We start from the raw sequence: 54,591 nt of genomic DNA, 5'->3' as shown, positions 1-54,591 counted from the left end.
GGCCGTCGAGGAGCCGGACGTGCGGGTCTGGTGGGCCGATCCGGGCGAGATGCGCACCGACATGTTGCGTGCCGCCGGCGAGGACGCCGATGCCGCGCCGCCGCCTGAGGAGGCGGCCGGTCGGCTGCTCCGCCTGGTCGCTGAGCGGCTTCCCAGCGGTCGTTACCGGGCCGCCGATCTGGCGGGAGACGGTCGATGACCACGATTCTGGAGTCCTCCGCGCCGGCTTCCGAGCCCAAGGTCACCGTGCTGGACGGGCGGTACCGCGCGCCCACGCTCGGCATCGTGCTCGTCGTCACGCTGCTCGCCTTCGAGTCGATGTCCGTCGGCACCGTGATGCCGGTGGTGGCCCGCGATCTGGACGGGCTCGGCCTCTACTCGTGGGGGTTCAGCGCCACCCTGATCGCCAGCCTGCTCGCCACGGTCCTGGCGGGCGGCTGGGTGGACCGTTCCGGGCCCGCCCGACCGCTCATGACGGGACTGGTCACGTTCGTCGCGGGCCTCGTGGTCGCGGGCGCGGCCCCCACCATGTGGGCGTTCGTCGCCGGGCGCGCCGTGCAGGGGCTCGGCACCGGCGTCTCGCTGGTCGCCCTCTACGTCGTGATCGCCCGCGTCTACCCCGACGCGCTGCGGCCCCGCGTGTTCGCCGCACTGTCGGCCGCGTGGGTGCTGCCGTCGCTGATCGGCCCGGCGGTCGGCGGGTTCGTCGCCCAGCACGCGGGCTGGCGCTGGGTGTTCCTCGGGCTGATCCCGCTGGTGGTGCCGCCCGCGCTGATGCTGGTTCCGGCGTTGCGCGGCATCGAGCGAAGTGAGGGTCCGCAGGCTCCCGCCGACCGGAGTCGTTACGTCGCGGCGGTCGCCGTCTCGGCGGGTGCCGCTGCCCTGCTGTACGCCCTGGGGCGGCCTGATTGGCTCATGATCCCGGTCGTCCTCGCCGCGCTCGCGGGCCTCGCCTACGGCCTGGTGAAGCTGCTGCCCGCCGGAACGCTCCGGATGCGGCGCGGCCTGCCCAGCGTCGTGCTGGTGCGCGGGCTGATGTCGGGCGCGTTCTTCGGCACCGACGTGTTCATCCCGCTGGCCCTGACCTCCGTGCACGGCTTCACCCCCGTCCAGGCCGGGGTCGTGCTGACGGTCGCGGCGCTCGGCTGGTCGGCGGCCTCGCAGATCCAGGGCCGCTCCACCCGCTCGCGCGGCACGTTCGTGCTGCTGGGCGCGATTCTGGTCACCGTTGGTATCGCTGGTGTCACCCTCGCGCTACAGCTGTCGGGCTGGGCCGCCGCGCCCGCCTGGATCCTGGGCGGCGCGGGCATGGGCTTCGCGGTCGGCAGCCTGTCGTTGCTGCTGCTGAACCAGTCGCCCGAGGCCGAGCAGGGCGTCAACACGTCGGCCCTCCAGATCAGCGACACCCTCGGCTCGTCCTTGGTGGTCGGCCTGGCGGGCGCGCTGGTCACCGGTTTCGGCACCGACCGGCTCGAACTGGGCCTGGCCGTCGCCGGGACGTTGTTCGCCGCGATCGCCGCCATCGCGATCGTCGCCGCCCTGCGCGTGGAGGCCAAGAAATGACCGAGACCGCCCTCGACTTCGTCCTGCCCCCGGACCTGGAGGCCCACGAGCCGCCCGAGGCCCACGGCACGCCCCGCGACGGCGTCCGCCTGCTGGTGGCCCGCCGCGCCACCGGCGAGGTCGCCCACCGGATGTTCGGCGACCTGCCCGAGCTCCTGCGCCCCGGCGACCTGCTGGTGGTCAACACCTCCGCCACGCTGCCCGCCGCCGTGCACCTGGACAGGATCGCCGTGCACTTCTCGACACCGGTGCCGGGCGGCGACGAGCGGTCCTGGCTGGTGGAGCTGCGCCGCCGCGCCGGGAAGGCCACCCTCCCCTACGCGGGCGGCTGCCCCGGCGAGTGGATCCCGATGCCCGGCGGCGCGACCCTCGCCCTGGAGGAGCGCCGCACCGAACGGCTCTGGCAGGCCCGCCTCTCCACCGACGTGGTGCCCTACCTGCGCCGCCACGGCGTGCCGATCCGGTACGGGTACGTGCCCCGCGAGCAGCCGGTGGACGCCTACCAGACGGCGTTCGCGCTGGACCGTTCGGCGGGCGGCGCGGAGATGCCGAGCGCGGCGCGCCCGTTCACGCCCGAGCTGGTCACCCGGCTGGTGGCGCGCGGCGTGCTGATCGCCCCGCTGGTCCTGCACACCGGCGTCGCCTCCCCCGAGGCCCACGAGCCGCCCTATCCCGAACGCTACGAGGTGCCCGCCCCCACCGCCGGGCTGGTCGAGCACGTGCGCGCCCGCGGCGGTCGCGTCGTCGCGGTCGGCACCACCGTCGTGCGCGCTCTGGAGACCGCCGCCGCGGGCGGCCGGGTGCGCGCGGCGTACGGCTGGACCGAGCACGTCGTCACCCCCGAACGCGGCGTCGCCGCCGTGGACGGCCTGCTCACCGGCCTGCACGAGCCCCGCTCCTCCCACCTGCTGATGCTCACCGCCGTCGCGGGCCGCGACCTGCTCGCCGCCTCCTACCGCGCCGCCCTCGCCGAGCGCTACCGCTGGCACGAGTTCGGCGACCTCACCCTGTTCCTGCCCTGACACGTCCGGATGCTGGACGTCGCACACAACGCCGCCGACGGACCGGTACCGTGGTGAGCAGCATGGACGGCTCACCACAGCGCACGCTGCTCATCACGCTCACCGGCCGCGACCGCCCCGGCGTCACCTCGCGCCTGTTCACCACGCTGGCCGAGTTCCCCGTCACCGTCGCCGACGTCGAGCAGGTCGTCATCCGCGGCCGGCTCGTGCTGGGCGTCCTGGTCGCCTACTCCGACGGCGCCGACATCGGGCAGGTCTGGGCCGCCGCCGAACGCGTCGCGGGCGACCTCGACATGGAGGTGGAGCTGTCCACCGGCCGCGACAAGCGGCTGCCGCGCCGCCGCGGCCGGCTCCACGTCACGGTGCTCGGCGCGCCCCTCAAGCCCGCCGCGATGGCCGGGATCTCCGGCCGCATCGCCGCCGGCGGCGCCAACATCGACCGCATCGAGCGCCTGGCGCACTACCCGGTCACCTGCATCGAGCTGGACGTCTCCGGCGCCGACCCCGACGCGCTGCGCGCCGACCTCGCCAAGGAGGCCGCCGAGCAGCAGGTCGACGTCGCCGTCCAGCACGCCGGGCTGCACCGCCGCGCCAAGCGGCTGATCGTCATGGACGTCGACTCCACCCTCATCCAGGGCGAGGTCATCGAGCTGCTGGCCGAGCACGCGGGCTGCCTCGACGAGGTCGCCAAGGTCACCGAGGCCGCCATGCGCGGCGAACTCGACTTCGAGGGTTCACTGCGCGAGCGCGTCGCGCTGCTGGCCGGGCTCGACGCGGGCGCCATCGACGACGTGCGGCGCGAGGTGCAGCTCGCCTCCGGCGCGCGCACCATGGTCCGCACGCTCAAGCGGCTCGACTACAAGTTCGCCATCGTCAGCGGCGGCTTCACCCAGGTCACCGACGCGCTGGTCGACGACCTCGGCATCGACTACTCGGCCGCCAACACGCTGGAGATCGAGAACGGCAAGCTGACCGGCCGCGTGGTCGGCCCCGTCATCGACCGCGCGGGCAAGGCCGCCGCGCTGGAGCGCTTCGCCCGCGAGGCCGGGGTCCCGGTCAGCCAGACCGTCGCGATCGGCGACGGCGCCAACGACCTGGACATGCTCCAGGCCGCCGGGCTCGGCGTCGCCTACAACGCCAAGCCCGTCGTGCGGCAGGCCGCCGACACCGCCGTCAACGTGCCCTACCTCGACACGATCCTGTTCCTGTTGGGCATCTCCCGCGAGGAGATCGAGGCGGCCGACGCCGCCGACCCGCGCTGACCCGCGTGACCGTTCCCACCTGATCCGGCCGCCCTTGAGGTGATCCGTCCGCCCCGTTTCCGGGTACGACCGAGGCGGGACACGCGGGGGGAGACGGCCGGTGCTGCAGCGTGCGCGGGAGGCGTACGCCCGGATCGACGGGCGCGCCGCGCCCTTCTACGGCCTGGCCTCCGCGCTCGCCCTCGCCGTGCCGCTGGTCGCCGGGGCGCTCACCGGCCGCGCCGCGCAGGGCGCGATGATCGCGCTCGGCGCGTACCTGGTGGCGCTGCGCGCGCCCGAGGGCCCCTACGGCGCGCGGGCCCGCAACCTCGCCGGGGCCGTGCTGGTGGTGACGGTGGGCGCGACCGTCGGCGGGCACCTCGCCGGGCACGCCTGGCTGACGGTGCTGGTGGTCCCGCCGATCGTGGCGCTGGGCAGCATGATCTCGTGGATCGGGCCGACGGCCGCGCTGGCGGTGCTGATGACCGCCGTCCGGCCCGCGACCGACGACGTCGTCTACAACGGGTTCCTGGAGCTGCTCGGCGGCCTGTGGGTGAGCGTGCTGCTGCTCGCGCCGTGGCCCGCGCGGCGGATGCGGCCGTTGCAGGCGGCGCTCGCCGAGGCGGCCGAGGCCGTCGCCGAGGCGCTGGACGCGGTCGCCGAGAGCACCACGGCATCTGACGACGACGCCGTCCGGGCCCTGGAGGTCGACGATCCCGACCTGGCGACGGTGGCGCGCCAGCCGTACTGGTCGGAGCGCCGCCGCGCCGCCGCCCGCGCCCTGGGGGCGGCGCGCGGCACCGTCGGCTTCTACCGGCCGCCCGGCGGCGACGAGCCGTCGCGGCCCGAACGGTTCGTGGACGCGCTGGCCCGGATCATGCACGAGACCGTCGCGCTCCAGTCGCTGATCGAGGCCGCCCGCAGGCATCCGCCGCGCCGGGAGTGGGAGATGGAGGCGCACGTCGCGGTCTCCGCGCTGGCCGCGCGGTTGCGGCTGCTGGCGGGCGCGGTCGCCACGGCGGGCGAGACCCCGCTCGGCGACCTGGAGTCGGCGGCGGTGCGGCGGCTGGCCCGGCAGAGCGAGAAGATCCGCCGCGCCGGGCTGGCCGGGGACGAGGACCTGGTCGCCGCCGCGCTGATCGGCCAGATCCGCCGCTCCCTCGACCGGGTGACGGCGGGCGTGGACGGCGCGCGCCGCATCGTCGCGGGCGGGCTGCGCATCGGCGTCGGCCCGCCCCGCCCGCTGCCCGGCGTGCACCCGCTGTCGGCGTGGGCGCGGATGGGCCGGGCCGTGCGGACCCGCTCGCCGGGCTTCCGGCAGGTCGGCCGGGTCGGCCTGGCCGTGGCGGTGGCGATGTCGCTCTCGGCCGCGCTGAAGCTGGCGCACGGCCACTGGATGACGATCACCGTGATGCAGAGCCTGCGCGGCACCTACGGCGAGACCATGACGCGGCTCGCGCAGCGCGTCGGCGGCACCGCGGCGGGCTCGGCGATCGCGGCGGTGCTGCTCGCGCTGGCGCCCGGCCAGGTCACCGCGGCGCTGATCCTGTTCGCGTTCGCGCTGGCCGGGTTCGCGCTGCGGCCGGTCAACTTCGCCTACTGGGCGCTGTTCGGCACGCCGCTCGCGATGATGTTGCTGGACTTCTCCGCGCCCTCGGACTGGACCGCCGCCGGGGAGCGCATCCTGCTGACGCTGGCGGGCTGCGTGCTGGTGTTCCTGGCCGTCCGGCTGCTGTGGCCGACCGGGCACGCCGAGCGCCTCCCGCTCCAGCTCGGCCGCCTGCTGTCGGCGCACGCCGACCTGACCCGCGCCACCTCCCGGCTGGTGGAGGGCGAGCTGGACCGGCTCCCCTTCGACACCACCAGCGCCGCCGAGGACGCCACCGACAGCGTCGCCGCCACCCGCAAGCGGCTGGGCGAGGAGCGGGTGCCCGACGCCGCGCGGATCGCCGAGCTGCGCGCGATCGTGCGCGGCGCGCACCGCGTCCGCGACCACCTGATCGCGATCGGCCGCCTGTCCCGCGAGGAGGAGGTGGACGCGGGGCCCATCCCCGAGATCCTGGACCGCCTGGCCGACCGGCTGGAGGAGGCCGCCGCCGAGCTGGAGGACACCGACCCGCCGCAGGGCGAGGCGGCCCCGTCCCCTGCCGAGCGGCTGGAGGAGGAGTTCGCCGACCTCGACCGGCACCTGGCGGGCCTGGCCCGGCGTCGCCGCGCCGAGGTGAAGGCGGGCGTGGGGACCGACGAGTTCACGCCGCTGCGGCACGCCCTGTTGCAGGTGGCGGGCACCCGCCACGCGGTGCGGGCCCTGCGCCGCGACACCGACGAGCTGATCGGGGCGTCCGTCAAGGCGGCCCGCCCCGAGACCGGGGTCTGAGCGGGTCAGTCCTTGGGCGTGCGGAAGGTGGTCAGCGCGCCGCCGCCGGGCCAGGTCTCGGCCCAGGGGGCGGTCAGCTCGATCACCGCGAGGGCGCAGGTCGGGAAGGACTCCGGGGCGTCGCCGGTCAGGTCGTGCACCACCTGGTGCGTCGACGGGTTGTGCCCGACGACCAGGAGCGTTCCCACGTCGTCGCCGGTCTGGCGCACCAGGTCCAGCACGATCTCGGGCTCGTTGTCGTACAGCCTCGCCTCGTGGCTCACCTCGGTCTTGAGGTCCAGCAGGTCGAGGGTCTGCCGGGTCCGGACGGCGGTGGAGCACAGCGCCAGGACCGGCACCAGGCCCTCGGCGCGCAACCAGTCGCCCGTCGCGGCCGCGTCGCGCCGCCCCCGGTCGGCCAGCGGGCGGTCGAAGTCGACGACGCCGAGACCGGCGACGGCCTTGGCGTGGCGCAGCACGATGAGGGTCGGCATGCCGTCACCCTAGCCCGCGCGGACCACGCCGGACGGCTCAGGGCGCGACCAGGGCCGCCAGCCCCCACAGCACCGCCATGATGCCGAGCATCCCGATCAGGACGATGGCGAAGCCCTTGGGCCCCGAGACCGTCTTCTTCTCGCCGCTCACCTTCACGCCTCCTGCCTGGCCGGGCGGCCGACGGCGGTCGCCCGGGACGATGCCGAACTGCCCCAGCACGAAGACGAGCAGGCGCCTGGCCCACGATTCCGTCCTGTCGCTCACGCACGTGCCTCCTGCCGTGCCGGGCGGGACATCGCGTCCCGCTACAGCGTACGACCGCCGTCCCGCGCTCCGGACACACCCCGCCCCCGCGCGCGGGCCCTGCGCACGGGGGCGGGATGGATCCCTCGGGTCACTTCTTCTCGGGCGGTGCCTCTCCGCCGACGGCGGGCTTGCCGTTCTCGGCCTTCTCGGTCGTGACGGGCGCGGCCGTTCCCGCGGCGGGGACGGCCTCGACGCGCTCGGCGGCGGGCGCGGCGGGCGTCGCGCCCGCGTCCCGCTCCGTCCCGGTCGCGCCGACGGCGGCGGGCTCGGGCGTCCCGGCGACCCGCCCGGGGCCCTCCGTGCCGCCCGCCTCGCCCGCGCCGATCGGGTCGGCGCGCCGCTTGGAGACGACGATGGCCGCGACCACCACCGCCACCGCGCCCACCGTGACGCCCACGCGCAGCGGCACGTTGCCCGCGTAGGTGACCACGGCGTCGGCGATCAGCAGCGCGACTAGGTTCATCACCTTGATCAGCGGGTTGATCGCCGGGCCCGCGGTGTCCTTGAACGGGTCGCCGACCGTGTCGCCGATCACCGTGGCCTCGTGCGCCGGGCTGCCCTTGCCGCCCAGATGGCCCTCCTCGACCATCTTCTTGGCGTTGTCCCACGCGCCGCCGGAGTTGGCGAGGAACACCGCCATCAGCACCCCGGCCGCGATCGCGCCGCCCAGGAACGCGCCCAGCGGCGCGTACCCGAGCGCGAAGCCGACCGCGATCGGCGTCAGGATGGCCAGCAGACCCGGCGTGGCCAGCTCGCGCTGCGCGTCCCGGGTGCAGATGTCGATCACCCGGCCGTAGTCGGGCTTCTCGGTGTAGTCCATGATCCCGGGGTGGTCGCGGAACTGCTGGCGGACCTCCACCACGACCCGCCCGGCCGCCCGGCCCACCGCCATGATCGCCAGGCCGGAGAACAGGAACACCACCGAGGCGCCCGCGATCAGGCCGATCAGCACGTTCGGGTTGTCGATCGACAGGCTGAAGTCCGCGAACGAGCCCAGCGCGTCCTTGGCGTCCTGCGAGGCGTTCTGGAGCGCGCTGACCACCGTCGTCCGGAACGAGCCGAACAGCGCGGTCGCCGCCAGCACCGCCGTCGCGATCGCGATGCCCTTGGTGATCGCCTTGGTGGTGTTGCCGACCGCGTCCAGCCGCTCCAGCACCGCCGCGGCCTCGCCCTGCACGTCGCCGGACATCTCGGCGATGCCCTGCGCGTTGTCGGAGACCGGCCCGAAGGTGTCCATCGACACGATCACGCCGACCGTGGTGAGCAGCCCGGTCCCGGCCATCGCGACCGCGAACAGCGCCACCGTCGTGTTGCCGAAGCCCAGCAGGAACGCCCCGTAGACCGCGCCGCCGATCACCAGGGCGGTGTAGACGGCCGACTCCAGGCCGAGCGAGATGCCCGCCAGGATCACCGTCGCGGGCCCGGTGCGGGCGCTGGCGGTGACCTCCTTGACCGGCTTGCGGCTGGTCTCGGTGAAGTAGCCGGTGAGCAGCTGGATCGCGCTGGCCAGCACGATGCCGATCAGCACCGCGCCCAGCGCCACCCAGCGCGGGTCGGCGTCCAGACCGCGCACGCCCTGGTCGGAGACGCCCGACAGGTCGGCGAACGAGGAGGGCAGGTACACGAACGCCGCGACCGCGACCAGCACCGCCGAGATGATCGCCGAGATGAAGAAGCCCCGGTTGATCGCCGACATGCCCGAGCGGTCCCTGGCGCGCGGCGCCACCGCGAAGATCCCGATCACCGCGGTGATCACGCCGATCATCGGCACGATCAGCGGGAACACCAGGCCCTCGGTGCCGAACGCGGCGCTGCCCAGGATCAGTGCGGCCACCAGCATGACCGCGTAGGACTCGAACAGGTCGGCCGCCATGCCCGCGCAGTCGCCGACGTTGTCGCCCACGTTGTCGGCGATCGTGGCGGCGTTGCGCGGGTCGTCCTCGGGGATGCCCTGCTCGACCTTGCCGACCAGGTCGGCGCCCACGTCGGCGGCCTTGGTGAAGATGCCGCCGCCGACCCGCATGAACATCGCCAGCAGCGCCGCGCCGAACCCGAAGCCCTCCAGCACCTTGGGCGCGTCGCCCTTGTAGGCCAGCACCACCACGGCCGCCCCGAACAGCCCGAGGCCGACCGTGAACATCCCGGCCACGCCGCCGGTGCGGAAGGCGATCCGCATCGCCTTGCGCTCGCCGCCCTCCTCCCGGGCGGCCGCCGCGACGCGGACGTTGCCGCGCACCGCCAGCCACATGCCGACGAACCCGGTCACCGCGGAGAACAGCGCCCCGATGACGAAGAACACCGAACGGCCGATCCGTTCCCCGGTCGAGTCGGCGGGCAGCAGCAGGAGGACGAGCGGGATCAGGACCACGAAGACCGCGACCGTGCGGAACTGGCGTCTCAGGTAGGCGAGCGCGCCCTCCTGCACGGCGCGCGCGATCTCCTGCATCTTGTCGGTGCCCTGGCCGGCGGCCAGCACCTCGCGTACCAGACCTGCGGCGACGGCCAGTGCCAGCAGCGCGACCACTGCGACGACGACGACCAGGGTGAGGTCGCCGCCGCCGAGATCCACTTCTGCGCCGGCCGGGCTTGACAGGGAAAGCCCAGACATCCGTCCTCCTCGACAGGGGCGTGGGATCGAACCGTCCAGAGAAAGGACGATCTTTACCGCGTACCCCGCGCGCGAGGATTTGGAACTTTCTCCGCGATGGCGCGGGTTCCGGGAGTCCGCGCAGGCCGCCTGGCGAGGAGAAGGGCGGGCGGCATTTCATCGAGTTGACGCGAAAGCGCAACCGGACCGGCGTTGATTTTTGCCCAATTCTTCGCCACGGAAGCGATCAGGCCAGGTCAGAGCACAGGTAGGGAAGTATCGCCAGGATCAGCATTGACGGCGACGAATTTCTTTCACACCAGCCACACAGGCCCCATCCGGCCACCCCGAAAACCCTAATAGACGCCACCCGAATAACGGCGTCCCACCAATGCTCAGAAGACGATCTCATAATCACCGTCCCCGCCCGCACCCGGGCCCCCTTGAGCCCGACAGGACCGGCGTTTTCCACCGCCAGACCGCATCCGAGCCCACCGCCCCCCGCTTCCCGGACACGGCGAAGGCCCCGTCCCTTGCGGGGACGGGGCCTTCGGCGCGTTCGGGACGGGGGGGTGCGCTAGGACGTCGCAGCGGGTGCGGACGGCCAGCTCATGCGGATCTGGACGCCCTTGGGGGTCGTGGTGATCTCCACGTCCTCGGCCAGGCCCTCGATCACGGCCAGCCCGAGGTCCATCGACCCGTCGTCGAGCGCGGTCTCCAGGTCCTCCGCCGTCTCCAGGCCCCGTGCCGCGCCGGCCTCGGGGAGGCCGGCCGGGGCCGCGGAGCCGCCGGGTCCGGCGGTGTCGTCGCCGGGGACCGAGTCGCTGACGATGACCTCGAACCGGTGGTCGGTGTCGATCAACTCCAGCCGCACCGGCTCGTCCGGGCAGTGCCGACGGTGCGCCGCCACCGCGCGGGAGCAGGCCTCGCCCACGGCGAGCCGCACCTCGTCCAGCAGGTCCTGGTCGATGCCACTGCGCCGGGCCACGGCGGTGACGATCAGGCGGGCCGTGCGGACATGGACGGGCAGCGCACTGAATGAGAGCTCAACGGTCGCCATGTGTGCGTGGGCCTACTTGGCGCCCTTGCGCTTCTCCTCGGCATCGGCGATCGAGTCGTGGATGCCGAAGACCTTGGTCAGCCCGGTGATCCGGAAGATCTTGAGGATGCGCTCCTGGGTGCACACCAGCTCCAGCGAGCCGTCGTGCGCGCGCACGCGCTTCAGGCCGCCGACCAGCACGCCCAGGCCCGTCGAGTCGAGGAACTCGACCTTCTCCATGTCCACCAGCAGGTGGAACTTGCCCTTGTTGACCAGGTCGATGAGCTTCTCGCGAAGCTTCGGCGCCGTGTAGACGTCGATCTCGCCCTCCACCGTGATGACGGTGAGACCGTCGTCGGTGGTGTAGTCGTTCACCTTCAGGTCCACAGGTCCTCCAGCGCCCTACAGCACATTCACAATCCCGCCGCCCGATCCTCCGGCTGGATGGCTCGCGGCGACGGAACTCCGTCGAAATTCAACCACGCTCCGGCGGTGTGTAGGCACGTTATCGCCCACGAGAGCGAAACTTCGCGCCATCCCGGGTGACCGGTCTGACCTGCTGATCCACTGGTCAGGGCAGGGGGAACCAGGCCACCGGCGCCGGGGCGTTCCCCTAGTTCTGCCCATGCTGGCAGACTGAAAACCTGATGGGCGCCCAAAGATCTTTCCCTCCGCTGGACCGGCTGCTGGCCGATCCGTCCCGCCGCGGGCGGATCACCCACGTGCACGGGGTTCCCGCACGTCAGGGCCGTCGCGCGCCGTGGCCGGACTGGGCTCCCGAACCGCTGGTGCAGCGGCTCGCGGCAGCCGGGATCGAGGCGCCCTGGGAGCACCAGGCGGCCGCCGCCGAGCACGCCCGCGCCGGCCGGTCTGTGATCATCGCCACCGGCACCGCGTCCGGCAAGTCGCTGGCCTACCTGCTGCCCGCCGTCGCGACGATCTACGACGAGGACCCGCGCGAGCAGGGCACCGTGTTGTACCTGTCGCCGACCAAGGCGCTGGCCGCCGACCAGCTCCGCGCGCTGCGCGCCCTGCGCCTGACCCGGGTGCGCGCGGCCGCCTACGACGGCGACACCCCGCGCGACGAGCGCACCTGGGCGCGGCAGCACGCCAACTACGTCCTGACCAACCCCGACATGCTGCACCGATCGCTGCTGCCCGGCCACGCTCGGTGGGGGGCGTTCCTGCGCCGCCTCAAGTACGTGGTCATCGACGAGGCGCACGGCTACCGGGGCGTGTTCGGCTCGCACGTGGCGCAGATCCTGCGCCGGCTGCGCCGGATCTGCGCCCGCTACCGCGCCGCGCCGACGTTCGTCCTGGCGTCGGCGACGACCTCCGAGCCCGCCGCGGCCGCGTCCCGGCTGACCGGGGTGGACGTGGTCGCGGTCGCCGACGACGCCTCCCCGCGCGGGCCCGCGACCTTCGCCCTGTGGGAGCCGCCGCTGACCGACCTGCGCGGCGAGCACGGCGCGCCCGTCCGCCGCACCGCCACGGCCGAGGCGTCGGACCTGCTGGCCGACCTCGTGGTCGAGGACGTCCAGACCCTCGCGTTCGTGCGGTCCCGGCGGGGCGCGGAGTCGGTCGCGCTCGGCGCGAAGCGCGCGCTGGCCGAGGTCGCCCCCGAGCTCGCCGACCGGGTCGCCGCCTACCGGGCGGGCTACCTGCCCGGGGAGCGCCGCGCCCTCGAACAGGCCCTGCGCTCCCGCGAGCTGGTCGGCCTGGCCAGCACCAACGCCCTGGAGCTGGGCGTGGACGTGTCCGGCCTCGACGCGGTGGTGATCTGCGGCTGGCCGGGCACCCGCGCGTCGTTGTGGCAGCAGGCGGGGCGCGCGGGCCGGTCCGGGCAGGACGCGCTGGCGGTGCTGGTCGCCCGCGACGACCCGCTGGACACCTTCCTGGTCCACCACCCCGAGGCGATCTTCGGCAACCCCGTCGAGGCCACCGTCCTGGACCCCGACAACCCCTACGTGCTGGAGCCCCACCTGTGCGCCGCGGCGTCGGAGCTGCCGCTGACCGAGGCCGACGAGGAGCTGTTCGGCCCGGCCACGGCGGCGCTGCTGCCCGACATGGTGCGCCGCGGCCTGCTGCGGCACCGCCCGACCGGCTGGTACTGGACGCGCCGCGACCGCGCCTGCGACCTGGCCGACATCCGCGGCGCGGGCGGGGCGCCCGTCCAGGTCGTCGAGCTGGGCACCGGCCGCCTGCTGGGCACGGTGGACGAGGCGTCCTCGCACACCCACGTGCACGAGGGCGCGGTGTACCTGCACCAGGGCGAGTCGTTCGTCGTCCAGACCCTCGACCTGGACGACTCGGTCGCGCTGGTCGAAGCCGCCGAGCCCGACTACTCGACCACCGCGCGCGACGTGACCGACATCCACATCGTGGAGACGCTGCGCTCGGCCGCCTGGGGCGAGGCGACCCTGAACTTCGGCACGGTCGAGGTCACCAACCAGGTGGTCGCCTACCAGATGCGCCGCCTCCAGACCGGCGAGATGCTGGGCGAGAAGCCGCTGGAGCTGCCGCCCCGCTCGTTGCGCACGCGGGCCGTCTGGTGGACGTTGTCGGCCGACCGGCTGGAGGAGCTGGGCGACATGGACCTGGGCGGCGCGGCCCACGCGGCCGAGCACGCCTCGATCGGCCTGCTGCCGCTGTTCGCGACGTGCGACCGGTGGGACATCGGCGGCGTCTCGACGGCGCTGCACCCGGACACGGGCCTGCTGACCGTCTTCGTGTACGACGGCCACGAGGGCGGCGCGGGCTTCGCCGAACGCGGCTACGCGGACGCGGCCGCCTGGCTGGGCGCGACCCGGGACGCGATCGCGGCCTGCGAGTGCGAGGCGGGCTGCCCGTCGTGCATCCAGTCCCCCAAGTGCGGCAACGGCAACGAGCCCTTGGACAAGCAGGGCGCGCTGGTCCTGCTGGGAGAACTGCTGAGCCAGGCCCCTCGCTGAACGCGGACGCGCTACCGGCGGCTCAGCGGGAGTGCGGCGCGGCGGCCGGGGCCTGCCCGCCCCGGCGGGCCTGCGCGAGGGCACGCTGGAGCTGCTGCTTCTCCAGCTCCAGCGTGTGGATGGACTCCTCGTGCTCGTCGCGGAGGTCCCGCAGCTCGCGGCGCATGTCCAGGGAGCGGCGCAGGCCGAAGGCGGCGATGGTGACGCCCAGCATGAAGACGATGGCGACGACCACTCCGGCGAAGAAGACCTGCCACTGCGAGGTGACGCCGGGAACGGTCTCACCGAACGCGCTGAGCTGGGCGGCGGCGGTGTTGTCCACGACGACGGCCACCGTGACCGCGACGGCGGCGGCCGCGAACAACAACCCCAAGAAGATCATGCGGAGCGCTCCCTATCTCCGGACGAACCGGGAGATCTCGGCTGGCAAGGCAGCCTAGACGTCCGTCCGGCCGCCCGCCATCCCTTCAGCCGATCAAGATCTTGCACGCCCCCGAAGCCGGACGGCCGCCAGGTGACCCCACCCGGCGGCCGCTCGCACACGTCCTACTTGGCCTTCGCGCGCCGCCCGCGCCGCCCCGGACCGTCGGCGGGCGCGTCGGCCTTGGCGATCCGGACGTTCACCCCGCCCGACCGCTTGCCGAGAGCAGCCGGCCGACGCCGCCCAGACGGAGCGGCACCCTTGTCAGCCCGCTTGCCCGCCTCGCCCTTGACGCCCTTGTCCAGCTCGACCTTGGCGTCATCAGCCACAACCGGCTTCTGCCCGCCCTTGACGTCGTCCGCTGGGCGCGGCTGGACCTTGCCGCCCTTGGCGTCATCAGCCACAACCGGCTTCCGCCCACTCTTGCCAGCGGCAGAGACAGCCTTGCCGCGCTTGGCGGCCGTCCCCTTACCGCCCACGACCGCCTTGTCCGCGGTTCCCTTGCCGCCCGCAGCCGCCTTGCCGGAGCCCTTGGCCGCCGGCGTCAGGGTGGCGGTCTTGGCCATGGCCTCGGCGGCGGCGATGTGCTCGCGGGCCGAGCTGACCCGCTTGCGTCCGGCTCCGGCGCGGGCCATGCGCGCGGCCATGCCCTTGTCGCTGACCCCGGCCTGGGCGACCCGCAGGCGGCGCGTCCAGGTGCCGAGGTGGGCGGCGACCACCAGCAGGATCAGCGCGATGCCGACGCTCTTGCCCCACTGGAGGCTGCTGCTCGCGGCCATGTTGGCCGCCTTGGGCGCCGGCTGCCCGGCGACCTGCGGCGTCGGGTAGAGGAAGCCCGGGGTGGAGCCGGGCGGCTGCACCGACGGCAGCGTGACCGGCGACTGGTCGTTGAACGGCGTGATCGGCGTCGTGTTGCCCGCCGGCGGCGTGGTGCCCGACGGGTAGCTGGGCGGGGTGAGGCCGGTGCCGCCGCCACCGCTGCCGCCATTGTTGGCACCGCCTCCGGCGACCGAGGTGCGGGCCGTCCCGGCGCTCGACGAGACCGAGCCGCCGGTGCCGCTGGACCGCTGGGCGCGCACGCTGACCGACACCGACCCGCCGGAGGTGGCGGTGAGGGTGGCCGAGCAGCTGGTGCCCGAGCAGAACGTGCCGACGCCGCCGCTCCGGTCGCTGACGCCGGAGCCGCCCACCGAGTAGCCGGTGAGGTCGTCCTCCAGCCCGAGGTTCCAGCGGACGGTGACCTTGGTGCCGGACGCGCTGGCCGACACGCCGCTGGGCCGCGCCGGGGGGATGCGCACGGTGAAGGTGTTGGAGTCGTAGACCTTCCCGGTGGGCCAGCCCTTGAGGTACACGGTGTACCGGCCGTTGCGCGTCACCGGGATGCTGCCCGACAGGGAACCGCTGAAGTTGCGCTCGTTGAGGAAGGTGTCGCCCGCCGCAGGCCCGCTGTAGCGGAGCTGCATCTTGACGGCGTCCTTGAACTGCGCCCGCACCGCGACCGCGGAGCCACTGGTGATGACCGCGCCGTTCCCCGGGGCGCTGACGCTGCCCGAGGTGGCATGGGCGGGCGTCGCGGTCAGAACCGGGAAACCGATCGCAAGGGGTGCGGCGAGAACGACAGCACCGATCCTGCGAATCCTGGTCACGGCCTCAATCCCTTCATCGGATGATCTGCCGACAACGTTCTGCTCATTCCGAACGCCGCGCCCAGCGGGAGGAGTCTCCGGCCATTCGGGGGGCGAGGGGCCGACGTGTCGAGTGATAACTGTGGGCTTACCGCAGCGTAACGTACCAAGTGGTAGCGCAAGTCACAGGAAGGTGACAAAGAGGGCATCGTCGCCCCCGAGCCCACTTCCGGCCACCTATTGACACTCGGTGCAACGAACCGCGGGGCGCCAGGTTACGCCCTCGGGCCCGACGGGACCAGCCCTGGCCCGAGAAACGACGGGCACCATCCCGACCGCACCCGGCCCGCGCACCACCATGGTCACCTCGACCTCGACGACCCGACCGCGCACCCGGCACCCCGACAGCCGCCCCCGGGAAGCAGCGACAACACGCCCCGCCCGCCGACAGGCGGCCCCCTCCCCCTCGGCCAGCCGAGCGGCCCCCGCCAAAGCAGCCAGATCGGCCGCGACCTCAGCCCGCTGCCGAGTCACCCGAATCCCGCCAACGGCCACGGCAGCGATCCCGACAAGCCAAACAAGCGCCACAAAGGCAACAACCCAAACCGTCCCAGCCCCCCGCTCCCGCCGCCCACCCTCAAAAACACCTTTCCACCGCGACAAAACAACATCACGCACCAAGCCACACACCCCAAACCCAAAGCTGGCCCCAGCCCCAAAGAACACCGCCGCCACCTCTCCCTTCCTGCCCGACGCCCCTCTTCTGCGGCACCCACCTAAATCCCCCAACACCCCCCGCACCCGAGCCACCACAAAGCAGCCCACCCCAAACACCAGCCCCTGCACAAAAGAGCCCGCCCTCTCCCTCAAACGGCCCCAGACACAACCCCCACAAAACAAGCCAAAAGCCGCCCCGCGCCCCAGCCCCACGGGGCGAGCGCCCCCAGCCCCACGGGGCGAGCGCGCCCTTTGGGCGGCGCTCACCCCTACGGGACCGCGCATCACCTCCTCTCAGAGCTCATGGGCTGCGGCTGCGGCTGCTGCGGCTGCTGCGGCTGCTGCGGCTGCTGCGGCGGCGATGGGGCGGGATCGGCGCCTGGTTCGGTGGCTGCGATGGCTTGGGCGTGGACGGTCAGCGGGGGCAGGCCGGCGGCCGCCGGTGCCCGGATGCGGGTGGTGATCTCGACTCGGGACGTCTCGGCGTCGCGATGAACGGTGATCGTAGCCCCGTTGGGAACGGCCTCCGCGACGGCGGCGCGGACAGCGGAAAGGGACTCCCCGCGAGCGGCCGCGCGAGCGCCGCTACGGGCCGCGTCCGTACAGGCGAGATGAACCGAGGCGACGGACACTCCCCACAGGCAGATGGCCGTGACCAGCACCAGCGCGGGAAGGGTCAGGGCGATCTCCGCGGTCACCATGCCGCGGTCCCGCCCCGCCGAAGCGCCGGTCAACCGCCGAACGCGAGGGCCTTCTTGACGATCCCTAAAAGCATCGCCCTTATTTCTGGGCTTTTCGCGATGTAGAACAGAGTCGCGGCGAAAGTCGCCGCCGCGACGGTGCCGATGGCGTATTCGACCGTGGACATTCCGGCGTCCCGGGCAGTGCGCCAGCGTCGCGACAACGTCTTCTTGATCCTCTTCGCCTGCTTCATCGTGCGCTCCTCATCGTTTCCGAGAGACGGACGTCCCTCGGGTCGGGAAATGGTTCGAGAGCAATCGTGTGTGGTTGAGCCAGGAAAGCCCATGCTTTTCAGTCCGCTGGAAGGGCGAGCGCTTCCGACAGCGGGGGCTGAAAAGCTCCTCACCAACTCAAGGGTGACCCTGGCGAGTAGCCGACACCAGACCGAATCCAATTCTGTGGATAACTAGATTCTGGGTCGCTGACCTGGCCATATGCGAGCGGGACGACGCTGACAGCGCGCCACACCTTCGATGTGAAGGCATGGTGGCGCGCGTGCCGTCATAGGTGCCGCTGCGCTCCCAAGCAGGGCCAACGTGGCGCGTGTGCCGTCGTGGGCGTCGCTGCACCCCCAAGCAGAGCCAACGTGGCGCCGTTCCAGGTCTAGGCGTCATTCGCCGGTCCTGTGAGTGGCTCCTTTCAGGGCAGGGTGATCGTTGCGGCGAAGCCCGCGATCGCCGGGACGATTCCGATCAGCACGAACGCCGGCAGGAAGCACAGGCCGAGGGGAGCCATGGCCTTGATGCCCGCCGCGTGGGCGCGGGCGGTGGCGGCCAGGCCCGCGGTACGGCGTTGATCCTGGGCCAGGCGGGACAGGGTCGGCGCCGGGGCCGCGCCGGTCTGTGCGGCTCGGACGGCGGTCCGCGCCAACGGAGCCAGGGGCGGGTCGTCGGCCAAGGCCAGCCAGGCAGTTGCCGGATCGACGCCCAGGCGGATCTGGACGGCGACGCCGCGCAGCTCTTCCCCCAGCGGGCCGCCGACCGCTTCCGCGACGGCGTCGACCGCTTCGCTCCACGGCGTTCCGCCTCGCATGCAGGCGGCGAGTAGGTCCACCGCCACAGGAAGATCCGCGATCAGGCGAGCGTGCCGGCGTCGGAGGTCGGCATGGCCCAGCCGGTTGAAGGAATGGTGCACGAACGCTGCCAGGCCGAGCCCTGCCACGGCTCCGGTGAGGCCGCCCAGCAGCATGAAGCACACCAGCCCTACCGCAAGGGCTGCCGCCTTGCGCAGGAGTGGTTCGTGGCGGCCGGGAGCGTTCTGGCACGTGCACTCGTCTCCAGTGCGGGTGCGTTCACTGAGGCGATCTCGCTGGCCGCGATGACCCTGCGCTTTGGAGCGGTTGTGCTCTCTTGCGTGGAGTTGGTCCCCTGGAGAGCCGCGTGCCTCAGGACGGGCTTGCTCGCTGGGACGGCCGGGCGCTGTGCGGCGGCCGTATGGTTCGGGACGGTCTCGTTCCTTGAAATACCTTCCTTCTCTGGGCCTCTTGGGGCGTCCGTCTTTGCTGGTATGGCCGTGCTTCTTGCAGGGCGGGCGGCGGTGTTCGTCTGGTGGAGGGAGGCTGCGGGCCAGTCTTCGTTCGGTCGGCTTCGGGCCTGCGGGGAGCAGGAAGCCGCAGAGCGCCATGCAGAGAACGGCCGCCCATGCCGCGATCATCTCGGGGCCTCCGCTGCCTGAGCCAGACGACGGGTCCACCACAGGCCGACCAGGTCGAGGGTGATGCCACCGGCCAGGCAGCCCGCTCCTGGAAGCGTGCCGAGGAGGAAGGCCACCGGATTCGCGCCCAGGGCCGCCCCCATGCCGAGGCCGAGGAGTGGCAGGAGGGCCAGCATCCGCGCGGTGACTCGGGGCGCGGCAAGCTGGGCGGCGATCTCCTGATGTTGTGTCTCCTCGGCACGGAGCGCGGAGGCCAGGCCGTCCAGGACGGAGGCCAGGGTGCCGCCCTGTTCCGCGCCGACTCGCCAGCAGGCAGCCAGGAGACGTAATCCTTCCGCGCCCGGATGTTCGGCTGCCAAGGCCTCCAGGCGTGCGCCGCCCAGAAGACGGGCGGAAATGTGCGGGTCGAGGATGGCGGCCGACATCTTGAACGCCTCGTCCGGGCTGCGGCCCGCCGCCAGCTCGGCTGCCATGCCGTCGCACAGCTCGATGACGGCCATCCGCCACTGCTGTGGCCGCCGTCCGCGTTCGCGGAACGCGGTGAACCCGGCAGCCAGCAGGCGATACAGCCGGTCGGTGAGCGAGACGGCAGGTGACCGGTCGGCCTGGAACCGGGCCAGGCGTCCTGTGGTCGGGGGCGGGGCCATGAAGGTCCATGTCGCGCCCGCCGCACAGAGCGCCGCCAGCATCGTTGCCCCGCTCATGGCGGTGGGCGGAGACGGTCGGTAGAGGGCCGGTCGGGGCTGTCGGGGTCGGGGTCGGGGTGGTTGTTCCTGTACTGGTCGGTGGTCAGTGCGGTCGTGGCGAACTCGGCGAAGGCTTCTGAAGTGCGTTCTTTCTGGGTGCGTTCTTCCGGGGTGCGTTCTTCCTGGTCAGGTTCGTCTTGGTCGTGCCTGAAACGGGCTTGATCGAGGTGGCCGGAGTGGCCGTGTCCTGACGCGTGTTGCTTCGCCTTCGGGTGAGGCTGGTCACCGTGCTTCGCGTTCGTTGGCGTGGGAGACGCCGGGGCCACACCGTTCGTATCGGGGGTAGGTGTGGTGGTTCGTTTTCGGCTTGGGCGGGGTGGGGTCCAGCGGTGGTTCAGGCGCGTTGCCAGTGCTTCGGCTCCGGGGGCTGCCACCACGTCGCCTGCCTCGGTGAACGCGACTGCCGGAAGTACGCCCACCAACCCGTCGGGCGCACGTTCCAGCAGGCTCACCTCCGACACCCGGCGGCGTCCGCCGGCCGGGTCGCGCACCAGGTGAACGATCACGTCCAGGGCCGCCGCCAGCTGGCTGTGCACCGCTTCCCTCGTCAGGCCCGCCGCACACGCCAGGGCCTCCAGGCGTGCCGGTACGTCTGCGGCCCTGTTGGCGTGCAACGTGCCGCAACCTCCTTCATGCCCGGTGTTCAGCGCGCTCAGGAGAGTTCCCATAAGTACGTTTGCACCTACACTCACATCAGGACCCACCGGTAAGGACCTCCACATGAATGAGCGCCACCAGCGGCGACCGGCCCGCGACTACAAGCACGGCACCGCCGCCATCGAAAAGCAGGGTGCGGTGATCCGCGACTGGTTGGCCGCGAAGGGATACGACGCCTCGCCGGAGCCGACGCTCCACCCGGCGGGCCGCGTCAAGCGCATCCTGTCCCGGCTTCGTCGGCGCGGGTAGTGGCCGCGCTTCCCAAGGCGGCCGGGATCTACTGCCGCCTCTCCTACGCCCCTGACGGCTCCCTGGAGAAGGTCGAACGACAGGAGGCCGACTGCCGCGAGGTGGCCGCGCGGCTCGGCTGGCCGGTGTCGGAAGAGCACATCTTCCCCGACAACAACCGGTCGGCGTGGCAGCGGAACCGCAAGCGCCCGCAGTGGGATCGGATGCTCGCCGCGATCGAGGCCGGGGAGATCGACGCCATCGTGGTCTACCACGGTGACCGGCTCATCCGGCAGCCGTACGACCTGGAGAAGCTCCTCAACATCACCGACTCCAAAGGCGTCCGCATCGCATCGCCGTCGGGCACTCGCAACTTGGACAACTCCGACGACCGGTTCGTGTTGCGGATCGAGGCCGCACAGGCGTGCCGGGCTAGCGACGACACCAGTCGCCGCGTGCTGCGGGGTCTGGAATCGCGAGCCAAGAAAGGAAAGGCGAAACCGGGCGGGAAACGCGCTTTCGGATTCGAGGCGGATGCAGAAACTCGCCGCGAATCGGAATGCGAGGTGATCGCTGAGAGTGTCGATCGGTTGATGTCTGGGCAATCCCGTGGGGGGATTCTCCGCTGGATGAACAGCGTGTCGTGCACGACCGAAGGTAATGAGTGGACTCTGCGAGGGCTCACCAACGTGTGGAAGGCCTCGCGCATCGCTGGCCTGGTCTATCAAAGTGGCGTCTACTACAGGGCGGTGTGGGAGCCGATCATCTCTCCGGAGACGTGGGAGGCTCTCAAACTTCTGCTTGCTCAGAGCGCGGAGGATTATCCCGCTCCGGGCAGAGAACGCAAGTACTTGCTGACGGGCGTGGCTACATGTGAGACGAAGCACCGGCTTTTCCCTAAGCCCGCCGGTGGCCGGAATCGAAAGACAACGCGCCTTTACTATTGCCGGGTTAAAGGATGCCCGACATCGGTGGGGCGGAATATCGCACTCCTGGATGCGTATGTGGAGGGGCGCGTCCTGGCGCTGCTGAATGACCCGGATTTCATCGAGGAGATCATGACGGCGGCCCCATCGGTGGCCAAGGAGATCGCCGAGCTGGAGGTGCGTAAGGCGGCCGTGGTCACGCAGATCGAGGACCTGGTTGATCATCCCGACCTGGACGCGGGGCTGTTGATGAAGTCGCTGGCCGGGTTCAATCGCAAGGTCAAGCAGTTGCAGGACAGTGCAGCGATGTCGGAGCGACGGCGGCTGCTGCGGCGGGTGGCGGGCATCTCGCGCGACGAGTGGGACGAGCTGCCGATCGACGTGCGGACGTCGGTGGTGAGAGCCACGTACAAGGTGACGGTCCTGCCGACTACGAAGCGGGGCCCGGGGTTCGACACATCGGCGGTGCGGATGGAGCGGGTGCCGGTGGCGGATGAGGCGGCGAAGCCCAAGAAGGCGAAGAGGACGAAGACGAAGTAGGGCGGGCCCGGCCGTTGCGGGCCGGCCGGGTCCGTCAGCTCCTAGTTGAGCCGGTTGGCGCCGCTGGGTTCGGTGCCGCGCGGCCCCTCGGTGGCACGTTCCACCCTGACCTGCATGGCGAGGGTCGCGTCTCGCTGCTGCGCAGCCAGCAGCATCAGGTCGTCGTCGTGCTGCTGCTGCATCCCCGTGACCCTGGCCAATCCCTGCTCCAGTCGCGTCAGGCGCTTGTTCAGCACCTTGACGGCGATGACCGTGGTGGCGGCGACGGCGCCGAGCACGATCAACGTCAGCCCGACCGCGAGCGGATCAGCGCCCGAGGTCAGCTCGACGGCCACGATGAACGCCCCTACGGCGATCGGCGCGGCGATGGCGGCGTGCCGCACGAGGGTGGACAGGTGCGGGGGTTTGCGGGTCTGCACTGGGCTGCTCCTAGGTGGTCCCAGGGGCGATCAGCGCTGGTCACGGACTCTCGCGGAGGGTCCGCGTCGCGGGTACCGGCGGTGGTCATCCCAACTTCTGTGACGCCGTCGGCGTCGTGGAATGTCCAATCATGCGCCGTAACGTGATCAAAACGCATCATTCGGTAGGGATAGGAAAGTCTCACCCAGACCCGAGTGAACTAATGAACACTCCTGTACGTCTAACGCGTCTCAGTCGCTGCGGCTCTGGCGGAGCGCTTGCAGCATCCCCAGGAGCACCCGCTCCTCGCGCGCGTCGGCGTCGGCGAGGAACTCCTTGACCTTGGCAAGGATCTCGTCGTGCTGCTGCACGATGTCAGCCACGGTCGGCTGGCCGGCGCGTTCGCGTGCCAGCCCCTCGCGCGCTGCCGCTTCGGCGGTGAGCGGCTCCCCGCCAGACAGGATGGCCTGGACGCTGCCGGTTTTCCACTGGAGCGCCCGCTCCAGTCCAGCCAGGATGTGCGGCTTGTAGCTGGCCTGGGACGCGCCTTCGATGTTGCGCAGGGTGGCGGTAGAGGGCCCGCCAGCTTGGCGGACCTCCTCCTGCTTGAGCCCCAGCTCGTTGCGGCGCTCAAGAACGAAGCGCGCCAGCCGGGGCCAATCGTTGCCGGGATCAGAGCCCATGACGGCAATGATGCACGATGGCTCGCTATGGGTCGAGCGAGGTAAGGGCGACCTATCAACCTTGGATAGCGCTCCCTGTCGGTCCATGTCGCCACCTTTTCAACCCATCACCGCTATGTAGCGCTGTTCCCATTGACACCCATCGCTACCTAGCGCAAGATGGCGTCATGCGAATCCCTCCCATGGTGCCGCTGCGGGCCATACGTGAGGCCCACGGCCTTACCTCCCGCGACGTCGCCGCACGCATGGCCGAACTGGGGCACCAGGTGCACCCGGACTCGGTACTCAACTTTGAGAACGGCTACCCCGCGTCCCGGGCCATGGCCAACGCCTACGCCCACGCGGTCGGGCTCACGGCCGTGGACGTGCGCCGAGCCGCCGAGCTGCGCGAGCTGATGGACGCAGCCGATGCGTCCACGCTGACGCCCGCCCGGGAGTCGGCGTGATCCGCCGCGCGCTGGTCGCACTCGCGGTCCGCGTCGTCGTCCTGGCCAACCCACCCAAGGGGCCGCTCAAAAAGTGCGGCTGCGGCACGGTCAACGAGCCGTTCCGGGCCCGCTGCATCGGTTGCGGGGCGTCGCTCTGATGCCCGCCGCCAAGCAGCCCTCGGGCCGCATCTGCCGGACGGCGGACGAGGCGTTCCGGGCGGGCTGGGAGGACGCGCAGACCGACCGGCCGCTGTCGCCGGACGAGATCCGGCGGCTGGCGCGGCTGCTGCGCCTGCACCTGGACGTCACGCCCGCCGAGGCGATTAAGAGCGCCTGAACGAAATCGGGCCCGCCGGCCGCTCTGACCCGGCCGGACGGACCCACGGCCTACTCCCTCACCTCTACGCAAGGAGCAGAACCGATGTCCATCATCGCACCCCGTCGCGAGGCCCTGGTGCCCGCGACCGCCTTCCCCGCGCTGGCCGCGCGGCTGGGCATCACCGCCTCCCGCCGCACGCTGATCCTGGTCGGCGCACTGGTCGCGGTCGTGATCGGCCGCGCGGTGTTCTACCGGCTCGCGGACGTGGTCGCGGCCGCGCCGGGCCCGGTGTACCCGCTGATCGCCGACGTCCGCGCCGACCTGGCCGACGCGGGGCACACGATCACGATCGAGCGGATGGGCTGGGACCTATCTCATGACTGGCGGCCGTACTGGCAGCCGGAGGAGCTGCTCGGGGGCCTGGCGGTCGTGGAGCGGACCGACGGGCGTCTCGGGACGGTCCTGGCGGTCGAGGTGGACGTGTCGTGCGGCATGGAGGAGATGGCGCTGTCGTACGCGCAGGGCTATGGCGCCCGCTACGTGCCCGCCGGGGGTGCCCGGTGACGGCGCTCAACCCCACGGCGGCGGCCGACGTGCCCACCCCGCCGCGCCCGGCCTGCCCGTCCTGGTGCGTCCAGGACCACGCCACCGACCGGATGCCCCTGGACTGGATCACCGACCACTACGGCGAGATGCGCCGCGTGCTGACCACGAGCGCGGAGTTCGGCCCGTACGTGAAGGCGTACGCGATCTGGCACCAGTTCACCGACCCGCGCGAGGAGCGCCGCTGCGGCAGCGGCCCGCGGGTCGTGGTCGTCGGCTACGAGCACGGTGCGTCGGTGCAGGTGTCGCCGAAGGAGGCGGAGGGTCTGGCGCGGGTGCTGGAGCAGCTCGGCCACACGGCCGTCGCGGAGATCGTGCGGGCGGCGGCCGCCGACATCGGTGGTGCGGCATGACGGCGCTGCTGCTGGACCGGCCGACCCGCCCCGCGCGGCTGCGGCCGGTCACCCCGCACCTGATGGCGCGGCAGTGGACTCGGCTGGTCGCGTGGGCGGTCCAGACGGCCGACCCGCGCGCGGACGCCGCTGCGCTGGCGCTGGCACCGGGTGCTAGTGACGCGTGGGAGCAGGCGGTCCAGGCGGCCGAGGTGCTGGCCGAGCTGGAGTCCGGGGCCTACGACATGGACGCGCGGCCCTGGTGGGACCGCGACGCGGACCGTGTCGAGGCGCAGACCCGCGACGACCAGGCCGACGCGATGGAGCTGCTGTTCGCGGCGTCGATGCGGTCGCTGATGCGGAGGACCCGGTGAGCGCGCCCCGCCCGTACGTGCTGATCTCGCCCGCGTCGGCCGACCGCGCCGACTGGCTCGCCGCCCGGCGCGGCGGGATCGGCTCCTCCGACGTCGCCGCCATCCTCGGCGTCGGCAGCCACGGGAACGCGCAGGCCGTCTACTACGACAAGACCCACGCGCTCCCGGTGGACGACGACGCGGGCGAGGCCGCGCTCTGGGGCACGCTGCACGAGGAGACGATCGCCCGGGAGTGGGCCCGCCGCAACCGCGCCGTCGTCCGGAGAATCGGGTTGATCGCGCGGCGTGACGCCGACCACCACCGGTGCACCCTGGACCGGCTGGTCCGCGAGTGCCCGCAGCAGCGCGAGCGCGGCGAGATCTGCGCGCTGGAGGTCAAGTCCAGGTCGGCGTGGCTGGCCGGCCGCTGGCGCCGGGCGGTGCCGGACGACGTGCTCGCGCAAACGCTGTGGCAGCTCCACGTCACCGGCATGGATCACGTCCACGTCGCGTGCCTGGTCGGCGGAAACGACTACAGGCAGTACATCGTGCGCCGGGGCGAGCACGCGGACCTGATCGCCGACATCGTGACCGCCGTCGATCGGTTCTGGACCGAGCACGTGCTCGCGCAGCGGGTGCCCGCGCTGACCGGCGACGAGAACGCCGACGCCGTGATGGACCTGTACGACCAGCTCCACCCCGACCGGTCGGGGATCGCCCGGCTGGACGGGGAGAAGGCGCTCGACGCCCAGCTCCTCATCACCGACTACGAGACCCACCGCATCCGCGAGGGCCGCGCGAAGAAGGCCAAGGCCGCCGCGCGCGTCGCGCTGGTCGAGTTGCTCGGCTCGGCGGAGGCCGCCGCGCTCTATGACCAGCCGGTCGCGGCCTACTCCCTGGACACCGTCAACCGCGACGGCGACCCGCTGGTGCGCGAGTCCGTCGATCTGGAGCGCCTCGCCGAGCAGTTCCCCGACGCCTACGCGGCGTGCGTCAAGACCACCCCCTACAAGCGCTTCACCGTCGCTCGCGAGCGCCGGTTGAAGGAGGACAACGTCGATGTCTCTGCGTGAGAACGCCGCCCGCATGGCCAACGGTGGGCCCGCGGCCGCGCCCGCTCCGGCGCCCGTCCCTGCGGCGGCCCCGCCCGTCCCGGCCGGTCCGCTGCCGGAGGTGAACATCTCCGAGCCCGGCCCCGACGGGCCCGACCAGGTCCCCGTGCACGTCGCGTGGTCGCGCGTCATGGGCGAGGTCCGGTCGATCCACAAGGGCGGCGAGGGCGGCCAGGTCAAGGCAGGTGGCGCGGGCACCTACGACTTCCGCGGGGTGGACCGCACCCTGAACGCCTTTGGTCCGGCGTGCCGGTTGCATGGCGTGCTGGTGCTGCCGGTGAGGGTCGAGACCAGTTACCGCGACACCCGCACGTCGGGGAACAAGCCCGCTCGCGAGTGCACCGTCACCGTGACCTACCAGATCATCGGTCCGGCCGGTGACTTCATCGAGGTCCAGTCGGCGGGCGAGTCGCTGGACTCCGGCGACAAGGGCACCGCGAAGGCGTTGGCGGTCGCGCTGCGGACGCTGCTGCTGCACGGCGGCCTGGTGCCGACCTCCGACCCCGACCCCGACATGTCGCAGCACGAGCGCGGCGAGGCGCCGGTCCGGCCGGCGACCGACTACCGGGACGAGGCGATCAGCCCGGCCACCTCGTTGCAGCGGCTCTACCAGATGCACCGGGAGGTCACCCAGCACCGCATCGCCGGTCAGACGGTGATGAACGAGCACGGCGACGACGAGCCGATCGGGGACCTGATCCGCCGGATCGGAACCGAGCGGCGCGAGGGTGCCCAGTGACGCCCTGGCACACCGGTCCACTGTGCGCGCTGGACTTCGAGACGACCGGCGTGGACGTGGAGGAGTCCCGGATCGTGACCGCGTGCATCGCGCGGATCGACGGCACCGGGCAGGCCCCGACCGTCGGCCGCACGTGGCTGGTCAACCCCGGCGTGGAGATCCCCGCGAGCGCCGCCGGCATCCACGGCGTCACCACCGCGCGGGCCCGCGCCGAGGGCGTCGAGCCGGTCGGCGCGCTGGCGGAGATCGTGGACATGCTCGCCCGCGCGCTGGAGACGGGCGCCCCGATCGTCGGGTTCAACATCCGCCGCTACGACCTGCCCCTGTTGATGTGGGAGTGCCGACGGCACGGCCTGCCGACGCTGGAGCAGGCGCTCGGACGCCCGATCGGGCCGGTCATCGACGCCCGGGTCCTGGACAAACAGGTGTCCCGCCGCTCCGGCAAGCGCAAGCTCGTGAACTGCTGCGAGTTCTGGAACGTCGGCCTGGACGCCGCGTCCGCTCACGACGCGTCCGCGGACGCGTGGGGCGCGGCCGGGGTCGCGGTGCGGATCGCCCAGAAGAACGCCGCGATCGGGCGGATGAGCGCGGACGAGCTGCACGACGCGCAGGCCGGATGGGCGCGGGCGCAGGACGCCGATTTCGCGCGGTGGCTGCGCGGGAAGGCGATGAGGGCCCGGACCTCGGACGAGCAGCTCGACAGCATCCGCGACGCCGAGCACCTGGAGGCGACGGCGGGCGAGTGGCCGCTGATCGTCTCGCCGCGGCAGGAGTCGCTGTCGTGATCCGGGCGCTGGCCGGGCGGCTGCGGTGCGCCGTCCGGCCGTCGTCCGACCCGCACGAGTGCCTGGTGTGCCGGGCCCGGACGCGGCGGCCCACGGCCTCGCAGCGGGCGATGGTCGCCGCGGGCATGGCGCCGTCGTGCCCGTGGTGCGGCGGCCCGGTGTGGGCGCTGGCCGCCCGGCAGGAGCAGGCGCTCCGCACCGCGCTCGTCACCGTCGCCGCCGAGGTCGCACCGCAGCCCGGCGGGCTGGAGCGCATCCGAGACCAGATCAGTAGAACCGCCGCCCCGGGTGGAGCCGGGGCGGCGGCCCGATTCGCCGACGGCTGTAAGGAGCCGAACGACATGTCCCATGATCTCGCATTCGAGACCACCACGGGCGGGCGGCAGATGATTGCCGCGCTCGCCCTCGCCCACCTGCTGGAGCAGCGCCTCCCCGACGCCGAGTGGACCATCGCCACCGAGCCCGCCGGGCTACTGGACGGCGTGATCGACGCCGACGTTCCCGACGACCAGACCCGCGCCGACCTGGCCCGGTTCGCCGAGTTCCTCGGTGCCGAGGTCGAGACCGAGCCGTTCGGCTGCCTGGTCGTCTGGCACCGGGTCACCGGCACCTACCGGGGCGCGCAGGTGCGGATCTCCGCCCGGACCGCGAACGGGGGCAAGGGTCGATGAGCACCACGACCGAGCCGCCGATCCAGCCCGCCCAGCGGGCCGCGGAGCTGCTGGAGCAGCAGGTCCAGGACCTGCGTGCACTGTCGGCCGCCCACGGCCGCGCCGCGCACGAGGCCCGCCCCGCCCGCGACGATGCCGCGCTGGAGTTGGAAGCCGCCCGCGCGCAGTTGGCTGCCGCGCAGGCCGCCTACGACGCAGCGGCCGCCGTCGTCGCCGACCACGACCGCGAGGCCGCCGCGGCTGCCGACATCGCCGACCAGGTGGAGACGCTGGCCGCCCAGCAGCGCGAGCGGGACACCCCGCACCCGGCCGTTGCGCTGGCGGGCACGGTGCCCGACGCCGACCCGCTCGCCGGGCCGCCCGGCCTGGTGCGCGACGCGCGCGCCGAGGTCGCCGCGCGGGTGACCGGCGGGCACCCGACCGTCCCGACCGTCCCGGACGCCCCGGACGGCGACCCGGCGGGCAGGCACCGTCTCCTCGACCGTCGCCGCCGGACGGCTCCGGACGGGCCGCCGCCGGGCGTGCTGGTCGCCGACCACGGGCCGGACGTTACGCAGCCGCACGACGGGCCCGCGCCGGACGGCAACCCGACCACCACCCGCCCCGATCTGGAGGACGACCGTGGCTGACCCGATCACCGACGCCGAGATGGACAACCTCCCCGACGACATCATCCAGGCCGCCGTGGACGCCATCTCCCTGCGCGCCGCCGCGATCAACGGAACCACCCCGAAGCGTGCCTCCCTGACGGGACCGATCAGCGCGTTCGCCCGCCCGATCGCCACCGGCATCTGGCGGGCCGTCGGCCCCCGGATCGCCGAACTGGAGGCCGCGCTCGCCAAGGAGACCGCCCGCGCCGACCACCACGCGACCGCCCACGACCGGCTCCTCAACGTCGCCGACGCGCAGCACATCGCCCTCGCCGACGCGGCGCGTGTGGACGCCGAGCAGGTCGTCGCCGAGGCCTTGTCGCTCCGCCAGCGCGGCGGCTACTCCCCGGCCGAGGAGCACGCGGCGTGGTCCGACTGGGACCGGCGCGCCGAGACGTGGCTCCGCAGGAACGAGCCCCCGGAGGAGCACTGATGTCCTGGATCTACGCCGTCCCGCCCGCCGCGCTGCTGCTGGCCGCCCTCGCCGTCCACTGGGCCGAGGACGGAGCCCGCGTCGAGCACCTCGCCACGCGGCTGGACGACGCGCTCGACGTCCACGACGGCCCCTCAACGCCGCCCGGCCACCAGACCAGTGACGAGAGGTACCAGGCATGAGCCGCCGCCCGATCCGCCGCTGCACCCGCTGCACCCGCGACCGGCCCCACAGGGCCCTCGGCCTGTGCGACTCCTGCTACACCCGCCGTCCCGGTGCGCGCCGCTACGACGCGCCCATCGGCGCCGCCCCCGGCGCACCCGGCGTCCTCAGGAGCGCCGAGGTCATTGCCGGGCGCGTGGAGGACTACCGGGAGCTGACGCGCGAGATGCGTTTGTCGAAGAAGGCCGCCGCCGCACGGCTCGGCATCTCCTACAAGACCGCGCTGCGGTACGAGCAGCGCCTCCGCGCGGAGGCGGCAGCGTGACCGCGCCCGCCCTCGTCATCACCGTCCACGGCGTCCCCGGCCCGCAGGGCTCCAAGCGCCCCATCGGGAACGGCCGCATGATCGAGTCGTCCAAGAAAGTCGCGCCCTGGCGCAAGCACGTGGCCGCCGCCGCGCTGGCCGCCGCCGGACCCGACTGGACGCCCCTGGACGGCCCGCTCCGCGCCGAGTTCGTGTTCTCCCTGCCCCGCGGCAAAACCGTTCGCCGGCCGTTCCACACCACCTACCCCGACCTGTCCAAGCTCATCCGGTCCACCGAGGACGCCCTCACCACCGCGCGGATCTGGGCCGACGACGCCCGGCTCGTCGCCTACCACCAACCCCGCAAGATCTACGCCGCCGACCCCGACCCCGACGCGCTCACCGAACCCGGCGCGGTGATCCGCATCTGGACGGTGACGCCGTGATCTCGCCGGTGGTGGTCGATCAGCCCGCCCCCGGCATCTGGCGGGCCCGGTGCCTGGCCGGGCCCTGCACCCCGCACCTGCTCGCCACCGGCACCCGCCGCCACGCCGAACAGGCCGCCGACCGCCACCTCAAAGCCCTCGCACCCGTGATCGAGCGCCTGACCAAGAAGGGACCTGCATGAGCGGCTGGAGCATCCGGGTCGCGCTCCTGGCGGACTTCGCCATGGTCCGCATGACCCGCCGCAAGGCCGACGGCACACCGATCGACATCCCCGAAGCCGCCGCCGCGGTCGGCGTCACCGAACGCACCGGTTTCCGCTACAACGCCGAACTCGTCCGAGACGGCGTCCTGCCCAACGACCCGAACAAGATGAGGACGATCCTGTGACCGACATCAAGATCGAGGGCAAGGTCGGCGGCTCCGCGGCCGCCGCCCTGGAGCCCCACGCCCCCGCCATCTACGCCAAGCGCGGCGCGCGCGTCCTGGCCGTGGTCGAGCTGGCCGCCACCGAGCGGACCGAACCCGCCCCCGACTCCGACAAGACGCCCAGCGTGAAAATGCGCATCGCGGCGATGGAGATCCCCGCCCGCGAGCAGGAGGGCGCCGTCCGCGAGGTCATGAAGGCGCTGTACGTCCAGCGCACCGCCCACGGCACCATCAACGAGCAGGGCGAGATCGAGCTGTCCAAGGACACGCTGAGGCACGCCGCCGGGCTGCTCGGCGAGATCGAGAACGCCCGGCTGCGCGCCGGTGCCGAGCAGGCACTCCGGCAGGCCCGGCAGGTCTCCGGCACCACCAAGGACCTGTCCGCCAGCGAGTTCCGGCACGAGATGCGGGGCCTGGCCGACCTCCTCCAGACCGTCCTGGACCGCGCCGCGCTCGCCGACGACAGCGACCAGACCGCCGCCTAGTGGCCCTGTGCGCCTGGTGCTACGGCCCGGCCGACGCGCTCCTTCGCGCCGGCCGGGCCGGAACCGACCACCGCGCCGCCCTCACCTGCACCACCTGCCGCACCCGCGCCCGCGCCTGGACCCGCACCGCCGGGCCCATCACCGAGACCCGCCTCACCACCGCACCCGCACCCGCGCGCCCCGCCGCCGCGCAACCCGCCCTCTTCTGAAAGAAGCCACCGCGTGAACGACGAGGGATTCGACCGGCCGCCGCCGCACGACATCGGCGCCGAACAGGCCACCCTCGGGGCCGCCATTCAATCCCCCGAGGCCGCCGCCCGCGTCGCCGAGATCGTCGCGCGAGACGACTTCTACCGGCCCTCCCACCAAACCATCTACGACCGCATCACCACCATGCGGACCGACGGCGACCCCGTCGATATCGAGTCCCTGCGCCTGGAACTCCTCCAAGCAGGCGCATTCACCGGCGACTTCACCCCCCTGTACCTGTTCGACCTCGTCCACGCCTGCCCCACCACCGCCAACGCGGGCTACTACGCCCGCAAGGTCGCCGCCCTCGCCGGACGCCGCCGCGTCATCGAAGCCATGACCCGCGGCCTCCAAAAGGCCCACACCCCCGACGCCGACCTGACCGACGTCCTCGCCGAAACCCGCACCGCGCTGGAGATCGAGGCCGGCCTCACCGAAGTCGGCGCAGACGTCACCGCGGTCGAGCTGGACGACCTCCTCGACGCCGACGACCAGGACGACGTCTACGACTGGCTGATCCCCGGGTTCCTGGAGCGCGGCGACCGGTTCGTCCTCACCGGCGAGGAAGGCGCCGGGAAGTCCACGCTGCTGCGCCAGATGGGCATCCAAGCCGCGTCCGGCATCCACCCCCTCACCGGCGAACCCATCAAACCGCTGCGCGTCCTGCACGTCGATCTGGAGAACAGCGAACGCCAGTCCCGCCGCGAACTCCGCCCCCTGCGCCTGGCCGCCGGACAGCGCTACCAGCGCGGCCACTTCCATCTGCGCGCCCGCCCCGAAGGCATGGACCTCACCACCCCGGCCGACCGCGAATGGCTGGCCCGCCTCGCCGAAACCATCGCCCCCGACATCCTGATCATCGGACCCCTGTACAAGGCCGCCAACGGCGACCCGCTGGAGGAGACCAGCGCCAAGCCCGTCGCCGTCACCCTCGACGCGCTACGCGTCCGCATCGGCTGCGCGCTGCTCATCGAGGCGCACGCCGCCAAGACCACCACCAACGGCAAGCGCGCCAAGGAGCCCTACGGCTGGTCCGGGTGGCTGCGCTGGCCCGAGTTCGGCTACCACATCGGCAAGGACGGGCAGCTCACCGCCTGGCGCGGCAACCGCGACGCCACCCGCCCCATCCCCGGCGCCCTCCAGCGCGGCGGCTCCTGGCCCTGGTCGCCCATCACCCGCCCCCGCGACGCCCTCTGGGCGCACATCGTGTCCCTGTGCACCGAAGCCGGCGACCGGCTGACGATCCGCGATCTGGCCAAGCTCACCGGGTCGTCCTACGGCAGCGTCAACCGCGCCGTGGAGGAGCACCGGCACGAGTGGGACGCCATGGGAACCGCAGCATGAACACCTGGATCACGCCCGCCCGAAACCACCCCGAAAACCAGCGTTTTCGCAGCTCAGAGGGGTGGATCACGCCCGTGAAAACAATCACCGCAGGTCACAGCGTTACGACCGGTCCTGATCCACCCGATCCACGCCCCTGATCCACCCACCTGACCAGGCAAAACAGGGGGGTGGATCACGATTCAGTGATCCACCCGCTGTCACACCCCCTCTGACCTGCACTGATCCACTGATCCACCTGGATCCCCTACGGGGAGCCTCCTAGGTGGATCGGCTCCCCGGGGCCCGGGAAGCCACCGGGCCCCACCCGGACGACACCACAACAGGAGAACCGCCATGAGTAAGCCCCTCAAGGCCCGACCCACCATGTACAAGAACATCCGCATGCGCTCCCGCTTGGAAGCCGGATTTGCCGCCTGGCTCGACAACAGCGGTCTCGTCTGGGAATACGAGCCCTGCGCATTCGCCACGCAGGAAGGGCAGTACCTCCCCGACTTCCGCGTCACGGACATGGTCGCCACCTGGCTTCCCGCTCCAGTAACCGCGTACATCGAGGTCAAGCCTGAAAGCTTCCCCGTCTCGCTCAACGCCTTCGGTACCGACGATCCCAACCATGGGCAGATCGCCATGGGAGCCCACGCCATCGCCCAGTCAGACCCCGACGCGCTGTTCGTCCTCGCCACACCCAGCTTTGGCGTCGCCCTCATCTTCAAGCCGTCCTGGGCCGGAGAGCTGATCGAGTACGCCTATGCCACCTCTTTGAGGCTGATCAAGTTGCCGAACAACCGCCCGGGGCTCGCACTCCCCATCCCGGCAGGAACAGGCCCATTCGAGGGCGAGTACTGGAAGCCCGATGGTCTTCGCTGAACAGCCCACCCTCTGCACCATCTGCGCCGTGAAGGGACACCACCATGACCGAACCGCATGACGACCGCCGTTCGGTCGCCGCAGCCTCGCGCGCGCACGACCTGCCCGCCATCGACCGCGCGCTCCGCGACCTCCGCGAGGCCGCCGTCCTCGTGATCGGTCTGGCGCACCTGCGCGAGCCCGCGACGTCCCGACCGTGGCGCGAGCCTGCGGCGTCGGCGGAGCGGCGCGCGGAGCTGGACTACGCGGCGCGCGTCGAGCTGGAGGAGCGCGTGGACGAAGCGCCCGGCGCTCACCCCGACGCAGCGCGCGCCGACGTCCTGGACGTGCTGACCGACGTCCTCGCCCAAGCGCGGGACCTCGCCGCGTGGGTGGAGACCGCGTGCCACGTCCCGGCCCGGCCCGAGCTGCGCGCCGCGGACGCCGACCCGCGGCCCTACCTCGCCCGCGCTGCCGAGTGCCTGCCCGCCGTCGTGACCGGCTGGGTCAACGGCGATGAGGTTGCGCACTGGGCTGCGGGCCGCGCCGCGCACATCGTCGGGACGCTGTCGGCCGCGCTCGCGCTGCGCATCGACGGGCAGCTCCTCGCTGCCGTGTGCCCGTGGTGTGAGGGCCGCACGGAGATGGCGCCGGTCGGTGGTGAGCGCACGTGGCGGGTGCGGGTGCTGGCGGGTGAGCCGGTGATCGTGTGCGAGTCGGGGACGTGCGTGCCGCCGCCGGCGGTCACGGGCGCGCGGTGGCGCGGGATGCCGGTGTGGCCGATCGGGTCGTGGGATTGGCTGGCGGCGGTGCTGGAGCGCGGCGGCCCGGTCCAGGGCGTGCCGGGCGTGCCGTTCTCGCGGCGCGCGGGTGCGACGGGTCGGGCCGGGACGGTCGCCGACGACGGCACGGTGCGCGCGCTGCTCGGCGGGCTGGTGGATGAGGAGGCGTGGCGGTTGTTCGAGCAGCAGCGCGGCGACGGCGGGAGGATCGCGTCATGACGCTGGTGGAGTTCCTGCGGGCCCGGCTGGACGAGGACGAGAACACGGCTCGGACCGCCGCCGAGGACGTGGGGGCAACCGTCTGGTATTGGAAGGTGGCCGACGAAACGCTCTACGCGGGCCGACCGAGCAACACGCTCAACTCCAACCCCTTTGCGGTCGGCGCCAGAGGCTTCATGGAGCCTGGGGTCGGCGGCCACATTGCCCGCCACGACCCGGCGCGCGTACGGCGCGACGTCGAAGTCAACCGGCAGCGCCTCGCGCAGCACACCGGCATCCACCGTTGCGACTGGGGCGAACACCACGGCAGCGACGTACTCGGCTGGTGCTCCCACCTCAAGCGCCTCGCCTACCCCTACAGCGATCACCCCGACTACAACGAGGCGTGGCGCCCTGACCTGGTTTGACACCGGGCCTGTGGATAACCCATCATCAGACCCGGATCACCATGTCCACCGACAGCCCGGCCACCGCGCCGGGCTTCGTCGTCTCACCACCGCCCCTTGCCCGGCAGCCGATGCCGATCACGATTCTCATCGTCGTCGCCCTCGGGGATGTCGATGTCGTCGCCCGGCTCCACCGACTCCACCGGCGACGGAGCAGGCGTCGGCCACTCGGCCGGCTCCGGGTCCGGCCGCAGCAGCACCACCAGGCCGACGACCCCGACCACCACCAGCACCCACACCACCAGCACGGCGGCGCGTAGCCGCTCACGGGACCGCTGCTCTGGTGTAGGCGGGTGTGGCCAGTGCACGTAGGTGGGCATCGACTCTCCTCGGTGTCCAGGGGTACGCGCGTGCGACGCGTGAGGCGCGCGCCTGGTTCACCGGCTGACGTGATCTGGCCGTCCGGGAGGTGACCATGCCGTCCGGGCCGCTGACCCCCGACGAGCACGACCGCATCCGCGCGCTGCACGCCGAGGGCCTGTCCCGCAACGCGATCGCGCGCGAGCTGGGCCGGTCGATGGCCGCCGTGTCGGCCGCCGCCGAACGCATGGGCCTGGAGTTCGACCGGGCCCGCACCCGCGCCGCGACCAAGGCCAAGCAGATCGACGCCAAGGCCAAGCGCGCGCAGCTCTCGCTGGACCTGCTGAACGACGGCGAGCGCCTCCGGACTCGGCTGTGGGAGCCCACCGAGGTCGTCGTGTCCACGCCCAAGGGGCCTGTCCGGGTGACGCTTCCGCTCCCGCCGGCCCGCGACGCGCGCGACATCATGGCCGCCGTCCACACCGCGATCCGCGGCCACGCCGACCTCGAACGCCTCGACTCCGACAGCGGAGCCGACGCGGCCAAGAGCATGTTGGGTCAGCTTGGCGAGGCGCTCCAGCTCGCCGCCAACCAGATCAACGGCACCGGGGAGGAGGCATAGATGGCGCTCGCCACCCGCACCGTCACCGCGACCTACGTCCACGCCGACGGCGTCACCCCGTGCTCGGGGACCGTGACGTTCACCCCCAACACCGCGCTCGCCTCCGCGCTGGATGACCGGCTCCTCCCCGCCCGCCCGATCCGCCGCACCCTCGACGCGGACGGGGGGCTGTCGGTGCCGCTGGTGTGCACCGACGACGACGCGGTCTCTCCGTCCGGGTGGGCGTACAACGTCGTGGAGCAGCTCCCCGGAGCGCGCCGCGAGTACGTGATCGCCGTCCCCGCCGGTGCCGTGCCGCTGGACCTGGCCGACGTGGTGCCGCTGGAGACCGTCCCGCCCGTCGCGCAGTACGTACGCCTCGACCAAGTTCCGCTGAACGACCGTGGTGTGCTGGCTCCGGCGACCGGCTATGACCGGTGGGACGTGGTCACCTACCGCGGCCGCCGCGTCCTGGTGGTCGAGCCCCTCACCTCCGGAGCGGGCGGCATCAGCAACGACCTCGCCGAGTCGGCGATCCTCGACTTGGCCGGCCAGACCGTGATCGCGGCGCACAGCTACGGGTTCCGCACCGACGGGAACCCGGCGTCGGCCGCCGCGAACCGTGCCGCGCTCCAGGCCGCGCTGGACGACGCCGCGGTCCTCCAGGCTGCGCAGGTGGTGCTGCCGCCGGGGTTCGCGTTTATCACCGGGCCCACGGTGGAGGTGCCGTCGCGCGTCATGCTGCGCGGCGCGGGCCAGTTCTCGACCACGTTGCAGCTCGCGCCCGGCTCCAACTGCCACATGCTGCGCGTCCACACCTCGACCAATGGCACCACCGACCGCAACGCCGTGTGGTGCTCGATCGCCGATCTCACCCTGGACGGCCGCGCGACCACGCAGACCGGGCCCGGCCCGTACCACGGGCTCGTGCTGGTGACGAACCCGCTCACCACCGCTGCCAGCAGCGACCAGGCGCACGATCCCAGCCACCTGATCAGCGCCGTCCACGTCCGCAACACCCTGGACGACGGGATCAGGATCGAGGGCCGGTCCGACATCCGGCTCATCGGCTGCAAGGTGTCCCACGCGGGCGGCGACGCGTTCCGGCTGTCGTTCGACACGCACGCGATTGGGTGCGTGGCCGAGAAGCCGGCGCGCGCGGGGTTCCGTGTGACCGGGTCGGCGACGCAGCTCGTGAGCTGCAAGTCGTACTTGGCTGGTCAGGGTGCGCAGGGTGCGGCGCGTCCGCCGGTCCCGGCCGAAGGTCACGGCTACGTGATCGAGGGCAACGGCATCGGGGAGGTTGCCCTCGCCGGGTGCGACGCGCAGCAGGTCAGCGGGCACGGCTTCTACCTCGGCCCTGGCGTGGAGGCCGTTACCCTGGCGGGCGTCACCGTCGCCGAGTCCAGCTTCGGGCAGGGCGGCGCGTATGCGGCGATCGCGCTGGCGGGCGCGTCCCGGTGCGTGATCACCGCGACCAGCCGCCACAACACCGGCGTGCCCGCGGTCTCGCTGACCGGCGGCGCGGACCGCAACTCGATCGACATCGGGCACGCGCCCCGAGCCGGGCAGACACCGAGTCCCGTGGTCGCGCCCGGGTCGGCGCTCCTGGCGAACCGGATCGTGGGCAACGCCGCGCCGATCGCCGTCCGGCAGGCGTGGGCGCCGTCCACGGCCTACGTGACCGGGCAGGAGGTCACCTACTACGGCAGCGTGTACCGGGTCACCAGCGACCACACCTCGCCCGCCACGTTCGCCCTGTCCAACCTCGCGCTCCTGTCCGCGCCGCTGGCCGCCAACCCCATCCCGCCCGGTAAAACCATCTTCCCGTCCGGCGGGTCCGCGCCCGGCACCGGCCAGACCGGCAACGGCACGATGCGCGGGTTCCCCTGGTACGTGCCGCACGACACGCCGCTGACCCGGATCGGCTGCGAGGTCACCGCCGCCGGGAACGCGGGCTCGGTCATCAGGTTGATGATCTACGCCGACACCGGCGAGATACAGCCCGGCCCTCTCCTCCTGGATGCGGGGACCGTGCCGGGCGACATCGTCGGCGTCCAGGAGATCACCATCGCGCAGGCGCTCGCCGCCGGGGTGTACTGGCTGTCTGCGGTGGTCCAGTCGGCCACGACGCAGCCGACGCTACGCACCGCCGGTCAGGGCGCGTACGCTCTGCCGATCACCGGCACGCCCGGTCCCGGCGTGGTCGCCTCCGGGTACACGCACGGCGTCGCCGTGCCCGGGGCCGCGCCTGCGACGTTTAGCCCCGGCGGTGTAGTCGGCGTGATCCCGCGCATCCATGTCCGCTCTTGACCTCGCGCGCGTCACCTCGATCCTGTCGCCGAAGCAGATCACGAGCATCACCGAGTCGGCGCGGGCCCGCATCTCGATCTGGGCTGGCGCGGTGCGGAGCGGGAAAACGCTCGCCTCGCTGCTGGCGTTCCTGATCGCGGTGGCCGCCGCCCCGGACCACGGCCTGATCGTGATCGTCGGGAGGACGCGGGAGACGATCGAGCGGAACGTCATCGAGCCCCTGCAAGACACGTCGTTGTTCGGGCCGCTGGCCGCGCAGGTCCACCACACCCGCGGCTCGAACACCGCCGTCATCCTCGGCAGGACGGTGCACCTGATCGGCGCGCACGACGTCCGGGCGGAGGGCCGTCTCCGTGGGCTCACGGCGTGCCTGGCGTACGTGGACGAGGCGACGCTCCTCCAGGAGGCGTTCTTCTCCCAGCTCCTCGCGCGCCTGTCGGTGCCCGGCGCGCGGCTGCTCGCCACCACGAACCCGGACGGCCCGCAGCACTGGCTACGGCAGCAGTTCTTGCTGCGCGCCCCGCAGCTCGACCTGGCGCACTGGCACTTCACGTTGGACGACAACCCGGCGCTCCCCGCCGAGTACGTGACCGCGCTGCGCGCCGAGTTCGTCGGGCTCTGGTACCGGCGCATGATCTTGGGTGAGTGGTGCCTCGCCGAAGGTGCCGTGTTCGACATGTGGGACCCCGAGCGGCACGTCGTGGACGTCCTGCCGCCGATCCGGCGGTGGATCGGGCTCGGCATCGACTACGGCACCACGAACCCGTTCGCCGCGCTGCTGCTCGGCATGGGCACCGACAACGTCCTGTACCTGGCGAACGAATGGCGCTGGGACAGCAAGGCCCAGCGCCGGCAGCTCACCGATCACGAGTACTCGCAGCGGCTGCGCGCGTGGCTGGACGAGCAGGGTGTGCGCCCGCAGTGGACGATCGTGGACCCGTCGGCCGCCTCGTTCCTCACGCAGTTGTGGCAGGACGGCTTGAGCCCGGTGCACGGCGATAACGCGGTCCTCGACGGGATCAGGACCCTTAGCAGCCTGCTGGCCCGGGACCGGCTCCGCGTGCATCGCCGCTGCCAGGGATGGATCAACGAGGTCCCGGGCTACTCGTGGGACCCCGATAAGGCCGCGCGCGGCGAGGACGCCCCGATCAAGGCCGACGACCACTCGCTCGACGCGGGCCGGTACGTCGTGCACACGACCCAGACCGCATGGCGGTCCGACCTCAGGGAGGCAGCGTGACCATGCCGCACGCCAGCACTGACCGCCCGTCCCCCGCGCAGGCCGCCGTGGGCGAGGCCCGCGCCGTCCTGGAGCAGGCCCGCCGCTCCGGGCCCGCCGAGGCCCTCGCGCTCGCCGCCGTCGCCGCCGAGTGGAGGCATCTCGCCGAACTCCTCGCGCGCACCCCGGGGCTGACCTGATGCCGCTTCCCGCCAACGGCACCGTCTGGCCGCCCCGCGACCTTGACCCCGTCACCGCCCGCCTGTCGGTGTGGTCGGCGTGGTACTCCGGTGACTCCGACCACCTGTCCGACCTGTACGGCGGCACCCTCGCCGGTGACCCTGGCAACCCCGCCAGCGGGCCTCTCGCCCCGGACCGGCCCGGCCTGCGTGGACGCGTGGGCCGCACGCTGGCCCGCTGGTTCTGGGGGACGCCGACCGCCGAGACCGAGCGGCGCACCAAATTGCACGTGCCGCTCGCCGGTGACATCGCCGCCACGAGCGCGGACTTGCTGTTCTCCGAGCCGCCGACGTTCACCGCCGAGTCCGACGCCACGCAGGCCCGCCTGGACGAGCTGGTCGGCGACGGCCTCCACGCCGATCTGCTGGAGGCCGCCGAGGTGTGCGCGGCGCTCGGCGGCGTCTACCTGCGGACCTGCTGGGACACGAGCGTCCGCGACCGGCCGTGGCTCGGCGTGGTGCACGCCGATGCTGCGATCCCCGAATGGCGGTGGGGTCAGCTCACCGCAGTCACGTTCTGGCAAGTCGTGCACCGCGACGGGTCGGAGGTGTGGCGGCACCTGGAGCGCCACGAACCCGGCCTCATCCTCAACGGCCTGTACAAGGGCGGGCTGACCGACCTCGGCAAGATCCAGGACCTCAGCGCGCACCCGGCGACCAAGGGCCTCCAGTCGATGGTGGAGACCCGCGTCCCCGACGGCCTGACCGCGGGCTACATCCCGAACATGCGCCCGGCGCGGGTCTGGCGGGACACCCCGGCCGGCGCGCACCTGGGCCGCGCGGACTTCTCCGGGACCGAGTCCCTCATGGACTCGCTGGACGAGACCTACAGCAGCCTCATGCGGGACATCCGGCTCGGTAAGGCGCGGCTGCTCGTCCCGGAGACCTACCTCCAGTCGCAGGGCCGGGGGAAGGGCGCGACGTGGGACAGCGAGCGTGAGCTGTACACGCCGATGGACGCGCTGGTCGGCACGACCCAGGCGGGCGGCTTGGCGATCACCCCGGCGCAGTTCGCGATCCGGGTGACCGAGCACCTGGAGACGGCGCGCGCGCTGACGGACCAGATCGTGCGCATGTCGGGCTACTCGACACAGACGTTCGGGACGGCCGACCAGGTAGCCGTCACCGCGACCGAGGTCACCGCCCGGGAGCGCCGGTCGCTGATCACCCGGGACCGGAAGACCGGGTACTGGTCGCCTGGGCTCGCCGAGCGTCTACGGGTGCTGCTGGCGATCGACGCCGCCCACTTCCGGTCCGGCGTCACCCCGGAGCGGCCGACGATCAAGTTCGGCGACTCGGTGAGCGAGGACCCGGCGTCCCTGGCGCAGACCGCGCAGCTCATGCGCGCGGCGGAGGCCGCCAGCACCGAGACCCTTGTCCAGATGATGCACCCGGACTGGGACGACCCCCAGATTCAGGCCGAGGTGAAGCGGATCAAGGACGAGGGGGCCATGAGCGTGCCCGGCTCGGGGGTCGGCATGGGGCCTGGGGATACCGGGCCGGGCGCACCTTTCCCGCCCGACGGCGAGGACGAGCCTGCGGAGGAGTGAGCGATGCCCGGTGCACACAAGCCGTTCGCGTCCAAGGCGCAGTGGAAGCTGTTCTTCGCGCGTCCTGACCTGCGCAAGCACGCGCGCGGGAAGGCGCACGCCACCGCAGGCGGCAAGGGCACCCGGTACCGGCGACTGCCCCGCCGCAAGGGCGGCTCTGGTGGCTGAGGTGTTCCCCTCGGCAGCGTCCCCCGCGCAGGCCGACGGGCTCGGCATCCCGATCGTGCAACTGCACACCTCGTGGGAGACCACAACGCTGCGCCTCATGGCGGTGCGGCTGGCCGACGGGCTCGGCGACGACGACTGGCCCGCCCGGCAGGCCGCGCACCTCGCGCAGATCCGCCGCGACCTGGACGCTACGGTCGCGCAGCTCGCAGAGACCGCAGGCCCGCAGATCGTGACCGCGATCCGTACCGCCTACGAGCGCGGCGCGGGGCAGACCCCGACGGTCCGGCAGGTACAGCGCTCGTCCGGCCGCCTGGTGGACGCCCTTCAAACGTTGTGGCGTGGTCTGCCGGGCGCGGTGGTGAGGGCCTGGCGGCGGATCGTCGCGCGGGGCCGCGCCGCCCGCCCAGATGTCCGTCCGGTTGTGGTGCAGCGCGAACTGAACCGCGTCGCTGACCACGGTGTCACCGGGCACCGGGACGGGCACGGCCGCGCGCACGCCGTCGGCCCGTACGTGCGGACGCTGGTGGACACCGCCGCCGGGAACGCGGTGATCGACGGGTTCACCAACCGCATCGCCGACGTCGGGGACGGCCTGGTCGTGGTGACCTACAGCCCGATCCCGTGCCCGCTGTGCCGCCCGTGGGAGGGACGGGTCCTGTCGGTGCGGGAGTCGCCGTCGGCGGCCGCGTACGCGTCGTTGGCGGAGGCCCGCGACGGTGGCCTGTTTCACCCGAACTGCCACCACACGATCAGGGAGTTCGTGCCGGGCGAGGTGGAGTTGCCGCCGAATTCGATCCGGAACCGGCCGGGCGCGGACTACGACGCGAGCCAGCGGCAGCGCGCGCTGGAGCGCCACGTCCGGCGGTGGGCCCGGCGTGAGGCGGCTGCGCTGGACGACGTCGCCCGCGCGCTGGCCCGCCGCAAGGTCCGCTACTGGCAGAGCGAACTACGGCAGCACGTCGCCGCGCAGGGGCTCCAGCGGTCCCGGCAGCGCGAGCGCGCCGACTTCCGCCGGACGCCGTCTGTTCGGCACGCACTAGGAGGCTGACGTGGCCAACCCCGGCGGGAAGAACCAGTACGGCGGCCCCTACAAGGGCGCAGCCAAGAAGGGCGCGAAGAAGACCACCGCGCCGACCTCGCCGCCGCCGATGCCGTCGGATGCCGAGCTGGCGGAGCTGGTGCGGACCCCGGAGGGCCGCCGCCGCATCCAGCAGATCCAGCGGGACCGGCAGAACGCGCAGGCGTCCGACGCGCGCTCGGCTGCCGACGCGGCCGGGTTCACCGGCCCGGCCCGCCGCACCCCGACATCTCGCCTGCGCAAGCCGCGCGCCGGCGCACGCAGGAAGTGAGGCCCGATGCCCTGGGATGAGGAAGCCCACCCGCGCGACGAGGCCGGAGAGTTCTCCGTTGCGTCGTCCAGCTCGTCGCCGTCGGGGCAGGCGATGGCCTACGACCCCAAGCGCAAGACGGGGCCGGGCTACGGGCAGAAGGGCGGCGACCCGAAGGTCAAGGAGGTGCAGCAGCTCCTGGCCAAGTTGGGGCTGACCGACGCGTCCGGCAAGCCGCTGGCGCTCGACGGGAAGCTCGGACCGAAGACCACCGAGGCAATCAAGGCCGCGCAGCGCAAGTACGGCATGAAGCCGGACGGCAAGGTCACGCCCAGCGTGCTGGCCAAGCTCAAGAAGGCCAAGCCGCGCACCAAGACGTCCCGCCTCCGCAAGCCGCGGACCGGCGGGCCCCGCAAGAAGAAGTAGTAGCCCACCCATCTAGGAGTGCAGATGACGACTCCGGTCCAGCCCGACACGGGCACCGGCGACGCGCCCGACACGGGCACCGCACCCACCACCGAGGCCCCCGACATCGACGCGCCCGACACGGGCGAGGAGATCGACTGGAAGGCCGAGGCCGAGAAGAACAAGGCTCTCGCCCGCAAGCACGAGGCCAGGGCGAAGGCCAACAAGAAGGCGTTGGACGAGGCGCTCGCCAAGGGGCGGCCCGCCGACGGTGAGCCGACGGTGGACGACCTGCGAGCGCAGGCCGAAGCCGACGCCGCCCGCGCGGACGCCGCCGAGGCTCGCGCCGCGGAGCTGGCGTACGAGACGACCGTGACCCGGATCGCCCGGACGGTCGGCGCGGACGCCGAGGCGCTGCTCGACTCCGACAGCTTCCGCAGCGCCGTCGTGGACGAGCTGGACGACGACGACTTCGATGACGCCGAGCTGCGCGCCGCCGTCACCAAGGTCGCCAAGCAGTTCGCCAAGCGCTCGCGGTTCGCCGCGTCCTCCGGCCCGTCCCGCTCCGGCGGGGAGTTCCACGGCGGCCCCGGAGCCGCCGCATCCATCGACCAGCAGATTGCGGACGCGGAGAAGAACCGCGACTTCGCGACCGCGATCGCACTCAAGCGGCAGCGCGCCGCACTCAAGTAAGGAGACGCCACATGGCCGGCATCACCGGTATGGGCACCACGTTCAACCTGCCCAACTACGTGGGCGAGCTGCTGTCGCTCACCCCCGAAGACACGCCGCTGCTGTCGGCCATCGGTGGCCTGACCGGCGGCGCGGAGACCACCGCGACCGAGTTCGAGTGGCAGCAGTACGACCTGCGCGACGCCACGCAGAGCCGGGTGCGGGTGGAGGGCGCGACCGCGCCGACCGCCGAGGAGCGGGTCCGTTCCAACGTGCGGAACATCTGCCAGATCCACCAGGAGAAGGTCAGCGTCTCCTACACCAAGCAGTCCGCGACCGGGCAGGTCTCGACCCCGGCGAGTGCGCCCTACACCGGCGTGCCGGGCTCCAACCCGGTCGGCAACGAGCTGTCGTGGCAGGTCATGCAGGCGCTCAAGCAGATCGCGCTGGACGTGAACTGGTCGTTCATCAACGGCAAGTACGCCCGGCCGACCGACAACAGCACCCCGCGCCGCACCCGGGGCATCCTGGACGCGATCACGACCAACCGGATCGCGAAGGGCACCAGCTTCTCGGGTGCGTCGTCGGCGACCGACACGATCACCTCGACCGCGCACGGCATGTCGAACGGCGACAAGATCGTGTTCACCGCGACCGACGTCGCCACGAACATCCTGGCCGGCCGGGTCTACTACGTGCGCGACGTCGCGACCAACACCTTCAAGGTCGCCAGCAGCAACGGCGGCGCGGCGCTGACGCTGGGCACCGCGGCGAACATCGCGTTCACCAAGCCGTGGACGACCGCGCTGATCACCGACCACGTCAACGACCTGCTCCAGATGGCGTTCGACAACGGCGGCATCTCCGAGCAGCACACGGCGACGCTGCTGTGCAACTCGGTCGTCAAGCGCGCGGTCACCAAGGCGTACATGTCCGCGTACGGCCAGCACACCGAGCAGTCGCGGAACGTCGGCGGCGTCAACGTGACCACGGTCGTGACCGACTTCGGCACGCTCAACGTCATGCTCGACCGCGCGATGCCGCAGGACGCCCTGGGCGTCGTCTCGCTGGAGGAGCTGTCGCCGGTGTTCCTGAACGTCCCCAAGAAGGGGCACTTCTTCGAGGAGCCGCTCGCCAAGACCGGCGCCTCCGACGAGGTGCAGCTCTACGGCGAGATCGGGCTCAAGTACGGCGCGGAGAAGCACCACGCGCTCATGACCGGCTTGGCGGTGTGATCGTGGCGACCTACGTGCGTGGCGTCGGCGGTCACGTCGCCGAGCGGGAGCGGCCGGAGCCGGGCAGCGATCGGGCGGGCGAGCTGGAGCGGCTGGTGGCCGACCCGGGGTCGGACTGGCGGGTCGAGGACGAGCCGAAGCCGCGCCGCCGTCCCGCCGAGAAGAAGGCCCCGGAGCCCGCCCCGGAGAAGGACCCGGCCCCGGCCCCCGAAGGCCCGGCGCAGGGCCCCGAGGGCGGCGACAAGAAGAAGGAGTAGCTGGTGGCGTACGCGACGGTCGAGCAGCTGGAGGAGGCCCTCGGCTACACCGTGGAGAGGGCCGCCCTGCTGCTCGACCGCGCCTCGCGCGACATCGACCGTGTGCTCCGCTGCTCGACCTACGACACCGAGGCCGACGGCGCCGTGTCTGCGCTGCGGGCCGCGACGATCGAGCAGGTCGCCTACCAGCTCGCCCAAGGCAACGCCGACGGTATCCGGCACGGGATGCAGCCGGGCGTGCCCACGGGCGCGTCCGCGGGCGGGGTGGACCTGTCGCGCGGCCAGTCGGTCGGAGGCTCCACGACCGCCCTGCCGCTGATCGGTGAGCAGGCGTGGGGCATCCTCGCGGACGCGGGGCTGACCGGACAGGGGCCGATGGCGCGGTGAGCAGTCGAGAGCAGATCCGCGTCGGCATCGCCAGCTTCTTCGGCGGCTCCACGTTCGACACGGCCGCGCGGGTCTACCGGCCGACGCCGCTGGCCGCCGCCGGGCTCGCGGGCGTGCGCCCGTACTGGACGACGCGGTTCGAGGACCGCGACGCGACGGCCGGGTTGTCGGAGGGGCGCGGGATGGGCGCGGTCATGGCCGTGCACCTGTCCGGCGACGCGGAGCGGCGGATCGCGTTCGGCGGGTCCACGTCGGGCTTCAAGCGGCGCGCCCTTGCGGTCGAGCTGTGGGTCTGGCACATGGCCCGCGCCGCCAGCGTGGAGGACGCGCAGGCCGACCTGGACCGGCTCATCGACGCGATCGTGTCCCGTATCCACGGCGACCGCACCCTCGGCGGCGCGGTCGTGGAGGCCGGCGAGTCCGAGCGCGGCATCTCCACGAACACGGGCGCGGTGCCGATGGTCGAGCCGGGGACGCCGCCGACGGTCCGCCAGGAGGCGGTCATCAGCTTCGACGCGCTGGTCTACCCACAGGCATAGAGGAGCAGGGCTGATGCCCAGATTCACCTACGGCGGCGAGCATGCCGCCACCTACGTCGAGTACATCGACGTCGAGCGCGGTTCGACGCTGGTCGCTGAGCCGGGCCGCGTCTACGACATCGCCCCGGCGGCGGGCGTGACCCGGCCTGGCCCGGACGGCGAGCACGTCCCCGCGCGGCTGCCGGTGCCGCCTGACGACTGCTGGAAGCCCGCGCCCAAGGAGCGGCAGAGCACGAAGGAGAACGGCTGATGCCGGTCATGCCTGGAGCCCGGTCCGCGTTCGGGATCGGTCGGGAGAACTCGCCCGGCCTGGCCGTCAACGCGTCCCGGTTCCCGCCGTGGAGCAAGTTCGACGCCTCCGACAAGGTGGACTTCCTCACCGATGAGGGCTACCGGGCGTCGATGGCGTCGGAGTACGGGACCGTCGCGGGCCCGGCCGTCGCCGAGGTGGACATGTCCGGGCCGGGGTTCGTGGACTCGCTGGGCGACCTGCTGCACAACATCCTCGGCGACTACGCCGTGGGCGCGGCCGTGTCCGGGGTGTTTCCGCACACGTTCGGCCTGCTGAACAGCGGGTCGGGGCAGCCTCCGACGCACACGATGATCGACTCCCAGCAGCTCACCGCGACGACGGGCGCGCGCGTGTACCCGCACACGTGCCTGTCGGAGCTGACCCTGTCGGGCAACGCGGAGGGCCTGTTCGAGGTGCAGGCCAAGGGCACCGCCTACCCGTCGTCGGCGGCCGGGTCGGCGATGACGCTCACCCCCACGACCGAGCAGATCATCCCGGCGTGGCGGTCCGGTCTGACGATTGCTGGGGTCGCCGCCCCGAACCTGTCGGAGTGGTCGGTCAGCATCGAGCGTGAGCTTGCGGTGATGCACACCGCCGACGGCACGCAGGCTCCGTACACGATCGCCCGCGGCCCCCTCAAGGTGTCCGGGAAGCTGACGCTGATCGCGTTGGACGAGTCGCCGCTCATCACGGGCCTGCTCACCAACCAGCAGCCCGCCCTGGTGCTGACCGTGTCCAACGGCGGCGCGGCGGGTGCGCTGCGGGAGGTGGCGCTCACGATGACCAAGGCCGCCTACCAGGAGGCCCCGATGAAGCGCGACACGCTGCTCGGCTACGACGTGTCGTTCAAGGCCATGGCCAACAGCACCGACGCGTCCGCGTCGGGCGGCCTGTCCCCGATCAAGGCCGTGGTCAAGAACACGGTCACCACCTACGCCTGATCAACAAGAGAGAGGACCGACGAACCATGCGCGTCGATCTGGGCACCAACAAGGACGGCTCCGAGCGGTGGGCCGAGATCACCGACGTCGATGAGATGCCCCGCCGGGTCTCGGTGGCAGTGCTGCGGCTCATGCCGAGCGCCGACGCCAAGGGCAAGCTGTCGGGCGACTTCTCCCCGGCGGGCATGGCCCGCATCCGGGACACCCTCATCGCCCACCTCATCGAGGGGTGGTCGTTCGACCAGCCGCTCCCCAAGGGCGTCGCCGACAAGCTCCAGTTCCTGCCCAACAGCGCCTACAAGAAGCTCGTGGACGCAACCGAGGACCACTGGGAGGAGGTGGGTTTTTCCAGGGCGAAGGACGGCGACGGGACGAAGGAGTCCCACAGTGGCGACAGCTCCTCCGACTGAAAAACCACCTCCGCGGCCGCGAGATCCCCGGGCATGAGCCGTCAGCCCGCGCGCTGGATGCGCTGACGTATGTGCAGTTCGCCGAGCTGTTCGGGTGGACGCCGCGCGAAGTCGATGAGGTCCCCGCCTGGCTGTTCGACTGGCTGATTCCTGTCCTCAACGTCATGCGGGAGGTCCAGGATGAGCAGCAACGGGAACCGACTGCGGGAGATGGCGCGGCGGGCTGAGCGCGAGGGCGGGCAGGCCGCCGCGCTCGCCATGGCGAAGGCGGGCCGGGACGAGATCCGCCGCACCCTGGCCCGCCGCTCCCACGCCCCGCGCACCCCCACCCCGTCGCCGCCCGGCCAACCGCCCGCCAAAATCTCCGGCAGGTTGCGGGACAAGGTGACCGTCACCTCCGCGCGGCAGATCGGCGCGGGCCGGTGGATGGCAGCGGCAGGCCCCGACGGCGTGGTGTACGCGCGCATCCAGGAACTCGGCGGCGTCACCGGCCGCAACCACATGACGGTGATCCCGCCGCGCCCCTACATGCGGCCAGCGGTCCGCGAGGTGCGCGAGTCCGGCCGTGCGACCGAGGCTGCGGTGGCGGCGTTCTGGAGGGCAGTCCATGGCCGGTAGCAACCTGCCCGACGTCGTGGAGCGGTTCGTCGCTGACGTCGGCTCCTACGTGCAGGACCTGGAGCGCGCTGCCCGGCAGGCCGACCACTTCGGCGAGCAGAACGCCGACGCGCGCGAGGCCGCGCAGCGGATGGGCCACGCCGCGCAGGAGGCCGGGGAGCGCGCGGCCCGGTCGCAGCGGCGCGCGGCGGAGGAGGCCCGCAAGCTCGCAGCCGGGCAGGGCAACGCGGCCCGCGCCGCGCAGGCCGCCGCGGAGGCGCAGCGCGACCTGGAGCGCGCCCAGATGGCCGCCTCCCGGGCGGCGCGCGCGCAGGCCCGCGCGGTGGACCAGGAGGCCGAGCAGTACCGGGAACTCGCCCGGGAGGCCGCGAAAGCAGCAGCGGCGCAGCGCCTCGCGCAGCTCCGCGCCAGCGGGGACATCGAGCAGCACAACCTGCTGATCGCCCGGCTGCGCCAGCAGTTCGGTGACCTCGGCGACGACGGAGACGATTCCTTTCGGGAGATCGAGCGGGCCGCGCGGTTCAGCTTCGGGTCGATCAAAGACAAGGCGGCGGCCGGGCTCGGCGGCATCGGGCCGATGCTGCTGGCGCTGCCGGTGCTGGCGACCGTGGCTGGCGGCGCGACGGTGCTGGCGATCGGCGGCGCGCTGGCGGCGGTTGGCCTCGCGGTCGCCGCCAAAAACCAGGAGATCAAGCGGGAGTTCTCCGGCCTCAAGAAGCATGTCGTCTCCGAGGCCAAGCAGTGGGCGAAGCCTTTCGAGGGCACGCTCCGCGAGGTCGTCCGCGTCGGGCGGCAGACGTTCGACGCGTTCGGGCCCACCGTCCGCGACAGCTTCCGGGAACTCGCGCCTGCTGTTCAGCTGTTCGTCGGCGAGTTCGCGCGCGCCCTGCTGCGCCTGCGCCCCGTCCTGACGTCCTTCACCCGCTCCTTCCAGGGCGTCATCATGCACCTGGGCCCGGCGATGGATGTCGTCCTCAAGAACGTCGCTGACGGGCTGATCTCGATCTCGGAGGCCGTCCAGCGCAACCCGCAGGAATTCGCGAACTTCCTCAAGGACATTTCGGCGATCGTGCGGGTCGCGGGGATGCTCGCGGGCGTCCTGATGGACCTCTACCCCGTGATCAACGTTTTTTCGGGGTCGTGGTCCGATGTGACCGACGCGCTCGGACCGGTCATCCCGGTGATCACCGAGATCGGCCGGATGCTGCTGGTGTACCTGGCCGGGCCGATCGGCATGGTCGTGGACGGCGTCAGCCGGTTCGTGGACGTCTCCAAGCTGTGGAAGAAGGAAAGCAGCGACGTCGCCGCCGCCGCCGGGTCCGTGGCCGCGTCGGTGCAGCAGCGGCTGGTGCCTGCGGTGGGGTCGGCGTCGGGTGAGCTGTCCACCAACCAGCAGCTCATGCAGCTCGCCCGCAAGTCGGCGGAGCAGCTCAAGCAGGCGCTCGACTCGCTCACCGGCAAGACGCTGACCTCGCGGGAGGCGGCGGCGCAGTACGGCCAGGCCGTGATCGATCTGACCAAGACGATCAAGGAGAACGGCAAGGCCCACGGGTTCAATTCGGCCAAGGGCATCGAGAACGAGCAGGCCCTGACGTCCATGGCCAAGGCCGCGCATCAGAACGCGATCGCGATGCGCGACAACGGCCGGTCGGCGAACGATGTCGGCAAGTTCATGGCGTCGGCCCGCAAGAAGATCATCGACGCTGCGGTCAGCATGGGCTACTCCAAGCGCGAGGCGAAGGACCTCGCGAACAAGCTCATGGGCGTCAAGCACTCAGCCGACAAGATCCCGCCGAAGAAGAACGTCAAGGTCACCGCGCAGACCAGCAGCGCAGAGGCGCAGATCCGCAGCTTCGCGCAGCGGATCGGCGGCATCCTCGCCGGGGTCGGCGGCATCGTTCTGGGCACTCGCGGACACGCGCAGGGCGGCCTGGTCGGCTACGCCGGTGGCGGCCCGGTCGGCTATCCGGGCGGCGGGTACGTGCGCGGGCCCGGCACGACCACGTCGGACTCGATCCTCGCGCGGCTGAGTAACAAGGAGTTCGTGATCAATGCGGCCTCCACGCGGGTGTACCGGCCGGTGCTGGAGGCCATCAACGCCGCCAAGGGCCGGGCGGTCGAGTTGAAGAAGGCCGGGTGGGGCACGGCGACCGGGCCCGGCCCGGTCGGGTGGGAGAAGGCCACCAGCGGCCCCAAGCTCACCCCGGCGACCGGCCAGTTCCCCACGCCGCCGCGTAAGACCTACGCGCCGCTCGCCCGGCAGCCCGCCGCCGCAACGGTCAACCGCGTGGAGAACCACTTCCACGTCGCCGGGTCGGTGTGGGCCGCTGGCGAGCTGCTCGACGTCGTGCAGCGCCAGGCCGCACAACGCAACGTGAGGAATCCCGGCTTGGCGCAGTTCGGAGGTCGATGATGGCCCTGAACATCGTGCAGTACTGGGACACCGCCGGGGGCCGCGAGGACCTCAACCTCACGATCGCACCCAACCCCGACAACTGGCTGATCGCGGTCATCACCTACCGGTTCTGGGACGGGACTCTCCCGCTGGCGTCCATCGGCGACCTGGCCCGCAACTGGTGGACGCTGTGCGGCTCCACCTACCACCAGGCCACCACGACCCGCGTGGAGGTGTGGGTGTGCCCGCGCGTGCAGTACGCGCCGTGGGCCATGAACGTCATCTACGCCGCCGTGTCGCACCTGGCCGCCGACGACGTCGGCTCGGTCGCGCTCCAGGTGATCGAGATCAGCGGGTTCACCAACGGGTTCGTGGACGTCGTCAGCGCGACGCCCGGCAGCGCCGGATCAGCGACGGGTCTCTCGGTGAACCTGCCCGCCCCCGGCGCGAACTCCCTGGTCATCGCGGCCGCCGCCACCAGCAACGCAGGCCTCGCCGTGACGCCGCCCGGGACGGGGTGGGGTGCGCTGTCGCAGGTGTCGCGCGGTGCCCCCGACGGCCCGGACCTGCGCCTGTCGGTGGCGTGCCGGGCCACCTCCGCAGCGCAGACCGCGACGTGGTCCACTGCTTCCGCGGTGGGCTGGACGGGCCTGGTCGTCGCGATCCGCGAGACCGGGACGCCGTGGCCGCAGCCGAACGCGAACTGGCCGGCGACGCGTCTCCAGCTCGGGCACACGGTCGGGCTGGAGACGCCGCTCACGCGCGTGAACTGGACCAACCACACGGGCCGGTTCGAGGGGCTGCGCGCGGGGCGGGGTGTGCAGTACGAGTTGGGCCGCCCGCAGGCCGGTGAAGCGCAGATAACCCTGCGGAACTTCGACAACGGGGCCACCCCCACGCCCGGCGGCGCCCTGGACATCTACACGCCGTACCAGCTCCTCATGGCGTGGCAGGGCAAGATCTACCCGGTCAGCGCCGGGTGGGTTGAGCGGTGGCGGCGGCGGTGGGTCACTCCGCACCACGGCTACGTGGACGCCTCCGGCGTGGACGCGATCGCAACTCTGGTGGCGACGCTCCCGACGCCGCTGCGCGGGGAGATCCTGCGCCGCCGCCCCTACGCGTACTGGCCGCTCAGTGACCCGGCCGGGTCGCCCAGCGCCCTCAACGTGGCGGGCCGCTCCCAAGCGGTTGCGACGCTGGCGCGCAGCAAGTACGGGTCCGGCGCGAACGGCAAGGCCGAGTTCGGGGCTTCCACCGACAGCGACGGGCACTGGCAGACCCGCATCTACGGCGACCCCGGCTCCGGGTGGCAGCAGTCGGGCCTGGCCGGTGGGGACACCGACAAGGGGTACGCGCTGATCGCTGAGGACCGCGCGTTCCCGGCGATCTCCGGCGGCATCACGATCTGCGGGATGCTGCGCCCGGACGCGGCCGCGCCCGACGGCACGCTGTGCATCCTGCGGAACCTCGACCCCGGCGGCGGCGCGGGCCAGGGCAGCGTCATCAAGGTGTGGCTGTCGGGCATGACGGTGGCGGTCACCGTCTGGGACAAGGACACCCACGCGGCGACCACGACGTACTCGATCCAGGGGTTCGTGGTCGGGGACTGGTCGCCGTGGAGCCTGCGGTTGACCCGCACCTCGTGGCGGGTCACCCTCCAGGACCCCACGCTGTTCGTGGCCGGGTCCGCTGACCTGGTGGACGGCTTCGACTCGATCAGCTTCGGCGGTGAGGCTGACGCGTTCTGGAACGGCAACTCGCTGAACGCGAGCCACGCCCATCTGGCGGTGTACGACCGGTGGCTGAGCGACGCCGAACTGCAAGAGCTGGGCGTGGACGCCCGCAATGCGTGGGCCGACGACGAGGCCGTGCACCAGCGGGCCCAGCGCTGGCTGGCCATCACCGGATCAGACGTCCCCCGCACCTTGATGTTCGGCGACGCACAGCACTCCCGCGACACCGCATCGGGCGGAGCCCTGGCGCAGACGCTAGGCGACATGATGGAGACCGAGAACGGGCTCGTGTTCGCCGACGGCGCCGGATACCTGCGCGTGATGTCCCAGCGGTTCATGCACCGCCAGCCGGTCCGGTGGGTCCTGGGCGACAACACCGGCGCCGGGGAGATTCCGTTCCAGGCCGACGCCGCGCCCGACTACGACCTCACCCACCTGTACAACTCGGTGACGCTCAACAACGACAACGAGTACGCCGTCACCGCCATCGCGCCCCGCACGCACATCGCCGCCGACCCCGACAGCATCTCCCGGTACGGGGCCCGGCCGCTGGAGCGGAACACCTCGCTGTACAGCCCGCAAGCCGCGTGGGGGCTCGCCGAGTGGCTGCTCGCCGTCCACAAAACGCCGAGGCACCGGTGGGAGCAGGTGGTCGTGGACGCGGCCCGGTACCCGGCGGCGTGGCCGCTGGTGCTGGGCGTGGAGGTCGGCGACCTCATCACCGTGGTGCGGCGGCCGCTGGGGCAGCCCGCGGTGACGGCGCAGTGCCGCGTCATGACGGTGTCCCACGACATCACCTCCGGCACCGGGCAGACCCGCGCGAGCGTCGCGTTGACGCTGGCGCCCGCGCCTCCGCAGGTGCTGGTGCTCGGCGACCCCGTCAAGGGCGTGCTCGGCAACTCCACGATCGGATGGTGAGCCCGTGAGATACACCCTGCCGTCGGGGTTCCCGACGCTGGAGCCGACCGAGCCCGCCGACTGGTCGGAGCAGGGCGCCGGGGGGCTCGGGTCGCCCGTCGATGCCCGGTATCTGGAGTCGGACGTCTCCGGCGCGGTGTTGTTCCACCGGTCGCGGCCGCTGTTTCAAGGGCTGTGCACCGGCGCGGTCAACGTCCCCACCAGCACGTGGACGCCGCTGCCGCTGACCGAGATCATCGACGCGGTCGGCGGGCACAGCGACTCCGCGAACAAGCCGCGGTGGGCTGCGTCGCAGACCGCCAACAGCGGCGACTGGTATCTGTGCACGGGGTACGTGCCGATGGTCGCCACCAACGGCAACCGCGTCCACGTCGCGGGGATCCGCCTGAACGGCGGCACGGTCTACGAGGGCATGAAGATCACCGGGGGGGCCGGGCACGCGACCGACATGCTTGTGGTGGACCTGCTGCACCTGGCCGTGGACCAGTACGTCGAGCTGATGGCGTGGCAGGACACCGGGGCGACGGTGGCCACTAGCACCGGTACCAAGTGCCCGAGCCTGACGTTGCGGTGGGCGTGCTCAGCGACCGGCACCGTCGTTCCGCTGCCCGCGCTGCCGCGCACGTGGACGGCCAACGACCTGCTCACCGCCGACTCCACCGGCACCGTCGGCCCCTACACCAAGGTCCCGCTGAACCGGCACGTCAACGACGTGCTGCGGTTCCTGCGCTACCCGCCGGCCGCCCGCCTCAACTCGATCGGCACCACCCAGACCATCCCCTCGAACGCGTCGGGGTGGACGTCGATTCAGATGATCGGCGAGCACATCGACAACTACGGCGGCCACGACAACACGACGAACAACACCCGCTACACGTGCCAGCGGGCGGGCTTGTACTTCGTGCACGGCCTGGCGGCGGTCGGCGAACCGTCGTCCAGCGCGGGCTGGCGCGCGGCGCGGCTGCTGGTCAACGGCACCACCGCCTACACCGGGACGAGCACCGTCCCGGCGGCGGTGTCCACCAGCGGCACGGCGGTGT

Annotated in this window: 69 protein-coding genes and 1 pseudogene (2 of these 70 running past the window's edge); 53 read left to right on the top strand and 17 right to left on the bottom strand. The window is 72.2% G+C overall.

Translation table 11 applies throughout. The features are described from left to right. From AH6_RS24595 to AH6_RS24575, 5 genes are all read left to right on the top strand, one after another. Window positions 1-199 carry the end of an SDR family NAD(P)-dependent oxidoreductase gene (locus tag AH6_RS24595; RefSeq protein ID WP_067483879.1) on the top strand. 494 nt of this gene lie to the left of the window's left edge, so only the last 199 of its 693 coding nucleotides appear in the window; its start codon lies beyond the left edge, outside the window; its stop codon occupies window positions 197-199. Then, window positions 196-1,563: an MFS transporter gene (locus tag AH6_RS24590; protein WP_067483878.1), complete on the top strand. Its 1,368-nt coding sequence runs from the start codon at window positions 196-198 to the stop codon at window positions 1,561-1,563. The genes AH6_RS24595 and AH6_RS24590 overlap by 4 nt, the downstream gene beginning before the upstream one ends. Further along, window positions 1,560-2,585: an S-adenosylmethionine:tRNA ribosyltransferase-isomerase gene (locus AH6_RS24585; protein WP_067483876.1), complete on the top strand. Its 1,026-nt coding sequence runs from the start codon at window positions 1,560-1,562 to the stop codon at window positions 2,583-2,585. Before AH6_RS24590 ends, AH6_RS24585 begins: the two co-directional genes overlap by 4 nt. 62 nt (window positions 2,586-2,647) lie before the next feature. Next, window positions 2,648-3,847 carry a phosphoserine phosphatase SerB gene (gene serB, locus AH6_RS24580; protein WP_067483874.1) on the top strand — a complete coding sequence of 400 codons (1,200 nt, stop codon included), beginning with the start codon at window positions 2,648-2,650 and terminating at the stop codon, window positions 3,845-3,847. A gap of 100 nt (window positions 3,848-3,947) precedes the next feature. Next, window positions 3,948-6,203, top strand: a complete 2,256-nt coding sequence (locus tag AH6_RS24575) for an FUSC family protein (protein ID WP_067483872.1) — start codon at window positions 3,948-3,950, stop codon at window positions 6,201-6,203. 5 nt (window positions 6,204-6,208) lie between these two features. Here AH6_RS24575 and AH6_RS24570 read toward each other — a convergent pair whose 3' ends face one another. The 5 genes from AH6_RS24570 to AH6_RS24550 form a co-directional block, all read right to left on the bottom strand. Continuing rightward, window positions 6,209-6,676, bottom strand: coding sequence for a SixA phosphatase family protein (locus tag AH6_RS24570; RefSeq protein ID WP_157431682.1), 468 nt, complete (start codon window positions 6,674-6,676; stop codon window positions 6,209-6,211). A gap of 37 nt (window positions 6,677-6,713) precedes the next feature. Continuing rightward, complete coding sequence (locus tag AH6_RS24565; RefSeq protein ID WP_067483870.1) at window positions 6,714-6,941, bottom strand: hypothetical protein; 228 nt, start codon at window positions 6,939-6,941, stop codon at window positions 6,714-6,716. A 130-nt stretch (window positions 6,942-7,071) separates the two neighbouring features. After that, a complete protein-coding gene (locus tag AH6_RS24560; RefSeq protein WP_245679452.1) occupies window positions 7,072-9,591 on the bottom strand; it encodes a sodium-translocating pyrophosphatase in 2,520 nt (839 codons plus the stop codon). 556 nt (window positions 9,592-10,147) lie between these two features. After that, a complete protein-coding gene (locus tag AH6_RS24555) occupies window positions 10,148-10,630 on the bottom strand; it encodes an ATP-binding protein (RefSeq protein ID WP_067483868.1) in 483 nt (160 codons plus the stop codon). A gap of 12 nt (window positions 10,631-10,642) precedes the next feature. Then, complete coding sequence (locus tag AH6_RS24550; protein ID WP_067483866.1) at window positions 10,643-10,996, bottom strand: STAS domain-containing protein; 354 nt, start codon at window positions 10,994-10,996, stop codon at window positions 10,643-10,645. A gap of 260 nt (window positions 10,997-11,256) precedes the next feature. On the opposite strand from AH6_RS24550, the gene sftH reads away from it, so the two are divergent. Then, window positions 11,257-13,560 (top strand): DEAD/DEAH box helicase, encoded by a 2,304-nt coding sequence (sftH, locus tag AH6_RS24545; protein ID WP_083983406.1) that lies wholly within the window; start codon window positions 11,257-11,259, stop codon window positions 13,558-13,560. A gap of 22 nt (window positions 13,561-13,582) precedes the next feature. Here the strand turns inward: sftH and AH6_RS24540 are convergent, their stop codons facing one another. The 9 genes and pseudogenes from AH6_RS24540 to AH6_RS47130 form a co-directional block, all read right to left on the bottom strand. Beyond that, window positions 13,583-13,942 carry a hypothetical protein gene (locus tag AH6_RS24540; protein WP_067483864.1) on the bottom strand — a complete coding sequence of 120 codons (360 nt, stop codon included), beginning with the start codon at window positions 13,940-13,942 and terminating at the stop codon, window positions 13,583-13,585. Window positions 13,943-14,106: 164 nt separating this feature from the next. Beyond that, window positions 14,107-15,627, bottom strand: coding sequence for a hypothetical protein (locus AH6_RS24535; RefSeq protein WP_157431681.1), 1,521 nt, complete (start codon window positions 15,625-15,627; stop codon window positions 14,107-14,109). Window positions 15,628-15,843: 216 nt separating this feature from the next. Beyond that, window positions 15,844-16,608 (bottom strand): Rv3654c family TadE-like protein, encoded by a 765-nt coding sequence (locus AH6_RS42690; protein ID WP_083983405.1) that lies wholly within the window; start codon window positions 16,606-16,608, stop codon window positions 15,844-15,846. Continuing rightward, entirely contained in the window at window positions 16,608-17,024 is a 417-nt protein-coding gene (locus AH6_RS24530; RefSeq protein WP_067483860.1) for a TadE family type IV pilus minor pilin, read from the bottom strand. The genes AH6_RS42690 and AH6_RS24530 overlap by 1 nt, the downstream gene beginning before the upstream one ends. A gap of 29 nt (window positions 17,025-17,053) precedes the next feature. After that, entirely contained in the window at window positions 17,054-17,257 is a 204-nt protein-coding gene (locus tag AH6_RS24525; protein WP_067483858.1) for a DUF4244 domain-containing protein, read from the bottom strand. 446 nt (window positions 17,258-17,703) lie between these two features. Then, window positions 17,704-18,252 carry a type II secretion system F family protein gene (locus AH6_RS24520; protein ID WP_083983413.1) on the bottom strand — a complete coding sequence of 183 codons (549 nt, stop codon included), beginning with the start codon at window positions 18,250-18,252 and terminating at the stop codon, window positions 17,704-17,706. A gap of 461 nt (window positions 18,253-18,713) precedes the next feature. Continuing rightward, window positions 18,714-19,406, bottom strand: a complete 693-nt coding sequence (locus tag AH6_RS24515) for a type II secretion system F family protein (RefSeq protein ID WP_245679451.1) — start codon at window positions 19,404-19,406, stop codon at window positions 18,714-18,716. Between the two features lie 11 nt (window positions 19,407-19,417). After that, window positions 19,418-19,999 (bottom strand): hypothetical protein, encoded by a 582-nt coding sequence (locus AH6_RS47135; protein WP_373861788.1) that lies wholly within the window; start codon window positions 19,997-19,999, stop codon window positions 19,418-19,420. Then, window positions 20,000-20,131: pseudogene (locus AH6_RS47130) on the bottom strand (ATPase, T2SS/T4P/T4SS family); the annotation flags it as partial. 52 nt (window positions 20,132-20,183) lie between these two features. Here AH6_RS47130 and AH6_RS44775 point away from each other — a divergent pair. Together AH6_RS44775 and AH6_RS24505 are read left to right on the top strand one after the other, a co-directional pair. Continuing rightward, window positions 20,184-20,369, top strand: a complete 186-nt coding sequence (locus tag AH6_RS44775) for a hypothetical protein (RefSeq protein WP_067483854.1) — start codon at window positions 20,184-20,186, stop codon at window positions 20,367-20,369. Beyond that, window positions 20,369-21,814: a recombinase family protein gene (locus AH6_RS24505; protein ID WP_067483852.1), complete on the top strand. Its 1,446-nt coding sequence runs from the start codon at window positions 20,369-20,371 to the stop codon at window positions 21,812-21,814. The genes AH6_RS44775 and AH6_RS24505 overlap by 1 nt, the downstream gene beginning before the upstream one ends. A gap of 41 nt (window positions 21,815-21,855) precedes the next feature. Here the strand turns inward: AH6_RS24505 and AH6_RS24500 are convergent, their stop codons facing one another. Continuing rightward, the gene (locus AH6_RS24500; protein WP_067483850.1) at window positions 21,856-22,233 is read right to left on the bottom strand and encodes a hypothetical protein; all 378 of its coding nucleotides are present in this window, start codon (window positions 22,231-22,233) and stop codon (window positions 21,856-21,858) included. A gap of 231 nt (window positions 22,234-22,464) precedes the next feature. Further along, window positions 22,465-22,896 (bottom strand): hypothetical protein, encoded by a 432-nt coding sequence (locus AH6_RS24495; protein WP_067483848.1) that lies wholly within the window; start codon window positions 22,894-22,896, stop codon window positions 22,465-22,467. Window positions 22,897-23,063: 167 nt separating this feature from the next. Here AH6_RS24495 and AH6_RS24490 point away from each other — a divergent pair, with 167 nt between their 5' ends. From AH6_RS24490 to AH6_RS24385, 23 genes are all read left to right on the top strand, one after another. Further along, a complete protein-coding gene (locus AH6_RS24490) occupies window positions 23,064-23,342 on the top strand; it encodes a helix-turn-helix domain-containing protein (RefSeq protein WP_157431680.1) in 279 nt (92 codons plus the stop codon). Further along, the gene (locus AH6_RS44015; RefSeq protein WP_157431679.1) at window positions 23,339-23,482 is read left to right on the top strand and encodes a hypothetical protein; all 144 of its coding nucleotides are present in this window, start codon (window positions 23,339-23,341) and stop codon (window positions 23,480-23,482) included. The genes AH6_RS24490 and AH6_RS44015 overlap by 4 nt, the downstream gene beginning before the upstream one ends. Next, window positions 23,464-23,661 (top strand): hypothetical protein, encoded by a 198-nt coding sequence (locus tag AH6_RS24485; protein WP_067483844.1) that lies wholly within the window; start codon window positions 23,464-23,466, stop codon window positions 23,659-23,661. Before AH6_RS44015 ends, AH6_RS24485 begins: the two co-directional genes overlap by 19 nt. Before the next feature lie 84 nt (window positions 23,662-23,745). Beyond that, the gene (locus AH6_RS24480) at window positions 23,746-24,207 is read left to right on the top strand and encodes a hypothetical protein (RefSeq protein ID WP_067483842.1); all 462 of its coding nucleotides are present in this window, start codon (window positions 23,746-23,748) and stop codon (window positions 24,205-24,207) included. Continuing rightward, window positions 24,204-24,599 (top strand): DUF6907 domain-containing protein, encoded by a 396-nt coding sequence (locus AH6_RS44010; RefSeq protein WP_067483840.1) that lies wholly within the window; start codon window positions 24,204-24,206, stop codon window positions 24,597-24,599. Before AH6_RS24480 ends, AH6_RS44010 begins: the two co-directional genes overlap by 4 nt. Further along, window positions 24,596-24,952 (top strand): hypothetical protein, encoded by a 357-nt coding sequence (locus AH6_RS44770; protein ID WP_067483838.1) that lies wholly within the window; start codon window positions 24,596-24,598, stop codon window positions 24,950-24,952. The genes AH6_RS44010 and AH6_RS44770 overlap by 4 nt, the downstream gene beginning before the upstream one ends. Continuing rightward, a complete protein-coding gene (locus AH6_RS24465; RefSeq protein WP_067483836.1) occupies window positions 24,949-26,004 on the top strand; it encodes a YqaJ viral recombinase family nuclease in 1,056 nt (351 codons plus the stop codon). Before AH6_RS44770 ends, AH6_RS24465 begins: the two co-directional genes overlap by 4 nt. Beyond that, a complete protein-coding gene (locus AH6_RS24460) occupies window positions 25,991-26,782 on the top strand; it encodes an ERF family protein (protein ID WP_218005919.1) in 792 nt (263 codons plus the stop codon). Before AH6_RS24465 ends, AH6_RS24460 begins: the two co-directional genes overlap by 14 nt. Continuing rightward, window positions 26,779-27,567 (top strand): exonuclease domain-containing protein, encoded by a 789-nt coding sequence (locus AH6_RS24455; RefSeq protein WP_067483834.1) that lies wholly within the window; start codon window positions 26,779-26,781, stop codon window positions 27,565-27,567. The genes AH6_RS24460 and AH6_RS24455 overlap by 4 nt, the downstream gene beginning before the upstream one ends. Beyond that, window positions 27,564-28,238 (top strand): hypothetical protein, encoded by a 675-nt coding sequence (locus AH6_RS44005; protein WP_067483832.1) that lies wholly within the window; start codon window positions 27,564-27,566, stop codon window positions 28,236-28,238. Before AH6_RS24455 ends, AH6_RS44005 begins: the two co-directional genes overlap by 4 nt. After that, on the top strand, window positions 28,235-28,867 hold the full coding sequence (locus AH6_RS24445) for a hypothetical protein (protein WP_067483830.1): 633 nt from the start codon (window positions 28,235-28,237) through the stop codon (window positions 28,865-28,867). Before AH6_RS44005 ends, AH6_RS24445 begins: the two co-directional genes overlap by 4 nt. Beyond that, window positions 28,860-29,321 (top strand): hypothetical protein, encoded by a 462-nt coding sequence (locus AH6_RS24440; protein WP_067483828.1) that lies wholly within the window; start codon window positions 28,860-28,862, stop codon window positions 29,319-29,321. The genes AH6_RS24445 and AH6_RS24440 overlap by 8 nt, the downstream gene beginning before the upstream one ends. Beyond that, the gene (locus tag AH6_RS24435; RefSeq protein WP_067483826.1) at window positions 29,321-29,503 is read left to right on the top strand and encodes a hypothetical protein; all 183 of its coding nucleotides are present in this window, start codon (window positions 29,321-29,323) and stop codon (window positions 29,501-29,503) included. The genes AH6_RS24440 and AH6_RS24435 overlap by 1 nt, the downstream gene beginning before the upstream one ends. Further along, window positions 29,500-29,808, top strand: coding sequence for a hypothetical protein (locus tag AH6_RS24430; protein ID WP_067483824.1), 309 nt, complete (start codon window positions 29,500-29,502; stop codon window positions 29,806-29,808). Before AH6_RS24435 ends, AH6_RS24430 begins: the two co-directional genes overlap by 4 nt. Further along, complete coding sequence (locus AH6_RS24425; RefSeq protein ID WP_067483822.1) at window positions 29,805-30,233, top strand: RusA family crossover junction endodeoxyribonuclease; 429 nt, start codon at window positions 29,805-29,807, stop codon at window positions 30,231-30,233. Before AH6_RS24430 ends, AH6_RS24425 begins: the two co-directional genes overlap by 4 nt. Next, window positions 30,230-30,415 carry a hypothetical protein gene (locus AH6_RS24420; RefSeq protein WP_067483820.1) on the top strand — a complete coding sequence of 62 codons (186 nt, stop codon included), beginning with the start codon at window positions 30,230-30,232 and terminating at the stop codon, window positions 30,413-30,415. The genes AH6_RS24425 and AH6_RS24420 overlap by 4 nt, the downstream gene beginning before the upstream one ends. Then, entirely contained in the window at window positions 30,412-30,621 is a 210-nt protein-coding gene (locus tag AH6_RS24415) for a hypothetical protein (RefSeq protein WP_067483818.1), read from the top strand. Before AH6_RS24420 ends, AH6_RS24415 begins: the two co-directional genes overlap by 4 nt. After that, entirely contained in the window at window positions 30,618-31,145 is a 528-nt protein-coding gene (locus AH6_RS24410) for a hypothetical protein (RefSeq protein ID WP_067483815.1), read from the top strand. The genes AH6_RS24415 and AH6_RS24410 overlap by 4 nt, the downstream gene beginning before the upstream one ends. Beyond that, the gene (locus tag AH6_RS24405) at window positions 31,145-31,354 is read left to right on the top strand and encodes a hypothetical protein (RefSeq protein ID WP_067483813.1); all 210 of its coding nucleotides are present in this window, start codon (window positions 31,145-31,147) and stop codon (window positions 31,352-31,354) included. The genes AH6_RS24410 and AH6_RS24405 overlap by 1 nt, the downstream gene beginning before the upstream one ends. A 13-nt stretch (window positions 31,355-31,367) precedes the next feature. Further along, complete coding sequence (locus tag AH6_RS24400) at window positions 31,368-32,738, top strand: AAA family ATPase (protein WP_067483812.1); 1,371 nt, start codon at window positions 31,368-31,370, stop codon at window positions 32,736-32,738. Between the two features lie 336 nt (window positions 32,739-33,074). Then, complete coding sequence (locus AH6_RS24395) at window positions 33,075-33,605, top strand: PDDEXK family nuclease (RefSeq protein ID WP_067483806.1); 531 nt, start codon at window positions 33,075-33,077, stop codon at window positions 33,603-33,605. Window positions 33,606-33,649: 44 nt separating this feature from the next. Next, window positions 33,650-34,585, top strand: a complete 936-nt coding sequence (locus AH6_RS24390) for a hypothetical protein (RefSeq protein WP_067483804.1) — start codon at window positions 33,650-33,652, stop codon at window positions 34,583-34,585. After that, window positions 34,582-34,992, top strand: a complete 411-nt coding sequence (locus AH6_RS24385) for a DUF6221 family protein (RefSeq protein WP_067483802.1) — start codon at window positions 34,582-34,584, stop codon at window positions 34,990-34,992. The genes AH6_RS24390 and AH6_RS24385 overlap by 4 nt, the downstream gene beginning before the upstream one ends. Window positions 34,993-35,075: 83 nt before the next feature. On the opposite strand, the gene AH6_RS24380 is transcribed toward AH6_RS24385, so the two are convergent. Then, entirely contained in the window at window positions 35,076-35,351 is a 276-nt protein-coding gene (locus AH6_RS24380; RefSeq protein ID WP_157431677.1) for a hypothetical protein, read from the bottom strand. 95 nt (window positions 35,352-35,446) lie between these two features. Between AH6_RS24380 and AH6_RS24375 the strand changes: the two genes are divergently transcribed. The 22 genes from AH6_RS24375 to AH6_RS24280 form a co-directional block, all read left to right on the top strand. Then, complete coding sequence (locus AH6_RS24375) at window positions 35,447-35,953, top strand: helix-turn-helix domain-containing protein (RefSeq protein WP_067483798.1); 507 nt, start codon at window positions 35,447-35,449, stop codon at window positions 35,951-35,953. Then, on the top strand, window positions 35,954-38,245 hold the full coding sequence (locus AH6_RS24370) for a carbohydrate-binding protein (RefSeq protein ID WP_067483796.1): 2,292 nt from the start codon (window positions 35,954-35,956) through the stop codon (window positions 38,243-38,245). Then, window positions 38,232-39,485 (top strand): PBSX family phage terminase large subunit, encoded by a 1,254-nt coding sequence (locus AH6_RS24365; RefSeq protein ID WP_067483794.1) that lies wholly within the window; start codon window positions 38,232-38,234, stop codon window positions 39,483-39,485. The genes AH6_RS24370 and AH6_RS24365 overlap by 14 nt, the downstream gene beginning before the upstream one ends. Further along, window positions 39,482-39,664, top strand: a complete 183-nt coding sequence (locus AH6_RS24360; protein WP_067483792.1) for a hypothetical protein — start codon at window positions 39,482-39,484, stop codon at window positions 39,662-39,664. Before AH6_RS24365 ends, AH6_RS24360 begins: the two co-directional genes overlap by 4 nt. Then, the gene (locus AH6_RS24355) at window positions 39,664-41,253 is read left to right on the top strand and encodes a phage portal protein (protein WP_067483790.1); all 1,590 of its coding nucleotides are present in this window, start codon (window positions 39,664-39,666) and stop codon (window positions 41,251-41,253) included. The genes AH6_RS24360 and AH6_RS24355 overlap by 1 nt, the downstream gene beginning before the upstream one ends. A gap of 3 nt (window positions 41,254-41,256) precedes the next feature. Beyond that, complete coding sequence (locus AH6_RS44765; RefSeq protein ID WP_169807901.1) at window positions 41,257-41,421, top strand: hypothetical protein; 165 nt, start codon at window positions 41,257-41,259, stop codon at window positions 41,419-41,421. Then, window positions 41,414-42,469, top strand: coding sequence for a phage minor capsid protein (locus AH6_RS24350; protein WP_157431675.1), 1,056 nt, complete (start codon window positions 41,414-41,416; stop codon window positions 42,467-42,469). Before AH6_RS44765 ends, AH6_RS24350 begins: the two co-directional genes overlap by 8 nt. 1 nt (window position 42,470) lies before the next feature. Next, entirely contained in the window at window positions 42,471-42,770 is a 300-nt protein-coding gene (locus tag AH6_RS24345) for a hypothetical protein (RefSeq protein WP_067483783.1), read from the top strand. A gap of 6 nt (window positions 42,771-42,776) precedes the next feature. After that, window positions 42,777-43,175, top strand: coding sequence for a peptidoglycan-binding domain-containing protein (locus AH6_RS24340; protein ID WP_067483781.1), 399 nt, complete (start codon window positions 42,777-42,779; stop codon window positions 43,173-43,175). Between the two features lie 24 nt (window positions 43,176-43,199). Beyond that, the gene (locus AH6_RS24335; RefSeq protein WP_067483779.1) at window positions 43,200-43,847 is read left to right on the top strand and encodes a hypothetical protein; all 648 of its coding nucleotides are present in this window, start codon (window positions 43,200-43,202) and stop codon (window positions 43,845-43,847) included. Between the two features lie 11 nt (window positions 43,848-43,858). Next, window positions 43,859-45,061, top strand: a complete 1,203-nt coding sequence (locus AH6_RS24330) for an SU10 major capsid protein (RefSeq protein ID WP_067483777.1) — start codon at window positions 43,859-43,861, stop codon at window positions 45,059-45,061. A 2-nt stretch (window positions 45,062-45,063) separates the two neighbouring features. Next, window positions 45,064-45,318, top strand: coding sequence for a hypothetical protein (locus AH6_RS24325; RefSeq protein WP_157431674.1), 255 nt, complete (start codon window positions 45,064-45,066; stop codon window positions 45,316-45,318). Window positions 45,319-45,321: 3 nt separating this feature from the next. Then, window positions 45,322-45,705 (top strand): hypothetical protein, encoded by a 384-nt coding sequence (locus tag AH6_RS24320; RefSeq protein WP_067483773.1) that lies wholly within the window; start codon window positions 45,322-45,324, stop codon window positions 45,703-45,705. Next, entirely contained in the window at window positions 45,702-46,244 is a 543-nt protein-coding gene (locus tag AH6_RS24315; protein WP_067483771.1) for a hypothetical protein, read from the top strand. The genes AH6_RS24320 and AH6_RS24315 overlap by 4 nt, the downstream gene beginning before the upstream one ends. Window positions 46,245-46,257: 13 nt before the next feature. Beyond that, the gene (locus AH6_RS24310; RefSeq protein ID WP_067483769.1) at window positions 46,258-46,494 is read left to right on the top strand and encodes a hypothetical protein; all 237 of its coding nucleotides are present in this window, start codon (window positions 46,258-46,260) and stop codon (window positions 46,492-46,494) included. Next, complete coding sequence (locus tag AH6_RS24305) at window positions 46,494-47,477, top strand: phage tail tube protein (protein WP_067483767.1); 984 nt, start codon at window positions 46,494-46,496, stop codon at window positions 47,475-47,477. Before AH6_RS24310 ends, AH6_RS24305 begins: the two co-directional genes overlap by 1 nt. 26 nt (window positions 47,478-47,503) lie before the next feature. After that, window positions 47,504-47,887 (top strand): hypothetical protein, encoded by a 384-nt coding sequence (locus AH6_RS24300; protein ID WP_067483765.1) that lies wholly within the window; start codon window positions 47,504-47,506, stop codon window positions 47,885-47,887. Window positions 47,888-47,958: 71 nt separating this feature from the next. Further along, the gene (locus AH6_RS44000; RefSeq protein ID WP_157431673.1) at window positions 47,959-48,114 is read left to right on the top strand and encodes a hypothetical protein; all 156 of its coding nucleotides are present in this window, start codon (window positions 47,959-47,961) and stop codon (window positions 48,112-48,114) included. Then, window positions 48,068-48,505, top strand: coding sequence for a phage virion morphogenesis protein (locus tag AH6_RS24295; RefSeq protein ID WP_067483763.1), 438 nt, complete (start codon window positions 48,068-48,070; stop codon window positions 48,503-48,505). Before AH6_RS44000 ends, AH6_RS24295 begins: the two co-directional genes overlap by 47 nt. Then, window positions 48,495-50,918, top strand: coding sequence for a hypothetical protein (locus AH6_RS24290; RefSeq protein ID WP_067483761.1), 2,424 nt, complete (start codon window positions 48,495-48,497; stop codon window positions 50,916-50,918). The genes AH6_RS24295 and AH6_RS24290 overlap by 11 nt, the downstream gene beginning before the upstream one ends. Then, window positions 50,915-53,551 (top strand): hypothetical protein, encoded by a 2,637-nt coding sequence (locus tag AH6_RS24285; RefSeq protein ID WP_157431672.1) that lies wholly within the window; start codon window positions 50,915-50,917, stop codon window positions 53,549-53,551. Before AH6_RS24290 ends, AH6_RS24285 begins: the two co-directional genes overlap by 4 nt. 4 nt (window positions 53,552-53,555) lie before the next feature. Next, on the top strand, window positions 53,556-54,591 hold the 5' portion of the coding sequence (locus AH6_RS24280; RefSeq protein WP_067483757.1) for a hypothetical protein. 137 nt of this gene lie beyond the right edge of the window; only the first 1,036 of its 1,173 coding nucleotides appear in the window; its start codon is at window positions 53,556-53,558; its stop codon lies beyond the right edge, outside the window.

It is taken from the genome of Actinomadura hibisca NBRC 15177, assembly GCF_001552635.1.
Classification (GTDB): Bacteria; Actinomycetota; Actinomycetes; order Streptosporangiales; family Streptosporangiaceae; genus Spirillospora; species Spirillospora hibisca.
Note: the sequence above shows the minus strand (reverse complement) of the source record. Positions and strands in the feature narration are given on the sequence as shown.

Coding starts and splice junctions, on each gene's coding strand:
- AH6_RS24590 (WP_067483878.1), top strand. CDS start 196: ATGACCACGATTCTGGAGTCCTCCGCGCCGGCTTCCGAGCCCAAGGTC.
- AH6_RS24585 (WP_067483876.1), top strand. CDS start 1,560: ATGACCGAGACCGCCCTCGACTTCGTCCTGCCCCCGGACCTGGAGGCC.
- serB (WP_067483874.1), top strand. CDS start 2,648: ATGGACGGCTCACCACAGCGCACGCTGCTCATCACGCTCACCGGCCGC.
- AH6_RS24570 (WP_157431682.1), bottom strand. CDS start 6,676: ATGCCGACCCTCATCGTGCTGCGCCACGCCAAGGCCGTCGCCGGTCTC.
- AH6_RS24560 (WP_245679452.1), bottom strand. CDS start 9,591: ATGTCTGGGCTTTCCCTGTCAAGCCCGGCCGGCGCAGAAGTGGATCTC.
- AH6_RS24555 (WP_067483868.1), bottom strand. CDS start 10,630: ATGGCGACCGTTGAGCTCTCATTCAGTGCGCTGCCCGTCCATGTCCGC.
- sftH (WP_083983406.1), top strand. CDS start 11,257: ATGGGCGCCCAAAGATCTTTCCCTCCGCTGGACCGGCTGCTGGCCGAT.
- AH6_RS24540 (WP_067483864.1), bottom strand. CDS start 13,942: ATGATCTTCTTGGGGTTGTTGTTCGCGGCCGCCGCCGTCGCGGTCACG.
- AH6_RS42690 (WP_083983405.1), bottom strand. CDS start 16,608: ATGCGCGGTCCCGTAGGGGTGAGCGCCGCCCAAAGGGCGCGCTCGCCC.
- AH6_RS24530 (WP_067483860.1), bottom strand. CDS start 17,024: ATGGTGACCGCGGAGATCGCCCTGACCCTTCCCGCGCTGGTGCTGGTC.
- AH6_RS24525 (WP_067483858.1), bottom strand. CDS start 17,257: ATGAAGCAGGCGAAGAGGATCAAGAAGACGTTGTCGCGACGCTGGCGC.
- AH6_RS24520 (WP_083983413.1), bottom strand. CDS start 18,252: ATGCTGCTGGGCGGCCTCACCGGAGCCGTGGCAGGGCTCGGCCTGGCA.
- AH6_RS24515 (WP_245679451.1), bottom strand. CDS start 19,406: ATGCTGGCGGCGCTCTGTGCGGCGGGCGCGACATGGACCTTCATGGCC.
- AH6_RS44775 (WP_067483854.1), top strand. CDS start 20,184: ATGAATGAGCGCCACCAGCGGCGACCGGCCCGCGACTACAAGCACGGC.
- AH6_RS24495 (WP_067483848.1), bottom strand. CDS start 22,896: ATGGGCTCTGATCCCGGCAACGATTGGCCCCGGCTGGCGCGCTTCGTT.
- AH6_RS24490 (WP_157431680.1), top strand. CDS start 23,064: ATGCGAATCCCTCCCATGGTGCCGCTGCGGGCCATACGTGAGGCCCAC.
- AH6_RS24480 (WP_067483842.1), top strand. CDS start 23,746: ATGTCCATCATCGCACCCCGTCGCGAGGCCCTGGTGCCCGCGACCGCC.
- AH6_RS44770 (WP_067483838.1), top strand. CDS start 24,596: ATGACGGCGCTGCTGCTGGACCGGCCGACCCGCCCCGCGCGGCTGCGG.
- AH6_RS24460 (WP_218005919.1), top strand. CDS start 25,991: ATGTCTCTGCGTGAGAACGCCGCCCGCATGGCCAACGGTGGGCCCGCG.
- AH6_RS24445 (WP_067483830.1), top strand. CDS start 28,235: ATGAGCACCACGACCGAGCCGCCGATCCAGCCCGCCCAGCGGGCCGCG.
- AH6_RS24435 (WP_067483826.1), top strand. CDS start 29,321: ATGTCCTGGATCTACGCCGTCCCGCCCGCCGCGCTGCTGCTGGCCGCC.
- AH6_RS24430 (WP_067483824.1), top strand. CDS start 29,500: ATGAGCCGCCGCCCGATCCGCCGCTGCACCCGCTGCACCCGCGACCGG.
- AH6_RS24415 (WP_067483818.1), top strand. CDS start 30,412: ATGAGCGGCTGGAGCATCCGGGTCGCGCTCCTGGCGGACTTCGCCATG.
- AH6_RS24395 (WP_067483806.1), top strand. CDS start 33,075: ATGAGTAAGCCCCTCAAGGCCCGACCCACCATGTACAAGAACATCCGC.
- AH6_RS24390 (WP_067483804.1), top strand. CDS start 33,650: ATGACCGAACCGCATGACGACCGCCGTTCGGTCGCCGCAGCCTCGCGC.
- AH6_RS24385 (WP_067483802.1), top strand. CDS start 34,582: ATGACGCTGGTGGAGTTCCTGCGGGCCCGGCTGGACGAGGACGAGAAC.
- AH6_RS24380 (WP_157431677.1), bottom strand. CDS start 35,351: ATGCCCACCTACGTGCACTGGCCACACCCGCCTACACCAGAGCAGCGG.
- AH6_RS24375 (WP_067483798.1), top strand. CDS start 35,447: ATGCCGTCCGGGCCGCTGACCCCCGACGAGCACGACCGCATCCGCGCG.
- AH6_RS24370 (WP_067483796.1), top strand. CDS start 35,954: ATGGCGCTCGCCACCCGCACCGTCACCGCGACCTACGTCCACGCCGAC.
- AH6_RS24365 (WP_067483794.1), top strand. CDS start 38,232: ATGTCCGCTCTTGACCTCGCGCGCGTCACCTCGATCCTGTCGCCGAAG.
- AH6_RS24355 (WP_067483790.1), top strand. CDS start 39,664: ATGCCGCTTCCCGCCAACGGCACCGTCTGGCCGCCCCGCGACCTTGAC.
- AH6_RS44765 (WP_169807901.1), top strand. CDS start 41,257: ATGCCCGGTGCACACAAGCCGTTCGCGTCCAAGGCGCAGTGGAAGCTG.
- AH6_RS24340 (WP_067483781.1), top strand. CDS start 42,777: ATGCCCTGGGATGAGGAAGCCCACCCGCGCGACGAGGCCGGAGAGTTC.
- AH6_RS24335 (WP_067483779.1), top strand. CDS start 43,200: ATGACGACTCCGGTCCAGCCCGACACGGGCACCGGCGACGCGCCCGAC.
- AH6_RS24330 (WP_067483777.1), top strand. CDS start 43,859: ATGGCCGGCATCACCGGTATGGGCACCACGTTCAACCTGCCCAACTAC.
- AH6_RS24310 (WP_067483769.1), top strand. CDS start 46,258: ATGCCCAGATTCACCTACGGCGGCGAGCATGCCGCCACCTACGTCGAG.
- AH6_RS24305 (WP_067483767.1), top strand. CDS start 46,494: ATGCCGGTCATGCCTGGAGCCCGGTCCGCGTTCGGGATCGGTCGGGAG.
- AH6_RS24300 (WP_067483765.1), top strand. CDS start 47,504: ATGCGCGTCGATCTGGGCACCAACAAGGACGGCTCCGAGCGGTGGGCC.
- AH6_RS24295 (WP_067483763.1), top strand. CDS start 48,068: ATGAGCAGCAACGGGAACCGACTGCGGGAGATGGCGCGGCGGGCTGAG.
- AH6_RS24290 (WP_067483761.1), top strand. CDS start 48,495: ATGGCCGGTAGCAACCTGCCCGACGTCGTGGAGCGGTTCGTCGCTGAC.
- AH6_RS24285 (WP_157431672.1), top strand. CDS start 50,915: ATGATGGCCCTGAACATCGTGCAGTACTGGGACACCGCCGGGGGCCGC.